Below are 57,671 nucleotides of genomic sequence, written 5' to 3'. Positions count from 1 at the left end.
TCGGCGACGTCCCGCTGGGCTCCTACCCCGGCACTGAACACGGGACCAGTCACATCACCGTCGCCGACCGCTACGGCAACGTCGCGTCGATGACCACCACGGTCGAGTCGGCGTTCGGCAGCTTCCACATGGTCGACGGCTTCATCCTCAACAACCAGCTCACCGACTTCTCCGCGCAACCCCGCGACTCCTCCGGCGCACTCCTGGCCAATCGGGTGTCACCGGGCAAACGCCCCCGCTCGTCGATGGCCCCGACGCTGGTGATGCGACCCGGCACCAACGGCGCCCCCGACACCCTCATCGGTGCGCTCGGCTCACCCGGCGGCTCGACGATCATCCAGTACGTCGTCAAAACCCTTGTCGGGATGATCGATTGGCAACTCAATCCGCAGCAGGCGGTGTCGATGATCGACTTCGGCTCGGCCAACACCCCGGTGTCCAACGTGGGTGGCGAACATCCACTGGTGAACACCGCCGACGACGGCACCTCCGATCCGCTGGTGACCGGCCTGCGGCAACGCGGCGAGCAGGTGTCCGTCGACGACCAGTCCAGCGGCCTGAGCACACTGTGGCGACTCAACCCCACCAGCGGCTGGGTCGGCGGTGCCGACCCTCGCCGTGAAGGCGCGGTGATGGGCGACGACGCGCAACTGCAGTAGTCAGGCGCCGTTCGCCAACCTCGTGTCGGTGGCATCTGCCAAGATACGCATTGGCCGCCATCAACGGAGAGGTGCGACGTGGACGCGAGCACGGTCGAGAACGAGATCTGGGATCTGATCGATCAGGACCCCGACCTCGACGAGGATGTCGCGCTGATGGTCGCCGCCGCACTGCGCAGCGACGACGAACTCGCCGAACAGTTCGGCGACGACGCGCCACCCGTGACACGACCCGCACCGGTGTCCGGGCCGCAGACGACGCCGGTGACCGCCTACATCCGTTCGGTCACCGCTCGGGGCTTCCGGGGGATCGGCCCAGAAGCCACGTTGCAGCTCAACCCCTTTCCGGGTATCACCGTCGTCAGCGGCCGCAACGGTTCGGGCAAATCGAGCTTCGCCGAGGCCATCGAGTTCGCGCTCACCGGCACCAGCTACCGCTGGAAAGAACGGTCCAAGCACTGGCAGGACTCCTGGCGCAACATCCACCAGAACATCGACGCCGCCGTCACCGTCCGGTTCGCACTGGTCCGCGACGACGGCAAGCACGCCACTGATCTAATCGTTGCCGCCTCCTGGAACGACGGCGACGGACTCTACGACGCGAAACTCTGGGCACAAGTCCACGGCGAACCGGCCACCGACGTCGCCGGAATCGGATGGGCCCAGCCACTCGACATCTACCGCCCGATCCTCTCCTACGAGGAGGTCGGCGGCGTGTTCGAAGAGGGGCAGGCAGCCTTCTACGACCGCATCAACCGCCTCCTGGCACTCGACCAGGTCAACGACGCCGAAGCGCGCCTTGCTGCGGCGCTCAAGGAACTGAAAAAGCCTGCGACGGAAGCAGAACGGGAACGCAAGGCGATGCGTGCCCAGCTCGAGGACTCAGACGACCCGCGGGCGGCACAGGTACTCGGCTTCACCAAACGCCGACCCTTCAAGACCGCCGACGCCGAGGCCACCGCCGTCGGAACCGGATCGGCGGCCGCGGAAACGGTCAGCCGACTCCGCGGCATCGCGGCCGTCGAACTGCCCACGATCGCGGAGGTCGGCGCACTGACCGCCCAGCTGCGCGACGCGCTCGCGGCCGAAGCCGACAGTGCCGGAAGCCTGTTCGACGCCCTCTCCCAACGCAGCAACCTGCTGCAAGCAGCGATCGACTGGCAACACGACCACGTCGGCGAGACCTGCCCGGTGTGCGGACAGGGGACTCTCGACGCGCAGTGGCGCGAACAGGCACAGCAGGAGATCGCCGAGTCGGCACAGCTGTTGGGTCAGCATCAAGAACTTCAACAGGCCAAACGTGCTGCGCAAGAAGGTATTCGCCGACTGACCTCGCGAGTCCCGGAGTTGACTGCACCGGCCGGGGAGCAGCTGTCGGCGCTGACCGGGTACGCCGCCGCACGAGCAACACTGGCTGCGCTGCCCCCCGACGTGGCCGAATGGCCCGACCACGTCGACACCGCCTTCCTGCAGATCCAGGACGCGGCGACCGCCGTCACAGACCAATCCCGTTCCCGCGCAGACGAACTCGACGACGCGTGGGCACCGCTGGCCGGACGCATCCTCGGTTGGGTTGAGCAGCAACGGAAAGCCGAGCGCGCGGACACGCAGAAGAATCGCGCCACCCACGCCTTGGAATGGCTACGACACGCATCCACCACGCTGCGCGACCGGCGACTCGATCCGATCGTGGAACGCACCCGCGACATCTGGGCGCGCCTGCGGCAGGAAAGCGACGTCGACCTCGGCACGGTCACCCTGACCGGAGCCGGCAACCGCCGACGAGTCGACGTCACCGGCTCCATCGGCGATCACGAACTCGGCGCGATGTCGGTGATGAGCCAGGGCGAACTGCACGCCTTGGCCCTGGCGCTGTTCATCCCGCGGGCCACCGCCGAGGCGAGCCCGTTTCGCTTCCTGATCCTCGACGACCCGATCCAGGCCATGGACCCGGCCAAGATCGAAGGCTTCCTCGGCGAACTCGAAGAACTCGCGAAGACCGCCAGGTGATCGTCTTCTCCCACGACGACCGACTACCCACCGCGATCCGCAACGCCTCGGTCCCGGCGGAACTATTGTCCGTCAGGCGATCTGCCGGTTCGGTGGTCACCGTGACCACCAACACGACTCCCGCAGCACGCTACGTCGACGACGCCATCGCCCTGATCAAGGACGACGGTGTCAGCGATCAGGTCAAGAAGAAAGCACTTCCGGGCCTCTACCGGCTTGCCGTCGAATCGGCGGCCAAGCAGGTCTACTTCAGCAAGCAGGCGCGGCTCGGCGTCGCCCCCGAGACCTCGGAGTCGACGTGGTCCGAGCACCTGCGGACGAAACCGCGTGTGGCGCTGGCCCTCTACGGAGATGCGACTCGCAGCATCGGTGGTTGGCAGTCCTACCGCGACTATCGGGAACCCACGATGCGGTTCTGCGGCGGGGCGGTGCACGAGGGCACCGACGATCTGACCATGGAGAGCATCAAACGACTGGAACGCACCGTCGACGACCTCCGGAGAGAGGGCAAGACGTGAGCGCCGACGGGCACACCACCGCGGCGGCGCTGCTGGCACAGGCCGACGCCATCCTGGCGGGACACTCGGCGAGCCACTCCGCGACACTCGCGGCATTCCTCGCCCGGCAGGCCACCGAGGCGCTCATCGAGGCGCGCTGCGCCGAACTCGTCGGACCGGTCCCGGACGCGACGACGAAATCCAAACTGGCGATCCTCAAATCCCTCGACCACACCGAAGGCGGGAAGGCACTTGTGCTGTCGTGGTACCGGCTCAGCGGATACTGCCACGTGCACGCCTACGAATTGTCGCCCACCGTCGGGGAAGTCCGCGCGGCATGTGAACAGGTGATGGCTGCGGTCAAGGTTGCCTGAACCCGCGGACAACGGTCAGCTCTTGTCGGCCTCGTCGTACTGCTCGGTGGACATGGCGTCGAGCGGGAACAGAATGGTGACCAGGTGCAGCACCAAGAATGCGAGCGCCCAGCCTCCGATCACCCACGTGAAGGCAAGCGTGGCGATGGGCCAGAGAACCGAGGCCAACGAGAGCACGTAGGCGGTACGGAACACCCCGGCGTCGAGGTCCGGCCGAAAGAATCCGCGCTTGACCGAGTAATACATGAACGCGGCGAATCCGCCCATCGCGAAGATCATCACGATCGCCATCAAACGAACCGCGGAGGTGAAATCGGTGGCATTGTGCCGGGATTCGCCGAGCACGGCAATCGTGAACGGCGTCAGGATATAGCCGATCTGCGATGCAAATGCGAGCAGCAAGGCGTAGTGGTCCAGGCCGGTAGACCACGCCGATACTCGACGCAGAACCGACCATCCGCCGGCGATCTGCACGAAACCCAATAGGTAGATCAGATAGAGCGGCCATTGGTTGAGTAGTGCGTGGCCGAGTCCGCCCTCGTCGACGTTGGGCGGGCGCAACTCCAGCACGAGCAGGGTCGCGGCGATGGCGAAGACAGCGTCGATCCAGCCATCGAACCGATTCCAGGGGAACCGGGATTGGAGACCTGGGTGAAACGGCGGTACGGCAAATCGACCAACATGGCGCTCAGTTCTGAAAGCCAACAGGACAGCTCCTTCATTTCAACTCGAACGCCATTTACGCGGTGGGCGAAAGTCACAGACAGCTCCTTCGTTTCAACTCGAACGCCATTTACGCGGTGGGCGAAAGTCACAGCCACTGGCGAATTCTGGCGGGGTATTCCTTTGGAGAGTCAGTGGCCGGTCAGGAGCCGGTACGTGCCGACACGACCGGCCGACGACGGCCGATCAGGAGCCGGTACCGCTGCCCCCGGTCGAACCAGCAGCGCCGGTAGCACCCGGGTCTCCGGCGGCCCCGGCGGAGCCGGGTTTCAGATCTCCGTCGTCCCGTGAGCCGCCGGCGCCGCCGGTTCCGCCGGCTCCTCCCGTGCCGCCGGTCCCACCTTGAGCGTCGGCGCCGTTGGTGCCTGCCGAACCACCCAAGAGACCCGTCGTGCCGCCGGAGCCGCCCGCGCCCCCGTCTCCGCCATCCCCTCCGGCGCCGCCGGTACCGCCGGTTCCGCCGCTGCCCCCTAGTCCGGAGTACCAAGGGGCCCAGACGCTTATGCCACCCGCTCCGCCTGTTCCTCCGGTCCCGCCGACGTCACCGTTACCGCCGTTTCCGCCGACGCCACCGGAAGCTCCGTTCCCGCCGTTGCCATAGAGCACGCCACCGGAACCTCCGGAGCCGCCCGCTCCCCCGGAACCACCCGCTCCACCTGCGGTGCCGGTTCCCCCGGTCCCGCCCATGCCTCCGTCGCCACCGACAAACACGACGTTGCTCACACCTGGCGTTCCGCCGAGTCCACCATCGCCACCGTCACCACCGGCGGCACCGATTCCTCCGGCGCCGCCCGTGCCGCCTGCGCCGCCGTAGTATGTGCCCGCACCGCCATCGCCACCTCGACCACCTTGTCCGCCAATCGATCCGGTCGCGCCGGACCCACCTTTGCCGCCAGTGCTCCAGGAGCCGTCGCCCGGGGCGCCGCTACCTCCGTTACCGCCGTTGACGCCGACGACGTCGCCGGGAGCCATACCGTCTTGTCCGTTGTCGCCGTTGGCTTGGCCGCTGGAGCTATTCACGCCGTCAGCGCCGTTCAGAGTCGGGTCGGTCATCGTCGGGCCGAGGTAGTTGACTCCGTCAAGGCCGAGAAGTCCGAGCCCTCCCTGACCACCGTTGCCACCGTTGCCCCACAAGCCTGCCGCTCCACCAGCACCGCCATTACCACCGTTGCCGGTTCCGGTGATCGCGGTATCCTCACCGAGGAATGCGATGCGGAATCCGTTGCCGCCCGGGCCACCATCACCACCGTTGCCGAACACCAATCCGCCACGGCCACCGGCACCGCCATCAAGGGCGCCGGCAACCCCGTCGCCACCGTCGCCGCCATCACCGAACAATCCGGCATCCCCGCCCTTGCCGCCGGCAACGCCGTCACCGCCGTTGCCCCAGAGGATGCCGCCCGCGTAGCCGTCGGGATGCTCCGCAGTACCGTCGGCGCCGGTGCCAATCCATAAGATCCCGGTGGGGCCGACCACCCGTAGACCGGTCTGCGGATCAGCCGAAACCGTGAACAAGAACTGTATGGCCGAGGTGCGGTCAGCGGCGGCGACCACGTAGGCGGGCACCGACGAGGGGCCGGATGCATTGCGCCGAATACCGGCCGATGCGCCGCTCGTCGACGACTGTGTCGCCGAATCGGACGCCACCGACGCGCCATGGTCTGAAGATGTTCTGCCGGAGCGTGTTCCGATGGGGCTTGTTCCGCCCGACACGGCAAGCCCCGACCGAGAGCTGCTATGCGGTGCGGTCGGCCCGTCCGCACCCACCGCACGCAATTGCTCGGCGAGTGATCGAATAACCGCCGTCGCCCCCGGTGTGCTCGCTTGATCGACGATCGCCGCCACGACTTCGTCGGTGCGCACCACCGCGATCTGCCCACCCCGGAACGGCGCCGGCGCTTGTAGTGGGGTGACTGCAGCAGCCAGCGACACCGACCCCGCAACCGGCGGCGTGGTGGACAGCGACGGCGCGATCACCGCGGCCGCCAACAACGGCGAGAGTCCCACCACCACCGGTACGAGAGTCCCCGACCGAAAACTGACTGCCGTCATAACAGTTGACCTCCATGCACATTCGACGCGACGTTGCTTCTGGTCACGCTAGTGGCGTGGGTACCGTCGGTCATGCCCCCTCTTCTGGGGGCATGACCGACCGGTTGGCCAACGCGACCGCAAGTCAGGGAGATCGCTCACTCGTCGCCACGCCAGACGTTGGAGCAGCTGATCTCCGGCCGCCTACACGCCGCAAGCTGAGACCGGGCTTTGGCATTGGCCTTTCCGCCGGCCGGCGCCTTCCCGAAGTTCTCCGGCAGGCATCGATGCTCGTGGCCTCACAGACTCGAGACCAACAACCCCACGCCGGCGATCACCGACAACGCCATGCCCGCGCGGGCCACCGCCGCCGCCGGAATCCGGTGCATCACGACCCGGGCGGCCAGGATTCCCGCCGCCATCGGCACGAGGAGTGCCAGCGCGACGAGAAGATCGTGAGAATCGCTGCGCCCGGTGGCGGCCAGCAACAACACGGTTGCCGCGGAGATGATCGCGAACACCGCCGACATCGTGGCGCGGATGCGGGCGGCCTCGGCCGCGCGGAACGTCAACGCCAACGGTGGACCGGGCAGGGCGGCGGCGTAATTCAGTGCACCGGAGAAGAATCCGGCGGTCAGTATGCTGCGAGTGGTCAGCGGGACGCGGACACCACACAGTCCGGCGCACCCGGCGGCAACCACCGTCAGCGCGATGATGACGGCCAGGGTCTGGCCGCCCACGAGATGCACCACCGTGACTCCGGCAGCGGTTCCGGGAACCGCGGCAAGAACACACCGCGTCACGAAACCGCGGTCGATCCAGGCACGTTCGCGCCACGCCGTCACGGTACAGATCACGGTCGCGAGCATCAGCAGGGCGCCGGGCACGAGGTGCGGATCCACCAGGATCAGCGCCGGGGCGGTCACGATGCCGAAACCCGAGCCGGTGGTGGCCTGGATGAGTGCACCGACGGCAATGATCGTGATCACGGCGGCCGCCGACCACGGCGTCAAGAGGTTCACCGATCTAGACTGAACCCCGTACTGTCATGAGGAAAGCGCCAGTTGGAGCAGAAACATTGAGGCCAGATGACCGAGTCAACCGCAGGTGATCCGGCACCGCTCGCGTTGGACCCGTCGTCGGCGACGCCGCTGTACCGGCAGGTGAGGGCACTGTTGGAGGACCAGTTGGCGCGTGGGGTCTACGGACCGAGCCGGCCGATGCCGTCTACCAGGTACCTGGCTCAGGCACTGGGTGTCTCGCGTAATACCGTCGCCTTGGCGTATCAGGAGCTCACCGGCGCTGGGCTGGTGGAGAGCCGCCCGCGCTCAGGTCTGTATCCGGTGAACCTCGCCCCGACGTCCGCGACGCCACGCACGACACGACGCGACCGGACCATCCAAATGGATTGGCAGCCACGACTGGAACGCCATCAGGCGGGTCTGCATCAGCTGCCGGTGACCAAGGCGCCGGCCTTCCCCGAGTGGCAGGACTACCCCTATCCCTTCATCTCCGCGCAGCCTGAGATGAAGTCCTTCCCGGCGCGCTCGTGGCAACGGGCAATGGTTGCCGCGCTACACAATCCGCACCTGACATACAGCGTGCGCGACGCCGGTGACTCCGACGATCCACTGCTGCTCGAGGCGCTGTGCAACGAGATCCTGCCCTCTCGGGGCGTGCACGCGACCACCGATGAGGTGCTGATGACTTCCGGTGCGCAACAAGGACTATCACTGATCGCCGACGTCCTCCTCGGTCCGACGTCGACGGTGGTGGTGGAGAATCCCGGCTACGTCGACGCCTGGCAGATCTGTTCCCGCATCGGCGCTTCGGTCGTTCCCGTCCCGACAGACCAGTGGGGTGCGGTGATCGAGGATGCGCCCGGCTTCGACGCCATCTACCTCACCCCGAGCCACCATCACCCGACGAACGTGACGCTCAGCCTGCCCCGCCGACGGCTGCTGATGGACCAACTCGCCGACCGCGACGCCTTCGTCATCGAAGACGACTACGACAGCGAGTTCCGTTTCCGCGGCCAGCCCACTCCGTCGCTCAAGGCGATGGACACCTCCGGCCGGGTCCTCTACATCGGTTCCTTCTCGAAATTCCTCGCCGCGGGACTGCGCCTCGGGTTCGTCGTCGGACATCCCGAGGTGATCGCCGCGCTGCGTGCCGAACGCCATAACCGATCCAAACACCTTGCCGGACATCTGCAACGGGCGCTTGGTATCTTCATCACCTCTGGCGACTACCACAAGGTGTTGCGCGGTCAGCGGCGTCGACTGCGCGCCAACTGGGACACACTGACCGCGGCGGTCAACCGGTACCTGCCACTCCCTGATGAGGGTGGCTCCTACCCGCCCGGCGGAGTGAGTCTGTGGTACACGGCGCCAGCCGAGATTGATTGCAAGCGTTGGGCATTGCGAGCTCGTGAGCACGGGGTTCTGGTGGCCGACGGGTCGCGCTACTACTTCCCCGGAACCTGGCGCAATCACAACCTGCGGCTCGGGTACAGCTCCCTGCGCACCGAGCAGATCGAACCGGGGATCAGGGCGCTGGCCGCAGCGCTGCCCTGATCCCCGACCCGACGCAGGAAGTCTCACACTGCGCAGAGTGCGTCATCGAGAATCGAGAGAGCCTGCTTGGTCTCCTGCGGGGAGACGATGCACGGCGGGGTGAGATGGAAGCGATTCATGTTCTGGAACATGAGAAGTCCATTGCGTCGCGCCCGATCGGCGATCGCCTTCATCTCCGGGGAGTTGCCGCCGTAGGGCGCCAACGGCTCTTTGGTGGCGCGGTCGGAGACGAGTTCGATCGCCCAGAACACGCCGAGTCCGCGTACGTCGCCGATGATCTCGTGGCGCTCGGCGAGTTCGCGCAGGCCGGGTCCCAGGGTGTCGACGCCGATCGCCGCGGCGTTCTCCACCACCTGCTCGGCGTGCATGGTCTCGATGGTCGCGACGGCCGCCGCAGCGGCGAGGGGATGACCCGAGTAGGTGAGCCCGCCGGGATATGGGCGGGTGTCGAACTGCTCGGCGATCTGCTGGGTCATCAGCACCCCACCCATCGGTACATATCCGGAGTTGACGCCCTTGGCGAAGGTGATCAGATCGGGAACCGCGTCAAAGTGCTCGAGCGCCAACCATTTTCCGGTGCGTCCGAAGCCGGCCATCACCTCATCGAGGATCATCACGATACCGTGCCGATCGCACAGTTCGCGGACGCCGGCAAGGTAGCCGGGCGGGGGTGGCATGATGCCGGCGGTCCCCGGGACGGTCTCGAGGATCAGCGCGGCGAAGCTGTCGGGTCCCTCGAACTCGATCAGCGACCGCAGATGCTCCAGGGCGCGGACGCACTCCTGCTCCTGCGTCTCGGCGTGGAACTGACTGCGGTACAGGAACGGCGCGAAGAAGTGCACCGCGCCCGACGAACCGTAGTCGCTGGGCCAGCGCCGTGGATCGCCGGTCAGATTGATGGTCTGATGCGTCGCACCGTGATACCCGCGGAACGCCGACAACGTCTTGTAGCGGCCGGTGGTCAGCCGCGCCATCCGCACGGCGTGCTCCACGGCGTCGGCGCCACCGTTGGTGAAGAACACCTTGGTGAATCCCTGCGGCGCGATGTCGACGATCAGTTCGGCGGCGCGGGCGCGGGCCTCGTTGGCATGCGCCGGCGCGATGGTGCACAAGGTGCGGGCCTGCTCGGCGATCGCCTCCACCACGCGCGGATGCTGATGGCCCAGGTTGGTGTAGACGAGCTGCGAGGAGAAGTCCAGCAGCCGGTTACCGTCGCCGTCGATGACATGCGAGCCCTCGGCGCCGGTGATGACGATCGGATCGAGCGTCGATTGTGCCGACCACGAATGGAAGACGTGGGCGCGATCGGCCGCGTAGATCTGCGCGGCGTGGGGGTTCTGTGGTGCGGGCATGATGTGTGCTCCTCCGTGAATCGGGTGTGGCAACGTCGCGGTAGTCGCCGGCCTGACACCACCGTCGCAAGAGCTTGGCCTTGGCAAAAGGGCCAGAAATGGGCCAACTGACAGTGCCAGTTGGGGTGACGTGCACAACACGGCGTTCCTCGCGCCCGAAGCCTGAGACGGTTTGGGCTGGTGACGCCGTCACAAATGGTGTTCGACGAGTCCATCCGGTTACATCTGGCACCGTCAAACTCCGTACCAGTGGACCTTCTCGGGGCTCCAGATCTTCGACAGTCTGAGTTCACGACGCGGCGATCGCCGCCGCAGACAGACGACGCATCACCACACGAAGGGGGAATCGCCTCATGGCACACCAGTCCGACTCCACCGACATCCGGCCACGGGCGGTCATCACCGGCGCCAGCAGCGGGATCGGTGCCGCGACCGCCGCTCAGCTCGCCGATGCGGGCTTTGACCTGCTCCTCGGCGCACGGCGCGTTGAGCGCCTCGACGACCTCGCCGGCAAGATCCGCGCCGACCACCCGAACTGCGAGGTGATCGTCCGCCACCTCGACGTCACCGATCCCGGCTCGGTCATCACCTTCTGTGCCGACCTCGACCGTGCCGACGTCCTCGTCAACAACGCCGGAGGCGCGATCGGCACCGACTCGATCGCCGAATCCGTGGACGCCGACTGGCAGGCCATGTTCGACATGAACGTGCTCGGCGTCTTACGCGTCACCCGGGGACTGCTGCCGCTGCTGCGGTCGTCGGCGTGCGCCACTGTCGTCACCATCGGCTCGATCGCCGCCGTCGAACCGTATCTCGGCGGCGGCGGGTACAACGCCGCCAAGCACGCGGTGCGCGCACTGACGCGGGTGCTGCGACTGGAACTACTCGGCGAACCGGTACGGGTCTGCGAGATCGACCCGGGTATGGTGGAGACGGAATTCTCCATCAACAGATTCGGCGGCGACACCGACCGTGCCGCCGCCGTCTACGACGGACTCACCCCGTTGTCGGCCGACGACGTCGCCGACGCCGTCACCTGGGTGGCCACCCGCCCGGCGCACGTCAACGTCGATTCCATGCTGCTGCTGGCGCGTGATCAGACCAGCGCTCAACGGGTTCATCGAACGGCGGCGGTATGACAAGCGCCATCACCAGCCGTCTCACGCCCTCATCATCAACATTGCGGCACTGGGGAATCCGGATCGCCGCCCTGGTGGTGTTCGTCCTGCTGTGGTGGACAGTCACCGCCGCCGGCGTCATCAAACCGCTGTACCTGCCCGGACCGGGAGCGGTGTGGGATGCGTTCGTGCGCGCCAACACCTGGCATCAGGTGGCACCCGGTGTGCCGCGAGAGGTGCTCGGCGAACAGAACTACTTCCTGTGGGAACACCTCATCGCAAGCCTGCAGCGCATCTTCGCCGGAGTCGGACTGGCAATCATCGTCGGCATCGCGCTGGGAATCGCGATGGGTACCTCGAAAGTCATTGCCACCACGGTAGATCCATACCTCAACTTCCTCCGCGCGCTACCGCCGCTGGGGTACTTCAGCCTGCTCATCGTCTGGTTCGGCATCGGCGACACCTCCAAGATCTGGTTGCTGTTCCTGGCCGCCTTCCCTGCGGTCACGGTGGCCACGATGAGTGGTATCCACGGCGTCAAGGCCGACTACCTCAACGCGGCGCGCAGCCTCGGCGCCTCACGCGGACAGGTGATCCGCGGAGTCATCCTCCCCGCGACAGCCCCCGACATCATCGGTGGCATTCGTCTGGCCGTCGGATTCGCCTGGACGACAGTCGTTGCCGCGGAACTCAACAACGGCATCCCCGGCATCGGAGGACTCGCCTACATCGCCGGCACCCAGCTTCGCACGCCGCTGGTCATCGCCTGCATCATCGTCATCGGAATCACCGCCCTCGTCCTCGATTCGATCCTCAAGTGGATCGGCATCCTGGTGGCGCCGTGGAAGGGAAAGGTATGAACCCCACACCCGATCCGCACCGCGGACCGCGGCGGCTGCGACGGTCACTTGCCGTCGTCGGCCTGTGCGCCGCGGTGGCGATCTCGACCAGCGGCTGCATCGTCGAATCCGGTCGCGGAGAACAAAGTCGATCACTCATCACCGAGGTGTCCTGCCCGGTCACGCCGGACCAGTCGATCACCGGCACCATCCGCATCGGCTACCAACAGATCCCCAACGGCGACCTCGTTGTCAAGGACTCCGACATCCTCGGCAAGTGCATGCCGAACGCCGACATCGCCTGGACCCAGTTCTCCTCGGGCGCCGACGTGGTGCGGGCCTTCGGTGCCAACTCACTCGACCTGGGGCTCTTCGGTTCGGCACCGGCCGCCAAGGCCCTGTCGGCGCCGCTGAACCTGCCGGTGTCGGTGGTGTGGATTCAGGACGTCATCGGTGGCGCCGAGTCACTGGTGGTCCGCGATCCCTCGATCACCTCGGTCGATCAGCTGCGTGGCAAGAAGATCGGGGTCCCGTTCGGTTCCACTTCGCATCTGAGCCTGATGGCGGCCCTGACCAAGGCGGGTTTGACCTCCGAGGTCACCGTCATCAACCTCGAACCCAGTGCGATTCTCGGGGCCTGGCAGGGCGGACAGATCGATGCCGCATGGATCTGGGAACCGACGCTGTCGGAGCTGACCCGCGACGGCCACGTCATCATGACCGCGAAGGACACCGCCGACGCCGGCAGCCCCACCTTCGATCTGTCCGGTGCGCGAACCGATTTCGTGAAGGAGAATCCGGCCGCGATGCGACTGTGGACGATGGCGCAGGACTGGGCAGTCCAGCAGATCACGCAGAACCCGGAGGAAGCCGTCGCGAGGATCTCCGGTCAGCTCGGCGTCACACCGGATCAGGTACGCACCCAACTCAAGGGCTACATCTACCTGACCGCCAAAGAGCAGGCTGAACCTCGCTGGTTCGGTGGGGGACTTGCCCGTTCGTTGTTCGACACCGCGTCGTTCCTCAAGGATCAAGGTGAGGTCGACGGTGTCAGCCCGCAGCAGGTTTACGACAATGCGGTGTACGCCGCCGCGATCAAGGAGGTGGCGGGCCAATGACCGAACCCGTGACGAACCCCGACAACGAGACGGGCGCAGACCTTTCCGACCGGCTCACCCTGACGTCGGTCGGCCAGACTTACGGCTCCGGCGACGACCAGGTGGTCGCGCTCTCCCCGATGGACCTCACCATCGATCCGGGCGAATTCGTCTGCCTGGTGGGACCGTCCGGCTGCGGCAAGACCACGCTGCTGCAGATCATCGCCGGATTCCTCGAACCCACCGAGGGCACTGTGATGATCGGCGGGCGCCATATCCGCGGTCCGGCACCCGAACGAGGCGTGGTGTTCCAGGCTCCGACGCTCTATCCATGGCTGTCGGTGCAGCACAACGTCGAATTCGGACTCAAAGCCAGGGGAATGCCGAAAGCCGAACGGGCCCAGAAGGCCACCGAGATGCTCGAAACCGTCGGGCTCGGCGGCTTCGGCAGTCGACGACCGTACGAACTGTCCGGTGGTATGCAGCAACGCGCGCAGATCGCCCGCGTCCTGGTGAACGATCCGCGGGTCATCCTGATGGACGAGCCCTACGGTGCGCTCGACCCGCTCACCCGTGAACGCCTGCAGGTGGAGTTGCTCAATCTGTGGCGACGAGAACGCAAGACGATCATCTTTGTCACGCATTCGGTGGAGGAGGCGGTGTTCCTGTCGACGCGGGTGCTGGTGATGTGTGCCCGCCCCGGGCGGGTGACCATCGACCGCCGAATCGAACTGCCCGGTGACTCTCCGGATGGTGTCCGCTCACCCGACGTGATCGCCACCCCGGAGTTCCAGAACATCAAAGTCGAACTGGCAGAGGCGATTTACAACGCGCACAGTTAGGTGGCTGCGCTGGCTCGTGTCTCACCCGTCGACGTTGACGCCGTATGCACGAGCCAACGCCGCCAGCCCATCGTCCCATCCCTGTCCGAGCGCGCGCAGTTTCCACCGTGCTCCGGCGTCGGGCGGGCGATACAGATAGATCTCCACGAGGATGAGAGCCCGAACCTGCGGTTCCGGACTCGGTGTGAATGACCAGCATTGATTCTCGGCGCCGATCCGGATGTGGCACAGCCCAAGTGAGTCGAACGTCGCCCCGGAGGCGGCGTCGATGCTCGCGGCGACCAACACCTTCGCGACACTCGGCCCCACCTCGCCAGGCCGGACCACCGCCAATTCGACTGTGGCCGAACCAGTGTGCTGCTTACTGATCAAGGTGACACCGTCGCCGACGGGCTGGTTGTAGAAGATCATGGCATTGTCGTCGAGCACCTTGTCATCGCGGTCGAGGAGAAGGAAAACCAGATCGGAATCGGCGCCCGCGGTGGTGAAGGTGATGCGGAGCGGGATCGCGGCGGCGTCACCGATCACGACGGACTGGCCCGCGCTCAGGTCGTCCCCGACAGGGACAGGATGTTGCGGCGCGGGAGGTCGTGGGGCAGGGGACTGTGGGGCAGGGGATTGCGGGGTCGCAGTGACGGGTGTGGGCGACGGCGTGGGTTCGGCGATCGGCGCCGGCCGAATCGGGGTGGGGGCTGGGGGAGCGGCCGGGGGCGGTGCCGCACGCGTCTGCAACCAGTGGTCAAAGGGCGCGAGCCGGAAGGGATTCGGAGGGTCGGGCTCGGAGACCGGCGTGCTGCTCGCGAGATCTGCATCCAGATCTGCCAGTGCCGCATCTCCGTCGTCGTCGCAGTTGGCGAGAAGGGTTGCGACACCGGGGAGCTCGTCGAGCGGCAACGGCTTGACGACCGAGGAGATGTTGCCCGAGGCGGTCGTCCGAATACTGCACTGTACGTCGGTGCCGATGTCGAGGATCCGCCACGCGTCGTCAGCGCACCCCCACGGGCCGCGCTCGATGGCGGTCCTCGACCACGAACCGTAGGCCACCAAGCCGAGCCGATGAGTATCGGGCATCCGGGTGATAACCGCCGCGTTCACCTCGGTGATCGACGGTGCGGTGGCCAGCGCCTCGAGCACCGTGGCCGCGAGATTCGAGGCGAGGATGTGCATCCACCACAGCATCCGCTCCCGTTTGGGCATCGCCTTGAGGGTGGGCCGTCCGGCGGCTGTGGTCGACGGCATCTGATCGGGCAAGGTGTCGAGATCCTGCAGCCGCATGATCACCGACAACGACGCACCGTCGACGCCGACAGCGCATCCGGCTGCGGGGTTATCCGCAAACGCGGCATTGACCGCATCGCACACAGTCTGTTCATCGTTGGCGCACAATGCCGTCCACCACGCATCGGCTCCGTCGCACAGCTCGGCGTGGATCCCGGCCAGGCGCCGTGACTCGCTGTCGACGTAGGCCGCGACCGCGGCATCGGCCTGAACGCGGGCGCGTTCCTTCTCCTTGCGTGCAAATAGCCCGAGCCCTTGCTGGTAGATCGAGTAGGCCTGTGCGCGAACGGCTTCCGCCGGGATCGGCGGCGGCGGCGGAATGATCGGCGCGGAGGAGATCGCGAACCGCTCCAGATGTGCGCGTGTGGTGTCACGACGCAACTGCCGAAGCTGCTCGATGGCGGCGTTACGCTCGGCCTCCTGCTGTGCGCGTTGCGCGGCGCGCTGTGCCCGTGCGAGCTGGGTCGGCGACGGCCCGCCGCTCCGCGTCGTCGACGACCGTCCTCGACTCACGCCGCGGCTGCGGCTCAGCGCCGTCGACGCGTAGAACGGCCCCATCCCGCTCGACACGCGTGTACGACCCGTACCCACGTGGACGCGCGCTATCCGCGGCCCGACCGACGCGCGGACGCCCCGCGTCGACACCCGCACCCGCATACCGGGCACACCGACCCGAAAACCCAAACTCATTGTGCTCGCCCTCCACATCGCGCACAGTCATCAGTACCACGTCAGGGTCGCAGGCGGTCTGCGGTGAACAACCACGTGGTGGAGGTGTCATGAGACGACGCAGCCGTCGGACGGCCGCCCTGGGACTGGCGTTGGGTGTGGCTGTGGGGACCGTCGGTCCGGCTCTTGCAGGTGGTGCGCTGACCCCGATCGCATTCGGCGATACACCGAACCATTCGGTGAGTACCAGGCACTTCGAGGCGACCGGTGAGGACGGTGCGCCCTGCGACGTCGTCGCCGACGTCTACGTCCCCGCCGGGGTGGACTCGGCGCACCGCGCGCCGGCGATCCTGACCACCAATGGTTTCGGCGGCTCCAAGAATGACCTGAAGCCGATGGCCGAGATGTTCACGCGCCGCGGCTATGTGGTGCTGGCGTACTCGGGACTCGGCTTCGGCGGATCGGGATGCCGCATCAGCTTTGACACCCCCGATCCGGATGGCCGAGCCGCCGCACACCTCGTCGACTATCTCGGCGGAAAGGCCAACGCCTACCTCGATGCCGCACACACCCAGCGTGCGCCCGCCCTGGATGTGGTGATGCGCGACGCGGTGGCGCATGACGGCCGCGCGCATCCGAATGACCCGCGGGTCGGCATGGTCGGCGGTTCCTACGGGGGACAAGTCCAATTCGCCGCCGCGGCGATGGATTCGCGGATCGACACCATCACCCCGATGGCCACGTGGAATGATCTGTCCTACTCGCTGGCGCCCAACAACACCGGCCAGACAGTGGGCGTCTCGACCCGGGTCCCCGGAGCGCCGAAGACCAATTGGGATGCGTCCCTTGTCTTCGCGGGCGTGGCGTCGGGGTTCGCCCATGGCGACGTCGACCCGACGCGACTGACCGGCTGCCCCAACTACCCGACGCAGATCTGCACCGCGGTGACGCAGGCGGTGACGACGGGTGTCGTCACGCCGGACGTGGTGGCACGGCTGCGGGCCGGGTCGGTGGCAAGTTATCTCGATCGGATTCGCATCCCCACGCTGCTCCTCCAGGGCCAGAGTGACACCTTGTTCAATCTGAACGAGGCCGTCGCCACCTATCGTGGGCTGACCTCGCGGGGCGTCGACACCCACATGATCTGGATGAGCGGTGGTCATTCCGCTCTGCCGGAGACCGGAGATTACGTCGAGAACGCCCCCGATCCCGCCACCCAGTACGTCACGCGCAGGATCGTGGCGTGGATGGATCACCACCTCCGGGGAACAACGGCATCGCCGGGACCGCGATTCTCCTACTTCCGCAACTGGATCCGCGTCGACGGTGACACCGAGCCCGCCTACGCCTACGCCGACTCCGCCGATGTGGGATCGGCACTGACCTATCGGCTCTCGTCCACCGATCGGCTGGCGACCCAGGGGGTGCGTACGCGTCCGGGCACCGCGCGGTTCGTCACACCTCCGTGGGGTCTGCCGACCACCCACGACCATCCCGATTCGCTCGGCTTGATCAGCGTGCCGGAACGGGATGTGCCGGGAACCGCCGCAATGTGGGATTCCGCGGCACTGGCGCAACCGCTCGACGTGGTCGGTTCGCCACGCGTCGCGGTGCGGGTGAGTACCACGGTCCCGGTGAACATGCCCGCCGAGAGGCAACTCGTGCTGTTTCTCCGGATCGTCGACGTGGACGCGGTCGGCAACGCGACGACGGTCGGGAATCTGGTGGCGCCGGCACGTATTGCTGATCCCTCGCGGCCGGTCACCGTCACCATGCCCGCCATCGTGCACCGCTTCGAGACCGGGCATCGGCTACGCCTGGTGATATCGGGAGGATCGACCAACTATCGGGGCGGCCAGGACTCGCTACCGGTGGCGATTCCCGCGGGTGACGGGCAGACGGTGACGGTGCCCGTCATCGGCGGGGCGTGACATCAGGGGCGGGCGGGGTCATCGTCACACCCGATGGACCGGCAGTTGCTGCGCCCGATCAACACCCTGGTCGACGCGTGCCCACGCGATGGGGTCACCGTCACCACTGCTCCGCGGCCGTCTGCCGGGGTTTCCCGACGACGGATATCGGGTGGATGTGGTTGTGTGAAACCCATGGGGGACCGCTGGACGACCGATCAGGTGCTGGGTTCGGCGCCCGACGCGTCATCGGCCACGGCAGGGCAGAAGCTCGCCACACCGACCCCATGGACCGATCTGGGCGCCACCGACCTGCTGGTCTGGGGCCTGTGCAAGGGCAGCGGGAAGACGCCGTATCAGACCATCGTCGAGCTCGCGTCACCCGCGTACAAATGTTCGTGCCCATCGCGGAAGTTCCCCTGCAAACACGCCCTCGGCCTGCTGCTGCTGTGGGCGCAGCACGAGGTACCCGACGCTCCCGAACCGTCCGATTACGCCGCGACCTGGCTCGCCGGACGCGTGGAACGAGCCGAGAAGAAGACCGCGGAGCCGGCCGCACCCAAGGACCCCGAACGCGCCGCGAAGACCGCCGCGCAACGCGTCGACCGCGTCCGCGGCGGCATCGATGAACTCCAACTCTGGCTCACCGATCAGGTCGGTCACGGCCTCGCCGGATCGGAGGCCGACGCCTACAGCCGCTTCGACGCCGTCGCTGCGCGCCTCGTCGACGCCCAGGCGCCCGGACTCGCCGCCAGAATCCGCCGACTCCCCGGCCTGTTCTACGGAGGTGACGACGACGCCGTCGACTGGCCCGGCCGGCTCCTCGAGGACTACGGCCGCCTCTGGTCACTGACCACCGCGCACCAGCGCATCGACCAACTGCCCGACGACCTCGCCGCCACCGTCCGACGCCACGTCGGCTACCCGGTCGCCAAGGCCGACGTCCTCGCCACCGACGGCATCACCGACCTGTGGCTCTGCCTCGGTCGCCGCGACACCGACGAAGATCACCTCCAGAGCCGCCGCACCTGGGTGTGGGGTGCCGGCACTTCTCGCTTCGGCATGCTGCTCGACTACGCACCCACCGGGGCCACCCTGCCGGTACGACCTGTCCCCGGCGCCACGATCGCCACCACCATGCACTTCTACCCGGGCACGCCCGCACTGCGCTGCCTCTACGACGACTCGACACCCCCATCCGAGCAGCTGCCCCCGCATCTCGACCCGCTGGACACGGTGCAGCCGATGACGATTGCCGATGCCCGACGCGCCCGTGCCCGCGCGATCGCCGACGATCCGTGGGCGTTGAGTTGGCCCGTGCTCATCTGCGGCCGCCTCGGGCGAACCGCGTCCGACACGCCCGCACTCATCGATGCCACCGGCTCGGCCATCCCGGTTGCCGAGATCGGCGACGCCTGGCCGCTGTTGCTCGCCGTCACCGGTGGCCGGCGGATCTCGGCGTTCGGGGAACTCGGACCAGGTGGCCTCGACGTCGCGTCGGTGATCTGCGACGGTGAGGTGATCGCGCTGTGAGCACCTGGGACGAGGTGGTCTCCGCGGCGCTGGTCGGCGTGCGCAGTCGACCGGTCACTGCGGCGGGAGCCGATCCGGTCATCGCGGTGCACCTGCCGGATTCTGATGCAGCGCAAGGTGATCCGGCCGACCTTGCTCTGCAGATGGCGTCGCTCACCGCCGCGGCCCGTGCCGCCTGCGGACCAGAGTCGGTGTCAGCGGAGCCGATTCCGGTGGCGCCGGATGATCCGCGCGGGGCCATGCCGCAATTGGTGTCCACCTATGCCGTCCGTGCCATGGAGATGACGCCGCGGATGGCCGAGTGGTGTCTGACCCTGCTGGCCGACTCGGGGTTACGACCCCCCGCGACACTTCTGCCGTACCTGCTGTCGCGGACCGCGCGGCAAGCAACGTTGCGACCGGCGATCTCCACCATCGTCGGACCTCGCGGGCGCTGGCTCGCGTACCAGGCGCCGGAACTCAAAGCAGTGCTCGATGATTCATCCCTCGTGAGCGCTCCGCCCGATCCGTCAGCGTGGACGCACGGCGAACCCGCCGAACGTGTCGCCTACCTGACGGCGTTGCGTGAACGTGATCCCGGTGCGGCGCGTGAACTCCTGGCCGCCGGCTGGAGCGGGGAATCGGGGACCGACCGGGAGTTGCTGCTACCGATCATGTTTCGTCGGGCCTCGCTCGACGACGAGACGTTCCTCGAGGCTGCACTCGATGATCGGCGCGGGAAGGTCCGGGCAGTCGCGGCCGATGTTCTCGATCGGGTGGACGGGTCGGCGCATCGGGGGCGGTTGGTGCAGGCGGCGGTGGGGGCTATGGAGTGGGTGGGGGGAGAGTCGGGCTTGGTGCTGCGGTCCAGTGGCCTCGACCTCGACAAGCTCGGCCCGGCGGATTCACCGCTCGCTCGTGACGGCATCAACCTCACCACACCCAAGGGCGTGGCGCTGCAGGATCATGTTCTGGCGCAACTGCTGTCGCGCATCCCGCCGCTGCATTGGGAGCAGCAGTTCGGTCGGGCGCCCGAGACGATCGTTGCCGCAATCGACTCCGACGAGGCCGCGATCGCACAGGGACTGTGTTCCGCCGCCGTCACGTTCGAGGACCGACGTTGGGCCACCGCACTCATGACCCATCCCGGCGCGTCCGCCCGGGTCATCGCCCTCGCCGACCCCGAGGCCGTGGTGCGCGCCTTCCCCACGCTCGCAGCGGAACGGCAACTGGTCGGACTGCACGCGCTGCCCGCACCGTGGTCGGACCAGATGGCGCGCCACGCACTGCGGCTGCTGGACTCGATGCTCGCCAACGCCCGCGTCGTCCGCGGGAACGTCCTCAACCTGTTCGACCTGATGTCCACCGGACTGCCCGCCACCGACGACTTCCAGTCGATGATCACCGTTGTGCGGGAACGCCATCCGCACGCCACCATCCCCTGCGCAACGCTATCCGAAGCCCTCCGTATCCGATCCGTCCTCATCAGGGAGCTGCCATGACCACCGATGACAACCTGCTGCGCCCGCACGCCGAACAGCTCTACGCCGACGAACTGGCGGCACTGGCGCGCGACGACACCGCCGCCCGACCGGCCAACTGGTTGTTGAGCCCATCGGCGGTGGTCACCTACCTGCTCGGCGGCACCCTCGATGACGGCACCGAGATCACGCCCAAGTACATCGGGCCGCGTCGCCTCATGGAGGTCGCCGTCGCGACCCTGGCCACCGACCGCGCGCTGCTGCTCCTCGGTGTGCCGGGCACCGCGAAAACCTGGGTGTCCGAACATCTCTCCGCCGCCATCAGCGGCACCTCGACGTTGCTGGTGCAGGGCACCGCCGGCACCCCGGAAGAAGCGATCCGTTACGGCTGGAACTACGCCCGCCTCATCGCCGAAGGACCGTCCACCGACGCGCTGGTGCCCTCGCCGATCATGACCGCGATGCAGGAAGGCAAGATCGCCCGCCTGGAAGAGCTCACCCGCATCCCGTCGGACGTGCAGGACGCCCTCATCACCATCCTGTCCGAGAAGACCCTCCCCATCCCCGAACTCGGCCGGGAAGTGCAGGCCACCAAGGGATTCAGCGTCATCGCCACCGCCAACGACCGCGACCGCGGCGTCAACGATCTCTCCTCGGCGCTGCGTCGACGCTTCAACACCGTCGTCCTGCCGTTGCCGGCCACCGCGGACGAAGAGGTCTCCATAGTCACGCAACGTGTTGCGGCACTGGGAAAGTCGCTGGATCTGCCGGAGTTGCCGTCGGCGGCCGAGGAGATCCGGCGCGTCGTCACCGTCTTCCGCGAACTGCGTTCCGGTGTCACCGAGGACGGCCGCGCCAAGGTCAAACAACCCAGTGGCACGCTCTCCACGGCCGAGGCGATCTCGGTGATCACCCACGGCATCGCCATGTCGGCGCACTTCGGCGACGGCGTCCTCCGCCCCGCCGACACCGCCGCCGGCATCCAGGGCGCCGTCATCAAAGACCCCTCCGCCGACGCCGTCGTCTGGACCGAGTACCTGGAAAGCGTTGTCCGAGAGCGCGATGACTGGGCCGACTTCTACCGCGCTGCCCGTGGGTCGCTGCGCTGACGATGTCCGTGACCACCGCCGAATCCGCTCTCGGGGCCACCGACACGGTGGCGCCGGGCACCTACGTGCTCGGCATCCGCCACCACGGACCGGGATCGGCGCGCGCCGTTGTCAGTGAACTGCACCGCATCCAACCCGACGTCGTCGTCATCGAGGGACCGGCCGACGCGTCGGATCTCATTGCGGCGGTGATCGACCCCGGAATGGCGCCACCGGTCGCGCTGCTCGGCTACGCCGCCGACGACCCGTCGCGCGCCGCGTTCTGGCCGTTCGCCGAGTTCTCCCCCGAATGGCAGGCCATGCGCTGGGCGGTGGCCCACGCGGTGCCTGTCGAATTCTGCGACCTCGCCACCTCCATGGTGCTCGCCCACCGTGCAGAGACCGCCGACGCCTCCCGTGAGATCGACGCGCCCCGCGAAGTGGATCCGCGCCGCGCCGACCCCATCGGTGCCCTCGCCACCGCCGCCGGATACAGCGACCCGGAACGCTGGTGGGACGACGTCATCGAAACCCGGGGTGAGGGTGGCGGTTTCGCGGCCATCACCGAGGCGATGGCCGCGCTGCGGGAAGATGACTTCCTGCAGGCCACCGACGACTCCGACCCCGAAGCCCGGCACGAGGCCCGCCGCGAAGCCCACATGCGCCAAGCGATCCGCAAGGCCCTCAAACGCGACGGAGTGCACCGCGTCGCCGTCATCTGCGGTGCCTGGCACGCACCCGCCCTCGCCGGGAAACTCCCACCCGCAGCCGCCGACACCCGAACCCTCAAGGGCACACCAAAACTCCGCAGCCGCCTCGCCTGGGTGCCCTGGACACACTCCCGCCTGGCCACCGCCTCCGGTTACGGCGCGGGCGTCATCTCACCCGGCTGGTATCACCACCTGTTCACCACCGACGACGACGTCATCGTCCGCTGGCTCATCCACCAGGCCAACCTGTTGCGCGACAAGGACATCGATGTGTCCTCGGCGCACATCATCGAAACCGCGCGCCTCGCCGAGACGCTCGCCGTGCTGCGGCGCAGACCCCTCGCCGGCCTCGCCGAGATCAACGAGGCCACCCTGTCGGTCATGTGCCACGGCGACACCGCCCTCGCCGACCTCATGCACCGCGAAGCCGTCATCGGTGAACGGCTCGGTGCCGTCCCCGACGACGCCCCCGTCGTCCCCCTGCAGGCCGACGTCACCGCCACCGCGAAAACGGCTCGCCTCAAAGTGGATCCGGTCGCCAAAGAACTCGTCCTCGACCTCCGCAGGACGGCCGACAAGGCGAAATCGCTGCTGCTACACCGACTGCAGATCCTCGGCGTCGACTGGGGCACCCCCAACGAGGTCACCGGCACCGGCACCTTCAAGGAGGGCTGGATTCTGCAATGGCGCCCCGACTACGTCATCGACATCGTGATGGCCTCGGTGTGGGGCACCACCGTGTACGGGGCCGCCGCGGCGAGGGTCACCGATCAGGCGAGCACCGGCGAGTCCCTCGGCACGGTCACCGGTGCACTCGAATCCGCATTGCTCGCCGAACTCGTCGACGTCATCCCGGCCATTCTCACCGCACTGCGCGACCGCGCCGCGGTCAATCATGATGTCGCCCAACTGATGGAGGCACTCCCGGCACTCGGGCGTGCCCAACGCTACGGCGACGTCCGCGGCACCGATACCGCCGCCCTCGGCCTGGTCGCGTCGTCGCTGCTGACACGTGTGTGCGTCGGCATCCCGGCCGCGATCTCCAGCCTCAACGACGACGCCGCGAAGGAGTTCAAGGAGCGCCTCGACGCCGTCCACGAGGTGGTGGCACTCCTCGACACCGACGACCGGCAGCGGTGGACCGGGGCACTGCGCACCATCGCCGACCGCACTGACGTCAACGGACTCCTCGTCGGCCGCGCCACCCGGCTCCTCCGCGACGGAGGGCACATCGAGAGTGCCGACGCCGCAACACGACTCCAGTTCGCGCTGTCGACGGGCGCGACACCGACCGCCAAAGCGCAATGGATTGACGGCTTCCTTGGCGATGGCGGCCTGCTCCTCGTCCACGATCGCGACCTCCTCGTCATCCTCGACGGCTGGCTCACCGGCCTCGGCGACGACGACTTCACCGACGTCCTCCCGTTGCTGCGCCGGACCTTCGGGGTGTTCGAGCCGTCGGTGCGTCGCAACATCGGCAACCGCGCTGCCGCCCTCGACCGGCAGCGATCCGCTCCTGTCCCCATCGCCACCACCTTCGACGCCGAGCTCGCCGCACCCGCGGTGGCCGTCGTCGCCGGAATCCTGGGATTGCCATGACCGACAACAACATTGAATCAGACAGTGCCGCGGCCGATCGCGATCGCCGGTGGCGACTCGTCCTCGGCGACCCGGCCGCCGACGATTTCCCCGCCCTCGGCGGCGCCGACCTCGCCATGGACAACGCACTCGCCGCGCTGTATGACGCCAACGGCGGCGGCTCTCGCAAAGGGGGACTGGGCAAGTCGGCGCCGTCGGTCGCGCGGTGGCTCGGCGACATCCGGGAGTACTTCCCGTCCACCGTGGTCCAGGTGATGCAACGCGACGCCGTCGAACGCCTCAATCTCTACGCCCTGCTCACCGAACCCGAACTGATCGACAGCATCGAACCCGACATCGACATGGTGACCACCCTGATCGGGCTCGGCCGTGCCATCCCCGCGAGTTCCAAGGCGTCGGCACGGGCGCTCGTCCGCAAGGTCGTCGACGAGGTGGAACGCCGTATCGCCGACCGCACCCGCAGTGCGGTCGGTGCCGCCCTCGACCGCGCCGCCCGGGTGAACCGGCCGATGCTGCGGGACATCGACTGGAACGCCACCATCGGCCGCAACCTGCACAACTATCTGCCCGAACAGAAAACCGTTGTGCCCGAACGCCTCGTGGGCCATGGCCGCCGAGCGCAGGTGGTCAGCAAGGACATCATCCTCGCGATCGACCAGTCCGGGTCGATGGCCAGATCGATTGTGTACGCATCGATCTTCGGTGCGGTGATCGCCACCATGCGCTCGGTGCGGACCTCCCTCGTCGTCTTCGACACCGAGGTCGCCGACCTCACCGACGAACTCGACGATCCCGTCGACGTCCTCTTCGGCGCCACCCTCGGTGGCGGCACCGACATCAACCGGGCCATCGCCTACTGCCAAAGCCTCGTCGCCCGCCCCGAGCACAGCATCTTCGTGCTCATCTCCGACCTGTACGAGGGCGGCGTGCGCGACGAGATGCTCAAGCGCGTCGCGCAGATGCGCGCCGACGGCATCACCGTGGTGGTGCTGCTCGCGCTGTCCGACGAGGGCGCACCGTCCTTCGACCGGGACATCGCCGCCGCGTTGGGCGCCATGGGCGTGCCCGCCTTCGCGTGCACTCCCGACGCCTTCCCCGACCTGCTGGCCGTCGCGATCAACCGCGGCGACATCGTCGGCTGGGCCGATGCCAACGAACTGTCGCAGCGGGGGATGGAGGGATAGGCGCCGCCCGGCGCCCGGCGTCCGGGGTACAGAGTCGACGGCAAACGGACAATTCTCGCCCACGTTTTCCGGACCGGAATTGTCGGCGTCGACTCTGACCTGCGCTGTAGCACCCCTGGGACGGGCATGGCTGCCCACAGCGTCGTGGAGCTGACACGGTGGTCATGTGTCTGTTGGGGGCACATCTCTCATCATGAGGAGTGGAACACATGTCAATGGGCAGTCTCTAGGTATGGTCGACAACGCGAAGAATCGGGCCCCGATTTCCACGGTCGCATTTGTTGTGATGATCGGCTGGGTCGCTTTGGGTGCCACGGGCACGTCGCGGTGGAAAGTCGGCATTGGGCTGGTCGTCGCAGTCGGAGTCTTCTTTGGCGGGATGTGGCTGTATGACACGCCGGCCCCGGACGACTCCTGGCCACCCGACGATCGGTCCGACACTTGACCGTCAGCCGGCTATGAGGCGAGCGTCGGGCGCGGTAGCACCGTTACCGGGAGGTGACTCTGCGTTGATCGCCATGTCGGTTGGGCAACAGACGCATTGGAGTGGTGGTGCGGTTCGGCGCGCCGCTCAATCCTGAGATCCATGTCCCTCAAGAAGAATGACACCGTCGAATGGAATACCTCCCAAGGACCCACCCACGGCACGGCGCGCGAGAAACGTACCTCGCCCTTCACCTTCGAGGGCCAGAAGTTTGTCAAGGGACAGCGGGAAGTGCCCGCAGGCGGTCGTGGAAACTGCCCGTAGGCGGTCACGAGGGGGTGCCCGGTGGCGGACATGAATCTGCCCGCTGGTCCGCCACCGGGGGATGTCAGTTCAGCGCGGTGACCCCCTTTCCGGCCAGGGCTTGGGCCAGGCGCACGGAGTCGCCGCTGGTCTGGCAGAGGTGGGCGTGGTGCAGCAGCCGGTCCACGGTCGCGGTCGCGAGCGTTTTGGGCATCAGCTCGTCGAAACCGGATGGGTGCAGGTTGGAGGACACAGCGACGGATTTGCGTTCGTAGGCGGCTTCTACGACCCGGTAGAGCCCTTCTGCGGCGTCAGCTCCCACCGGCAGCAGGCCAACATCATCGATGACGACGAGTTCGGCGCGCACGATCTTGGCGATGGCCTTGCCAAGGGTGTCATCGGCGCGGTGGGCGCGGACCAGGGTGCCGAGTTGTTCGAGACTGAACCATGCTACGGGCATGCCGGCCTCGATCACTTTCTGCCCGAGCGCTTCGAGGAAGAACGTCTTGCCGGTGCCTGCGGGCCCGCACACCACGAGATTCTCGCGTCGCTGCACCCATTCGAGGGTTTGCAGGGCGTGCTGGGTGGGCACCGGGATCGAGGACGCGGTCTCGTCCCACACGTCAAAGGTCTTGCCGGTCGGGAAGTTCGCCGATTTGCGGCGTGAGGCCAACATCGATCGGGCGCGGCCTGCGGATTCTTCGGCGAGGAGCGCTTTGATCACTTCGGCGGGGTCCCAGCGTTGTGCGCGGGCGGTGGCCAGCACGTCACCGGCGATCGCGCGGGCATGCGGCAGCCGCAGTTGCCGCATCAACGTTTCGACTTCTGCAGGCAACATCGTTGTTGTGGTCATCGTGTTTCCTCCTCGTCGAGATCAGTGCCGTCGATAGTGTTGTTGCCCAACATGTTCCAGCCCTTTGTTCCTTGGGCCAGGGAGGTGTTCTCCGAGGCCTGGTGCCGCGTCGGGTCGAGGTCTTTGGCGGCCAGGATCGAGTCGAGATCACCGGTGGCGAATCGGCCGTGCACCGCGGCATGACCCAACGCCCAGTCCACATCCGAAGTGGTATGCAAGGCGGCCAGTGATACGGCATGGCGCATCTTCTCTCGCATGCGTTCGGTGCCGACGGCGGCGGCTTCTTTCAACCACAATCCGGCGCCCTCGCCGATCGCCAGGAACGCGTGGTCGTCGGCGTTGCGTGCCCGAATCCGGTAGTCGCCGGGGATTTTCGGTTCATGGTCGGGGAAATGGGCGTCATCGATCGCCGGGGTACCGCGGGTGGTACGGCGGTGCCGGGCCACCTCGGCCGGTCCGCCGTCATCGAGCGCGCACACGATCACCTCATCGGTGGCTGGGTGATGACGCACCCACACCGATTGACCCAATAGCATTGCCGGAACAGAGTATTGACAGTGGTCGAACGAAATCATCGGCGTGTTGCGGGGGACCTGGCGAGTCACCCCCAACCCGGTGGTGTGCGGCAGATCGGGGATCGGATGCAGTCGGGTGCGTTCGGCGGCGAGCATCTCGATCGGACGTCGCCCTGTGGTGCGGTGCTCCCGATCATTGACCTCACCCATGAACTGCTCACACGCGGCCACGACATCGGCGAACGACCCGTAGGCGTCGAGCAAGTTGGTGTCGGTCGGCACGATATCGGCCTTGGCCAGTTTCACCGCGTTCTCCACCCCACCCTTGGTGGCCGGGTCGGCCGGCTCACAGGTAAGCACCGTGACGCCGTAGTAGCGGCCGAACGACACCGCCTGCCGGTTACGGACCGGCACCCCCGCGATATGGCCGGTGGTGACAGTTTTCTCGTTGTCGGTCAACACATACGACGGGGCGCCACCGAGAATGCGGAACACCCGATCCAGACCGGCGAACACGCTCGGCGCGGTCCGGTCGTGCAGCGCGATCACCACCCGGTAGCGGCACCACGCCAGCCATGCCACCAGTAGCACCACCTTGCGGCCATCAACAACCGGCCCGTCGCCGAAGTCGTACTGCACCCACAGACCGGGTTCGGTCACCCACGGCCGGTGCACCCGCGTATTACCCACGCGCCATTGGGCTTTCACTTCCGCGACCGCACGCCGTGTGGTACGTTCATTCCCTGTATAGCCAAGGGCCACAAGCTTTTCGTGTGCCTTGTCGGCGCGGATCTTTCCGTGCGTGTCCTGCACCCACCCCTCGATATGGGGCAGGTAGTCGTCGATCAATCGGGCGCGACGCACCGCCGGCGCCAGCCCGGCCGCACGGTCGTCAACCGCCCGTTTCACCGTGTGATGGCTGCAACCGCACAACTCGGCCGCAGCCCGATACGACCCCGTCAGGTCGTAGGCATTGAGTATGTCCATGAGTTCTCCGTCAGACTTCAAGAAGGGTCTCTCCCGTGAGTGAGTTCGATACGACTAGGCATCGCTATCGAAGCCACGGGAGAGACCCGCACAGCGCAGACGCGCCGCCGGATGAGACAGGTGTGGGCAAAATCGTGTCCGCCAACGGGCACTTTCCTGACCGCCTGTGGGCAGTCCTTATTGGCCGTCAGTGGGCACTTTCGTGACCGCCCATGGGCAGTTTTTCATGTCCGCTGACAGAAGTTCAACGCGAGCGACGACGACCCCTACTGGATCGTCGAATCCGACAAGACCGGGGCGAAGGCGGCGCACAAGGAGTCGTCGTTGACGAAAAAGTCACAGTAGACCGGTGCATGCCAGCCCGTCCTCAGTCACTGGCTCAGCTAACAGATCGTCCTGACCTGCGGTTTAACGCCCGAGCTACTCGAGGAATGACTGAGGACGGGCGGGAGCACTGGAAGACAGCGATCGTGGGCCTCGGACGAAGTCGTTGCACCGTCCACGGACCGATGCAACGCCGCCCGGTACCCTGCGGCACGTGGCACCACCTGTCCTGATCGCCTCCGACGCCGACCTCCGCCGTGTGTTCGGTGCGACGACGCTGCAGCGTGCCATGCAGTACCGGCGCAGCGGGATGATCCGGCGATACGGGTGGTCGCACCAGGGCCTGGTCTTGTCCGGCACGTGCCGGGGCACCAACCGCGCCGAGTATCAGGTGTCGGTGACGTTCCGCGGAACACCATCGATGGCCACCCTTTCGGAAACCCGATGCAGCTGCCCGGTCGGGATTCGTTGTAAGCACGCGGCCACCTTGATCCTGGTCGCGATCCAGGATTCGCAGCGTGCCGGCCCGATCATCGCGAAGGCGGCACCGGCGCCGGTCGCCCCGACCTGGCGCGCCGCCCTGAGTGGCGTCATCGGCACAACCAGCAACGAGTCCGAACGCCGGCCGCTGGCCCTGATCGTCGGGCGTGGTGAGCCGTCGCGGTTCATGCCCGAACCCGGCCTGCACGTTCGGCCGATGGTGATGGGCAAGCGCGGCCAGTGGATCAAGACCGGTGGGACCTGGCAGGACGTCCTCTTCACGCACAACACCGAACTCGACGTCGCGCACTGTGACGCCCTGCGCACGATCTATCAGGTGCTGCACCGCAACAGCTACGTCAGCAATCCCGACACGCTGTCGCTGACGAATGCGCCGCGATCTCTCTGGCCGGCGCTGCGCAACGCCGTCGACGCCGGGGTCACGCTGATCCCGCAGACCACGCGCAGCTTCTCCGTCACGAAGGTCCGATTGAGTTCGGCGACAATCGATTACGACGTGACGAAGGACGACGACGGCGCACGGGTGAGTGCGGTCATCCGGGTCGACGGCACCGCCGTCGAGCCCGGAATGGTGTCCTTACTCGGCACCGCCGGGCCCCAACGGCACGGACTCTCCTACATCGCCGACGACACCCTGACACTCGCCGGGTTCACCGAGCCGGTGCCGAGTCTCGGCGAGGTCGAGTTCGCCACCCGGGTCCGCACCGTGACCGTGCCCGAATCGGATCTGCCAGAGTTCGCGTTGGAGTTCCTGCCCCGCATCGAACGCCGACGCGCCGTGGCCGTCGACGACGGCCTGCTCACGCCGCCGACGATCACCGGGCCGGTCGCCGTGCTCACCCTCAGTGATGCCGGTGATCATCATCGGTACACCTGGAGTGTGGGCTACCTGGTCAACGACAAGCGACACGTCTTCGACGTCAACGAACCGATCGGCGCCATCCCCTACCGCGACGCGACAGCCGAAGCGGCACTGTGGAAATCGATCCGCTCCGAGCTGCTCCTGCTGGCCACGACGACCGCCCACTGGGTGATGTCGGCGCGGGTCTCGTGGCGTGCGGAAACCGTGAGTCACCCGGGTCCGCGCGCGCAGGAGGCGGTCACTCTTCTCGACCAGGTCCTGGCCGACGAGATCGGCATCGGGGACCTCCCGGAGCACATCCTGCGGACGGCGGCGGATATGCGCCCGGTGGACGCGGCATTCATCACAACCGAGATCCTCCCGGAACTCGAGCAGGAGCCGAACATCCTGATCGACAACAGGATCGCCACCGACTACCACTACCTGGACGCGACGCCGGAGATCCGATTCGGTGCCGGTGAGGACGGCACCGGCAACGACTGGTTCGCCCTCAATGTGGCGGTGACCGTCGGGGACCGGGAGATCCCATTGCGACAGCTCATCTCCGAACTCGCGATGGGGTCGTCGTTCATCGTCCTCGACGACGGCGCCTACGTCGGCGTCGACACCCCGGAGTTGCGACGCCTGTCCGAATTACTCTCCGAGGCACGGCAACTCGGCGAGATCGAGAACGACCGGGTGAACACGTCGTCGATGAACGCGACATTGTGGGAGGAACTGCTCGAACTCGGTGTCGTCGATGCGCAACTCAAGGCGTGGCAGGCCCGGATGGCCAAACTGGCCGCGGCCAAACCCCCTCGGCGAGTGGCGACTCCACGTACCGTGAAGGCGACGTTGCGTGACTATCAGAGGGACGGCCTCGACTGGCTGAGCTTCCTCGCCGACAACGATCTCGGCGGAATCCTGGCCGACGACATGGGTCTGGGCAAGACGCTGCAAACGCTGGCGTTGATGGCGCGGGCGGCCAAGAAGAACCCCGACGTGCGTTACCTGGTGATCGCGCCGACGAGCGTTGTCCCGAACTGGGTGGCCGAGACCCGACGCTTCGTCCCTTCGCTGCGGGTCACGTCGATCGTCGCGACCGAGGCCAAGTCGGGGATACCGACTGCCGAGGCGGTCGGCGACGCGAACGTCGTGGTCACCTCCTACACGTTGCTGCGGTTGATGTTCGACGACATCAGCGAATTCTCTTGGGATGGAGCGCTGTTCGACGAGGCGCAGTTCATCAAGAACCACACCGGTAAGACCCACCAGTGCGCCCGCCGGTTGGACGCGCCGTTCAAACTGGCGATCACCGGTACCCCGATGGAGAACAATCTGATGGAGCTGTGGGCGCTGCTGTCGGTGACCGCTCCGGGATTGTTCCCGTCCCCCAAGGCTTTCGAGACCTACTTCCGCAAACCCATCGAGTCCGGTGAGGAGTCGGGCCGGATGGACACGCTCCGCCGCCGGATGAAACCGGTCATGCTGCGCCGCCGCAAGGACCAGGTGGTTCTGGACCTGCCGGCGAAGCAGGAGCAGGCGATGATGCTGGAACTCGCTCCCCGGCACCGCAAGATCTATGACACCCGGCTGGCCCGGGAACGCCAGAAAGTGTTGGGACTGCTCGGTGATTGGGAGAAGAACCGCTTCCAGGTGTTCCGGTCGCTGAGTCTGCTGCGCCAGCTCAGTCTGCACGCCGGACTGGTCGACGAGACGAACGGTGGAGTCGAATCGGCGAAGGTCGAGTTCCTGATGGAGAGTCTGCCGGAGCTGATCGCCGAAGGGCACAGTGCGTTGGTGTTCAGTCAGTTCACCGGATTCCTCGCCATCGTCCGTGCGCACCTCGCCGACGCCGGGATCGCCTACAGCTACCTCGACGGCAGCAAGACGGCACGTGAACGTGCTTCTGCCATTGCCGAATTCACCTCGGGTGGAACGCAGGTGTTTCTGATCAGCTTGAAGGCCGGTGGATTCGGTCTGAATCTGACCGAGGCAGACTATTGCTTCGTGTGTGATCCGTGGTGGAACCCGGCGGCCGAGGCGCAGGCCATCGACCGTGCACATCGGATCGGTCAGCAGCGTCCGGTCACCGTGTATCGGTTGGTGTCCTCGGACACCATCGAGGAACGTGTTGTGGCACTGCAGGATCGAAAGCGCGCACTGTTTGACGCGGCCATCGACGAGGGGGAACTGTTCGGTACCGCCATCACCGCGTCCGACATCCGGGAGATGTTGGGCTGAGCCGTTGTGGCGACATCCGTTATGGCGCATCGGATATCGCCGCTAGTGTATATCAGGGACTTTCGTCCCTACTGAAAGTGGCGCACCTTCAGTAGAATTGATGATGACAGAGAGGGAATCCCGGTGGTGCGTAGGAGTTTCGAAGACCCCGCCACGGGCGAGTCCATCCCGATCTGTCGAATCCGTTGATTGCCACGGTAAGTCGCGCGGCGAGGGTTTGTCTTCCCTTCCGTGCGGTCGGGGTACGAGGTACACGAACGTTCTCAACGGATTCCTGCATCACTCGACGCAGATGATGTCGTTGGATTCCTACGGCTGTCAGTCCTTGTGATGGACAGCTGAGCTCGTCGTCGGGGGAGTCCAGCGCCGCATCCTGCGCTCCCGTGTTGGGCGGCACGTGTTCCCGGGTGTGCATTCGTCTCCGACTCGGCTGCAGTCGTATGACTGCAGCCGAGTCGGTTGTGTTCGGCCCACGTCGTCGAGGCCGATCCGTGCGCCACCGGTTCTGTCGGTGCTTCCTCGTACAGTGGCCACCATGACCGATCACCTTCCCTTTGTGCGTTCCGACCTCGTGGGTTCCTGGCGCATCACCGAGATGAGCGAGTGGGACCAGGACACCATCGACCTGATGGGGCCGGCGTTCATCATCTTCGACGACCATGGCCTGGGTTTGCTGGGATTCATCGCGGTCGAAGGCGGAATCGACTGGGAGCCGCCCGGTGACCGTGACCCGTCGCGGGTCGACTTCACGTGGGTCGGATTCGACGACAACGACGAAGCGAGCGGCGCCGGGTGGGTCACGTTCGTCGAACCCACGGTGATCGCCGGCCGCATCACCTTCCACCAGGGCATGCGCAGCACGTTCCGGGCGGTTCGCGACGAATCTGTGGGTCCGCGATGAGTGAGTACCAGTACTACGAGTTCGTCGCGATCGATCGGCCGCTCGGCGACGAGGAGCAAGCGCAGATGCGTGGGCTGTCGTCACGTGCGGACATCACCGCCACCAGCTTCGTCAACGAGTACGACTACGGCGACTTTCGGGGCAGCCCAGGGCAATTGATGGGACTGTGGTACGACGCGCACCTGCACGTCACCAGTTGGGGTACCCACCGGCTGATGGTTCGGATCCCGATCGCGCTGGCGGATTTTGATGCGTACGAAAGCTACATCGTCGACGGTGAGGTCGATATCTGGTCGACCGACGAGCACGTCATCATCGATCTGACGAGCAACGACGAGGGCGACGACTACGATCTCGACGCACCCGCGATGCTGTCGTCGATGGTCGGAATCCGCGGGGAACTCGCCGCCGGTGATCTCCGGGCGCTGTATCTGGGCTGGCTTGCGGCGCAGAGTCGCCCGTTTCGGTGGGTGCGAGAGAACGGCGTCCTGATCGACGACGAGGACGAATCGACGCCGACGCCACCTGTTCCGCCCGGACTGCGGGCCCTCACGTCGCCGCAACGTGCACTGGCCCGTTACCTGCGTGTCGATGACGATCTGCTCCGAGCCGCCGCTGAGTCTTCCGCCGACATCGAGGACACCACCGACGAGTACGAGAGCTTTGTTCGAGGTCTTGCCGCGACGGAGAAGGACGCGCTGCTGGTCCGGGTGCTGCGTGACGGGCAGCGTCAGGTGCATCTCGAGTTGATGGGGCGGTATCGCGAATCGTTGCCGCGGGTCGACGCGCCCGCCGGGCCCCTCGTCGCCGAGCTCCTGCGGCGTGCCGACCAGCTCGCCACCACGCGGGAACGGTCGGCGGCGCGCAAACGTGCGCGGGAGAAGGCCCGGATCGAGCGCGAGCGGCTCGCCGCCCATGAGCGGCGGCTGGCCGAGTTGTCCGAGGACCGCGTGCGGAGCTGGTCGCGAGTCGAGGCGCACATGCAGGCCACCAAGGCCGCCGACTACGACTGCGCGGTCGCCCTGCTGACCGACCTGCAGGAGGTGTACCACCGCGGTGGTGACGACGACGAGTTCGTCGAGCGGGTCGCGGTCTTGCGAAATACGCACTCCCGCAAGGTGAGTCTGATGAAGCGACTTACGGACGCCGGGTTGTGATCGCCAAAGCGGACAGATCGAGTCGCAGGAGCGCGGTGCGGCGCAGCCCGGCCACATACAGGAATCCGCGGTATTCGACGGCGCCGGTCGCCATTTCGTAGTCGTCGCGGTGAGTGTGGATGTCGTCGATGACTTCACCGTCGGCGGTGATCGAACGAAGCCACACGATGTCGTCGGGACCGGGCATCAGCCGGTCGGGTAGGCGCCATGCGATCCGGCGGATCCAGCCGGGCAGTCGCCCGGAGCGGTCCAGGGATGCGCTGCGCGGGTTGGTGAGGGCGACCCAGGCGTGCCAGTCGCGGAATTGTGACAGGTTGTCGGGATAGCCGGGGAGGTTCTCGGCGAGGATGGTGCGACGCGCGTCGCTCAGGTTGACGCGGCTGAGTCGGTATCCGGCGGTTTCGACGAGGATCAGCGCGTCGCGGGACGGGGTGAGCGCGAGGCCGTTGGGGAAGTCGAGGTCGGTCAGGATGACCGACGTGGTGCCGTCGACGTCGTGGCGGAGCAGCCGCCCGGACGGGCGGTGCTCGAGGAACGCCCCGAGGTAGTGGTCGAAACCGAACCGTGTGGACGATTCGGTGAACCAGATCGCGCCGTCGGGGGCGAGCGCGGCATTGGAGCAGAAGTTCAGTGGCACACCGTCGATCTCGGACACGAGCGTCGTCACCGCGCCCGTAGCGACGTCGACCGACAGTAGGCCCCGGTAGGCGTCGCAGACGATGAGACCGTCGGGAGCCGGCTCGAGTCCGAGGGGGCGGCCGCCCGTGTCGGCGACGATGCGCGTCGTGTGGCCATCCGGATCGATCTGGACGATGCTGCCACCGTCCACACCGCAGTACAGCATTCCGTCGTGGCCGACGACGACGTCCTCGGGAAACCGGCCCGGCAGGGGAATGAAGTGCGCCGCCGGGAAAGGGCGCGAGGGTTCCGGTAGCGGAGGTGCGGCCGGCACCACCCGGCGCTGTGGTCGAAGTGGCGGTTTACGAGGCACGCGATTCGCCGACGTGCTCAGCGCGGAAGGCGTCGGCAAACCCGTCGGCCAACCCTTGTGCGCGTCGGTGGTACTCGTCGTTCGTCAGGTCGTTGCCCGGCGTCAGTCGCCGCGACGCGAGACGCGCGAGGGCGTCGGCACCCTCGTTCAGCAGGTGACCGCGATGGCCCGGCTGCCACACGATGTCGATGCGGTCGCGGTGCGTCTGGATGCGCCGCTGCGCCTGGACGAGGCCGGCCGGACCGTTACCACGGTCAGTGATGTAGCCGTCGGGGAGAACCGTGATGCCCGCAGCCCATTTGCGCACCATGGCCACGGCCAGTCGGCTGTCGGTGAGGATGGTCAACGGTGCGTGACGGATGGCCCGCACGGCGTCGTCGATCGCACGGAGCTCTGCGACGAGAACCGGGTTCGACCCGATCACCTTGCGGCAGTGCGAAAACCCGCGCAGACCGTACATGCCGTCGGTGGCGAGCCAGCCCCAGCCGGTGATGGACCCTCGGACCGATCCGTCGGTGGCGACCGTGACCGGCTCGAAATCCTGGACGCTCGGCGGCACCGGCGCCACTTCGGCGTTGATCCGCGTGTGGGCCTTGTGGAACAGGGCGGCGTCGGCGGGGGCTGCGAACTCGAGAAGCACCCCGGGAAGCAGCGTCTCGATCTCGATCTTGCTGCGCCACAGCAGGCTTCCGGCCGACAGCTGGACGGCGAACCGCAACCGTGGTTGCCCGACCGTCCGACGCCGGATGTCGACGAGGGCATCGAGGATCGCGACGTGGGTGCTCGGCGCGGACACCCGGCCGAGCCACTCCACGTCGGTGCCGGCGGCGCAGTAGACATACCGGGCGTCGGCAACCCGTTGAACGGCGAGCGCCACCGAGGTCATCGGTTGTGCCTCCGCCGGGCGCAGGCAGCCGATGTCGAGACGGGGACGACGCGTGGGCAGTGGAATCGGTGCGGGATGTGCGTTCGCGCTCTCCATGATTCGTTGTCCTCTCGTCGGGTGCTGCGTTCGATCATTCCCGCGTGTGATCATTCCATGGGGGTCCGACATTTTTGGGTTACGTGCGGCTGCGAACGTTCCGATGGCCGACGTCGCTTGACTCCGTGCGGACGCCGTCAGGACCGCACCTCTTGTGCTGTCGCTGACAGGGCCTTGTCGGTCAGTGTTGCCAGATCGGTGTAGGTGGTCGCGTCGCCGTCGACGAACGGCCAACCGTGCACGGCGTCGCGGTGGGTCCCCGACACCGCACTCGCACCCCACCGGGCTCCCAACAATCCGCCTGCGATGGCCGCGACGGTGTCGGTGTCGTCGCCGATACATATTGCGGTATACAGGGATTCGACAAGAGTCTGATGCGCATCCGCTGACGTGTGGGGTGTCTGCAGGACCGCCGCTGCCGCGGCCTGCAGCGCTCTGACCGTGAAGCCGTTGGGGGCGAACCCTGCCGGATCGCCGGTGGCGGCCTCGTCGAGCCACATCGACCACTGTTCGCGACGTTGCGAGGGCAGGAGGTCGAGTCCGGCGGGGATGTTGACGCGCCCCTCGCGGATGGCGACACGAATGGCCTCGCACCAGATGACGCACGAGTCACCGGCCAGTGCGTCGCTGTGGGTCAACCCGGCGACGGCGCGGGCGGCCTCGGCGAGGGTGGTGCGGTCGTCGAGGTGGGCGAGTGCGACGGGTGCGGTGCGCATGAGGGCGCCGTTGCCGGCCGAACGTGGATGCTCGGCGGCGTGGATCAGTGACTCCTCCCGCATGATCGCGCCGACCGGCGCGTCGGGATCGCCGTGCAGCCTGCGTCGCGTCGCCGACAGCACGGCGTAGGTCTGGTTGCCGATGTCCGGTGGGCAATCGCCCGGAAAGTCGTTGAGCCATCGCAGGAACTGGCGTGCGACCGCGTCGAGTCCGGCGTCGGAGGTGAGGTCGTGACCCTCGGCGGCGGCGGTCGCGATGGCGACGGCCATGGAGGTGTCGTCGCTCCATTCGCCCGGCTGATAGGAGCCGAGTCCGCCGCCGATCATCTCCGGGATGTCGGTGGGGCCGAGGCGTCGGCCGAACTCGTACGGGACGCCGAGGGCGTCGCCGACAGCGGTGCCCAGGAGGGTGCCGTGGGCGCGGTCGAGTTGAATGTCGGTGAGTGAGGGCATGTGGGTCCTCTCGCGGTGTGTGCTGTGGTGGGGTTTCGTCGTCGTGTCACCGGATCTCGACTCGGTGCTCGCCCTGGGGGCTCGCACCGCTCGACCGGCGAGATGGTGGTCTCGATACGCCGACTCGCAAGCTCGTCGGCTACTCGACCAGCGGCAGGCTACTCGACTGGCGGAAGGGAGGCGGGCCGACCAGCGGGGGCTGGGGAGGCGGGCCGACCAGCGGGGGTTGGGGAGGCGGGCCGACCAGCGGGGGTTGGGGAGGCGGGTCGGCAACAGGACGGTGCGGCCTACCCACGCCCCCGCTTGCGGTTGCTCTGCTGGTAGGAGTCGCGGGAACGCTTGGAGGCGTAACCGGCTCCCAGAGTGGATACTTCGGCCTCCAACTGATCCAGGAAGGCGATCTCGTCGGCGGCACCGACGACCGGGGGCGCGCCGGCCACGTCCATTGCGTCGAGGAAACTCGCCCGCGACCGGGCGAGGTACTCGAGTCCGGCTGCGGTGTCGCCGGACTCGTAGGCGCGCGACGCCTCCAGCTTCGCCTGTTGCCCTTCCTGATACAGCTTCTCCGACTGCACGGTGGGGTCGGGGATGCGGTCGCCGAGCTCGTCGCCGGGGACCACGTTCACCGAGATCGGCAGGGTCACCGTGTGTTCGGTGAGGGTCGCCGTCTCCACCCACCGCAGTTCGAGGGTCGCGATCTGGGCGAGACCCAACGCCGCGAGTCCGGTGACGCCCATGCGCAGCAACAACTTCCGACCTTCCTCGGCGTAGAGGTCGCCGAGCTCGATCATCACCTCTCCGTCGGCGGTCTGGTGTGCGGGCAGGTCGTTGTACAGCGACAGTTCGTTGACCTGCTCGACGTAGCGCACGGTGAGTGTGACGGCCTGGGCCGACTTCGACAGCAGCCCTTGCACTTCCGCACCGATGGCGGCGCCCGCGGCGTCGGGGTCATCGGCGAAGGTGTGATTGCCGTTGCCGGCTCGGGTGATCACCTCGAGCAGCGACTCGTCGTAGCCGCGTCCGTAACCGAGCGTGGAGGTCACGATGCCCTCGGCGGCGGCCTTGGCGGCGACGCTCGCGAACTCGTCGTGATCGCGGATACCCCGATTGATGTGGCCGTCACTGATGACGAGGACCGTCCCGCCGGAGATCCCGGCCACACCGGCGGCGCGACGCAGATCCTGCAAGCCGCGCAGGTATCCCGACGACAGGTCGGTGCAACCGCCCGGGGTGACGGCGCCGATCGCGTCGACGGCGCGCTGCTTGTCGGCCAGGGGTGCCGCGGGGACCACGACCATCGCGGCGTCGTCGAACGCCACGACGCCGAACACATCCTTCGGATCGAGCTGTGCGACAACACTTGTCAGCGCCTTCTGGGCGCCTTCCAGCGGCGGTCCGGACATCGAGCCGCTGCGGTCGAGCACGATCTGCAGTGCGGTCGGTGGGCGCGGCGCATCGGCGGCCGGCGCTGCGGGGGCCTGCAGTTCGAGCATGACGGTCACCTCGTCGGCGGTCTCGTGGGCGACGACATCGACATCGAGGGCGGCGGAGAACTTCATGGTCTGACTCCTTCTCTCCGCCCCGGCGTCCGACCGAGGCGACTTTGCGCATTTCTGAGATTACTACTTTGCGCAGATTCTCGCATAGGGTGTTGGCGTGGCTGCTGCGCGAACCAGTCGATTGACCGACTATCCGCGACCCAGTGTCGCCGTCGACATCGCTGTGCTCAGCGTGGTCGATGCGGCCCTGTGCGTGGTCGTGCAACGCGACGGCCACGGCACCGCGATGCTGCCGGGGCGATTCATCCGCGAACGACGCACCGTCGCCGATACCGTCGGCGAGGTACTCCAACTCAAACTGGGGCTCTCGCCCGATCACATCCACCCGCACCTGCTGCGGGTGTTCGATGACCCTGATCGAGATCCTCGGGGGTGGACGATCTCGATCGCGCACGCCGTCGCACTGCCTGCCGCGCAGCTGACGGATGTGGTCGGTGAGCTGATGCCGGTGACTCCCACCGGGGCGCTCGCCTCAGGAGAAGCGTTGCTCTACGACCACACGCAGATCATTGCAGCCGCCACCGACAGTCTTCGGGAACGCTACGAGGACCGCCCGGATCCGGACAACCTGCTGCCGCAGCCCTACACCCTCAGTGAACTGCGCGAACTCCACGAGGCCATCCTCGGCAGGCAGCTGATGCGGGATTCATTCAACCGACGGGTGCAGCCTCTCCTGGCACCGCAGACCGACGCGACCGGGTCGCCGGTCACCCGGGCGGCCGGGGGCCGCCCGGCACGCCTGTACGCCAAGGACGGACCACCGACCGCGACCTTCGGATGGAAGCTGCCCAGCAGGGACGACGGATGAGCAACCGGCACTCAGACTCCCGGCTCTCAGACTCCCCGCACCCGCACCCCCGGCGTCGGCGCATCGTGGTCGCCGCGATCGGGGTGCTGGTCGTCGTGGTGATCGCAGCGGTCTGCTGGGCGGTTGCACACCGAGACTCCGGCGCCAAGAAGTCCGAGTCCGTCACCGCGTGTGAGGCGGCGCTCCGGCACGAGGTCGCCGCGGAGTATCAGCAGAACAACGGGATCGACGCCGGTGCCGCCGCCGACCGGGCGGCCGCGGTGCGCTTCAGTGGTGGGGATGTCCGGAAGACCATCATCAGCGAGGACCTCCAGATCGCGATCAGCAGCGACGGTCGTCGGGACTCCGACGTCGACACGGTCTGGGAGATGTCGACCACGGTCACCATTCCCCAACCGCTACCGAAGAATTCGAGCTACGCGCCGACGGACTCCGCGAGTTGCGTCATGACCGTGTACACCGACGGCACGATCAGCGTCAGCAACCAGGAGATCACCGCACCCGTGGGATGGTCGACGCCCTACACGCCGTGATGGTCGTGGTGGACGGTGAACGGTGGACGACGCCCCGACAACCGGGACAACCGGCTACAGCCGCACGGGCACCGCATGCCGGCGTCGGAGCTCGGACTTGTTGATCTTGCCGGTCGGCGTCGTCGGTAGCCTGTCGAGGATGGTGATCTCCTCGGGCTGCTTATAGGGTGCGAGTTTTGTACGGCACAACTCGTACAGTTCCTCGACGTCGACGGGTTCGTCGACGGAGACGTATGCCAGTCCCGCCTCACCGAAGCTGTAATCGGGTATCCCGATGACTGCCGCTGCCGTGACATGCAGATGGGAGGTGAGGAGGTTCTCGATCTCGGCGGGGTACACGCTGTACCCGCCGCGGACGTACATCTCCTTGCGACGGCCACGCAACACGAGGTGGCCGTCGTCGCGCTGCGCGACGATGTCACCGGTACGTACCCACCCGTCGTCGCCGAAGGTTGCTGCGGTGGCATCGGGCCGCTGCCAGTATCCAGCGGCGGTGATGCTGCCGCTGATCAGGAGTTCGCCGTCGTCGCCGGGCGCAACGTCGTGGCCGTCGCCATCGATGACCCGCACCTCGGTGTCCCCGACGGGGACACCGAGCGTCGTGATCAGCGTGTCGAGGTCGTCGCCGGTCCCCGAGATCACGGCGCCGCCCGAGGTCTCCGACAGGCCGTACAGATTGGCCAGTCGTGCCGTCGGGAACGCTTCGGCCACTCGGGCACCCAGCGCCGGTTCGAGATTCGCGCCACCGACCACGCAGGTCCCTACTGCCGACCGGTCCGAGTCGGCGAACTTCGGGTGCGCCATCATCAGCTGATACATGGTCGGCACGCCAAGACAGACCGTGGCGCGATGGGTCAGCATCGCCTCCAGGGAATGCTGGGGATGGAACTCCGGCACCAGGATCAGCCGCGCGCCGATGGTCAGGGCGGCGACCACCGTGCAGGTCAGACCCCCGACATGGTTCATCGGCATGTGAGCGAGGAAGGCATCGTCGGCGGTGTGACCCAGGTGCTGCGCCTGCGCACGAGCTGAGGCGAGAATGCTTGCGTGCGTGAGCATGGCGCCCTTGGGGGCTCCGGTGGTACCGGAGGTGTAGAGCAGAAACGCGGGTGTCATCGGATGCACGGGGGCCCACTGCTGTTTGGTCTTCGGTGCGGCCGTGATCAGGTGATTCCAGGTGCGGCTGGTCGAGAATCCGCCGTCGCCGAGAAACACGAAATGCTTGACCCCGGGGAGTCGATTGCGGAAACGCTCGAGGAACCTCGCGAAGTCGAAGTCTCGGGTTCTGTCGGAGCAGATCAGCACCGATGCTCCGGACTCGTTGAGCATGAAGTCGAGCTCGCGTTCCCGGTACAGAACGTTGAGGGCCACCACCGTCGCACTGAGTCGGGTGGCGGCAATCAGGGTCAGGATCCATTCCGGACCGTTGGGCGCTGCGATCGCGATGCGATCACCACGGCTCACCCCGATGGTGTTGAGGCTTCGTGCGAGGCTGTCGGCGGCGTCGGCGACCTCGCGGTATGTCCAGGTGCGTTCGTTGGTCACCAGAAACGGCGCGTCTGGAGTGCGCTCGACGACGTCATCGAATACGGCAGGAATCGTCGGGGCCGTACTCATCGAACCGGTCATGCGCGAGCCTCTCCCAGCTGACGACGCCTGATACGTCCTATTTCCATACCTAATCAGGACCAGGGGCAACAGGCAATGGTGTGACGGCGTGCGCGGGGGTGCACCAGGCGGCACCCCCCACCCACTGACCGTCAGATCAGCGTCGCAGCAGCGTGAACACACCCCAGCCGAGGTGCTCCCGCATGCACCGCGAACAGCGTCCGGATTGCCGTCGAGGCAGCGGCGGATGGGCAGCCTTTGCGCTGCCGCGTGGCGATCCCAGCTGTTCCGGTCGGACGGGTTCATCTCGACAACGTCATACGCGAGGTCACCGAAGCGGCCCATCAGCTCGGGCAGCGGCAGAAGATCGACGACACTCGTTGCACCGCATCCCTGTGCGGTCTCGTCTCGCCTCGCACGATTGCCCTCACCACGCCGACGGTGGTAGCCGGGCTATCATGATCAGGTGGCGACTGCCACAGAAGTGTTCCTCCAGCCTCGGGGAGCGCCACAGCTGAACCGACATCGGCGGTAGGTGACTTTCTTGAGGTCCACGAAACATCAACGGTCGGCACCCTCCGACGTCGAACCACGGTCCGATCGTCGATCCACGGTGCGGCATGACCGTCCAGCCTGAGCGTCTTGAGCCGGTGGTGCTTGCCGGTGATCCGCCGGACGGCGAGAGCCTCGACTGCCTCAGGGCGTTGGTCGACGACGTTCCGGTGCCCGTGAACACCATCCTCGAGCATCTGTGTGAGCTGGGCCGCGCAACACGAGCACACGCGAATGAGGTCTCCCGCTGGTCGCTGCTCGCCACCGTGGCGGCAATCGATCTCACCGTCGCCCGAGTACTCGAACCACACCTTGACGCGCTCACGATCCTCGACGAGGCCCACTCCCCGGTGGCCCTCGATGCCGATGGCCTGCGCTGGGGTGTCTACGCTGCCGAAGGACCAGAACGCTTGTACGCGAATCATTCCGGCAATCGATGGGAGCTCTCCGGCATCAAGCCGTGGTGCTCTCTGGCGGACCGTCTCGACCGCGCGTTGGTCACGGCCTGGACCTCGCCCGACACGAGGCGGCTGTTTGCGATCGACCTGACCGATCCGCGAATCGCCGTCGGCACCGAAGCATGGGTGGCGCGAGGCCTCACCGCGGTGGCATCGCCGAGTATCCATTGTGAGTCAGCCGCGGCGATACCGGTGGGCGGGGATGGCTGGTACCTCACACGAGCCGGATTTGCGACCGGGGGGATTCGGGTCGCGGCGGTGTGGTTCGGCGGCGCGGTCGGCATCGGTAGAGTCCTCCGAAGACGCAGTGACCGTGACGATCTGGATCAGATAGGCAGGATGCATCTGGGCGCTGTCGACGAGGCACTGCATCGGGGCCGCTGCGTCTTGAACGACGCGGCGGCCCGTGTCGAAGCCGACGACACCGACGGTGCGGTACTGGCCTGGCATGTTCGCCGTGGGATGCGCGGTGTCGCCGAGGAGGTCATGACACGGGCCGCTCATGCGATGGGGCCCGGGCCTGCGGTACATGACGCCCGCTACGCGGCGCTGGTCGCAGATCTGAGCGTCTACCTGCAGCAGGAGCATGCCGACCGTGATGCCGCGGCGCTGGGGCAGGCGGTCGCCGACGGACGGGGCCTGGTGATATGACGACCGCCGAGGACTTTGATCCAGCGGACCCCGGGACGCTGGAAGTTCACTGGCGCAACCACTTTGCCTCGTCGTCGCAGCTGGTCCTCGATATCGAGAAATACCGGAATATGGTCGTGGTGGCCGCGCATCCCGACGACGAAGTCCTTGGTTGCGGTGGTCTCATCCACCGTGCCCTGAGCTCAGGAGCCACCGTCACCGTCATCCTGGCCACCTGGGGTGAGGCGTCGCATCCCAGTTCGAACACGATCAGTCCGGCGGCTCTGGGCCTGCGTCGACAGAACGAGATGCGCAGTGCTCTGGCAGCCCTTGAAAGTGACACGGGCGCAACGATCGATCTGACCGCACTCGGCTTTCCTGACGGACGCGTTGACGCGTATCGGGCAGACCTCACCGCGGCGATCGTCGACGCCGTCATGTGCATGGGCGGCAGCACCCTCATCGTGGCACCGTGGCGACACGACGGTCATCCCGATCACGTGGCGGCAGGCATGGCGGCCGCCGCCGCAGCGGCGCGTGCCGGGTGCGTGCTCGGCGAGTACCCGATCTGGTTCTGGCACTGGGGAACACCCGAACAACTGCCCCGTACCGGAGTGGCGATACATCGACTGTCGGCGGCAGAACACTCAGCAAAGCAATCGGGTATCTCCTGCCATGTCTCCCAAGTTCGGCGGCTCTCCGACGAGCCGGGCGATACTCCGATCCTTCCCGCTCACGTACTCGATCATTTCGACCGCGACTTCGAGGTCGTCATCCTCGATCCGACGCCCACCGATGTCTCGGCCTTCGACGAGTTGCATCGTCGGCACCGGGATCCATGGCGGGTGTCCTCCGGTTACGAAGTCGCCAAACGCCGTGCCACCCTGGCCTTGCTCGACGACCTGCCACGACCCCACCGCGTCCTCGAAATCGGCTGTTCGGTGGGAGCGTTGGCGGGAGACCTGGCCGACATGTGCGATTATGTCGATGCCATCGATCCTGCGCCGGCCGCCGTCGAGGCAGCCCGTCGACGTACTTCCGAGCACCGAAACGTCACCGTCTCGGAGGGATGGGCACCCGATCATCTCCCGACGGGCCCCTACGATCTCGTGGTCCTGTCCGAAGTGGGCTACTACCTGAGTGCGTCACAGCTCGCGCGGACGTTGTCTGTCATTCAGCAAATCCTCAGTCCTGGAGGATATCTCGTCGCCTGTCATTGGAGCCACCCGATCCGTGGGTGGCCCCTCGACGGTGCCGCCGTACACGCCGCCATCGACAGCACCTCCCATCTGGAGATCGTCGACGCAGCCCATGACCCCGACTATCTCCTCGGTCTCTGGCGGCACCGCTCCTCCCCGTCGTCGATGCCATGAACACCCAACTGACGCACATCCATGTTGTGGTGCCTGCCCGAAACGAGGAAGGTCTCATCGATCGCTGTCTGAGCATGATCGCGAGGTGTCGGGACGAACTCGTATCCAAGCGTGCTCCGATGGCCGTCAGTGTCACCGTGGTGCTCGATCGATGCGACGACGGGACTGCCGCGATCGCTCATCGACATGGTGCCCGGCTGGTGGAATGCGACGCCGGGACTGTCGGAGGGGCACGCCATCTCGGCGTCACCGCGGCGCTGGGCAGCGTCGGAGACAGCGAACTCGCCAATCACTGGATCGCGAATACCGACGCCGATTCTGCGGTCCCGCATGACTGGCTGATCGCGCATGCCGAACTCGCTTCGGCCGGTGCAGATCTTGTCGCGGGACTGGTCACGCCCGACGAAGCTCCCCTGACACCGCATCAGCGAACTCGCTGGCATCTCGCCCATCCGGTAGAGTCCGGGCACTCCCAGATCTACGGTGCCAACCTGGGCATTCGCGGCGACATCTACCGCGCGATCGGAGGTTTCGAACCACTGGCCACCGGCGAGGACCGGGCACTGGTTGCGGCGGCCGGCGTGCTCGGTGCGATCACGGTGGCCACCGCCCGCGGTATCGTCAGCACCTCCGCGCGTCGATATTCGCGCGCGCCCAACGGTTTTGCCGAATGGGTGCACAGCGCTTCGCGGTGACGGGTCGGCTTATCGTCGACGCAGTCCTACCGTCGTCGCATGTCGATCGGCAGGCCGTCGGCAGGGGTTGGGCCCGTTCCGTATTCGAGACTGAGTCGGTAATCGGCGGGGACCGACCATTCGAAGTTGAGCAGCAACTGATGCATGATCGACTTCACTTCCATGCCGCCGAAGTAGAGGCCGATGCACTTGTGGGCGCCGCCGCCGAAGGGTGACCACGCGAAGCGGTGCACCTTGTCTTCCCGGCGTTCGGCGGCGAAGCGTTCCGGATCCCAGACGGTTGGATTGGGCCACCATTCCTCGCGAAGCATCGTCGCCCACGGGTGGATCGCGATGACGGTACCGGCGGGGACGAAGTGGCCGAGGATGTCGGTGTCGGTGATGGTCTTGCGGAAGAGCATGCCGACGGGCGCATTGATGCGCAGGGTCTCCTTGAACGCGAGGTCGAGGCTGGGCAGCTTGTCCTGGTCGTCGTAGTCGAGGGTTGCCTTGCCCAACGCCAGCGACTCATCCCGAAGTCGTTGCTGCCATTGAGGATTGCGCCCCAGATAGTGCGCCATCATCGACAGGGCGATGGTCGAGGTGTCGTGTGCGGCCATCATGACGAAGATCATGTGGTTGACGACGTCCTCATCGGTGAAGGTATTGCCCTCGTCGTCCTCGCTGTGGCACAGCACGCTGAACAGATCGTCGCCGGGATCGCTTCGGCGCGAGCCGATCTCGGACCGGAAGTACTCCTGCAGGGTCTCACGACCGCGGAGGCCGCGGGCCCAGGTGAAGTTGCCGACGTCTGCCCGGATGATCGCCTGCCCGCCGCGTACGGCGGCCTCGAAGGCGACTTCGAGGCGCCGGTTCTCGGCCCCCTCGAGGGTCGATCCGACGAACACCTCCGACGCCAGCGAGAGCAGCAGCTCCTTGGTTTGTGTGTACATCGGAAATCCTTGACCCACATCCCAATTGGCGAGCGTCTTCTCGATGTGCGGGGTCATCAGATCGAGGTAGCCCAGCAATCGCGGCTTGGCGAAGGCTTGCTGGAGAATACGGCGATGATGCATGTGCTCGCCGAAATCCATGAGCATGATGCCGCGACGGAAGAACGGGCCGATCATCGGTTCCCAGCCCTGCTCACTGGAGAACGCCTTCTCCCGGTTCATCCATGCACATTCCACGGCCTCGGGTCCGACCAGGGTGACGATGTTGTCCTGCAGCGAGCCCGACCACGACACCGGGCCGTACTTCTCGAAGCGCTCCATCGCGCTGGCGAGCGGGTCGGCGAGCATGTCGACGGTGTGGCCGAGGAACGGGATGCCTGCGTCACCCATCACCGGCTTGAGGCCGGAGTCGGCCGGTGGCTCGGCGAGCGGCTTGGCCGGATCGGGGTAGTAGGAGGTGGCCTTGTTGAAGGCGTGCTGGAATCGTTTGGCCATCACCGTCGACATCGTCAAATCCTCCGGCTCCTCGGTTGGCTCGGTCGGCGGGAACTCCGCCGGAGCTTAGACACAAACTGCATTAAGTGTGTCAATGAGGCTGAGTGTACCGCGCGGTGTGGCCGACGTCACGCCCGTGTTTTCCGGGGTTCGGTGTCGACTAACGCCCGGCGATGCCACTGTCCACGACCCGGGGAACACGCCCGAAGACGAGGCCGTCGTTGACCTTGTCGAAACGGTGCTCGAGCAGGTCGCGGTAGTAGTTGTGCCGCACCTGCCACCGACCGCGGGTACCCGACTTCGGATGCGCCTCGGGGCTGCGCCGGACGTAGTTGGCCTCGAGGTCCCACACCGACTTGCTGGGCATCGACTGGCTGCCCAGATGCGGGTACGCGTGGGTGTAGCCGCGGTCTCGCATGTACTCCACCAACTGGGCGATCGACTGTGCCGTCAGGTCCGACCGCAACGTCCACGACGCATTGGTGTAGCCCAGTGACCAGGCGATGTTCGGGACATCCTCGAGTAGATGGCTCTTGAACAGGAACCGGTCATGAGGCTTGATCTCGTCACCGTCGACACGAATGACGACCCCGCCGAAGGCCTGCAACGTCAGGCCTGTCGCGGTGACGACGATGTCGGCGTCGAGATGGCGACCCGAGGTCAGAGCGATGCCGGTGCGCTCGAAGTGATCGATCGTGTCGGTGACCATGTCCACCGAACCGTCGGAGATGGCCGCGAACAGGTCACCGTCGGGCACCATGCACATCCGCTGATCCCACGGGTCGTAATCGGGGTTGAAATGCACGTCGACGGGATAGCCCTCGGGAAGTTCCTTGACGACCCCCGCGCGGATCATCTTCCGGCCGAAGTTCGGGAACCGGTGAGTGGCGTGCACCAGCGCGGCGGTCTGCAACGCGTAGCGCGACCGCACGACGCGGTGCGCGGCGTTCTCCGGCAGGAGTTTGCGGACCAACGGGGCAAAGTACTGCTTCTGCGGTGAGGAGTAGATGTAGGACGGCGATCGCTGCAACATCGTCACGTGTGACGCGGTTCGGGCCAGCGCGGGGATCAGGCTGACCGCAGTCGCGCCGCTGCCGATGACCACGATCGGTTTCCCGGAGTAGTCGAGATCCTCCGGCCAATGTTGCGGATGAACCACCCGGCCGGTGAAGTCGCCGATCCCGGCGAAGGTCGGAGTGTAGGGGTGGTCGTAGTCGTAGTAACCGGTCGCAAACGCGAGAAACCCGCATCGATGCTTCTCGTCGCCGGCATCGGAGGTGACCGTCAGCGTCCAGGTGTCGGTGGCCGAATCCCAGTCCGCGGAGGTGACGCGGCGACCGAACCGGATGTGGTCATCGATGCCATGAGTGTGCGCGGTGTGGGCGATGTAGCTGCGGATGTGCTCGCCGTCGGCGAGTGCCTCGGGACGCCGCCACGGTTCGAACGGGTAACTGAGAGAGAAGATGTCGCTGTCGGAACGCACCCCTGGATAGCGGAACAGGTCCCACGTACCGCCGATCCGCTCGCGGCGTTCGAGGATGGCGTAGGTGACCTCGGGGTTGCGCTCCCGTAGTCGGTAGGCGATATCGATCCCGGAAAGGCCCGCGCCGATGATGACGACGTCTGTGCGGATTTCGGTGGGGTTGTCCTCGGCAGCGTCGCTCATACTGACCCGTCTCCTTCGCGTGTGGCTCCCTCGTATGGTTGACACGCGGACACGGTGTACGCAGGCGTTCGCCGAAATCAGCTCATCCGCGGGCGAGATGGAACCTCAGCAACACTGCCCGACCGTTGATGGTGTCGCCCCAGTACCCGCCCCGCCCGTCGGGTGTCAGTTCATCCCGGACGAAGCCGATCGACGTCCCGCTGTAGTCCACGACGATCACCGGTGCATTGTTCAGTACCGAACGGCCGGGGTATGCGCGCCCGGGGAACGCCCACCCGATCGCGGTGTTGTTGATGACGGCACCACCGGTGAAGCGTTTGCCGTACCAGACCGTATTACCGGGCGGAAAGCTCGTGACGTTGCCGGCGTAGTACCCGCTCGGCATCGGCAATGCCGCTGCGGCAGGCGATGCGACCGACAGGCCGATGGCGACGGCGGCGGTGGAGATGATGATGGCGACGAACGCGCGAATACTGGTGCGGTACATGATGACTCCTCACCGGGGGTGGTGCCCGGAATCAGATGGTTGTCCGACCCTGCCTTCTACGATGGCACAGAATCGCTGACGCCGAGAGTCTTTCGGAGCGAACCCGGACCTGCGCCGACGCCGCCGGACCTACGCCGACGCCGAACCGGCGTCGGCGGTGAACAGATTGATGCGATATCCGGTGACCATCGGTGTCCACCCGATGGCCCGCATGCCGTAGCGGTAGATCGCCGGCCAGGTGCGGGCCACGGTCGGTTGTGGCTGGGCGAGCGTTCTCGATTCGACGAGCCGTAGACCGTAGGGCTCCAGGGTCCTGGGATCGTCGCAGATCCATTTCATCCGCGCCGGAACGGCTTTGAACACCGGATTGCGATCCTGGCTCTTCATCATCAGCGAGCCGCCGGTATCGAAAGCGATCGGCGAACCTGGGAAAGCTGTTGCCAGGGAGCGCAGTTCGTCGACGACTTCGGACTCGTCGAAGTACAGCAGTACCGCCTCGGTGACCAGCATGATCGGTCCGCCACGTTCGGTGACGATGGCGTGCCAGGCGTCGTCGAACAGCGATGCCGCGACCATCGTGTAGCGGTCGGAATCATCGAAGAACCGGCGGCGCAACGACATCGTGTCGTCGACGTCGAGATCGAACCAGCGCACCCGCCCGTTGTCGAGGCGGTCGAACCGGGTCGACAGTCCGCATCCGAGATCGACGACGGTGCCCTCGGGGTGTTCGGCGAGGAAATCGCGAATGTAGCCGTCGAAGATGTCGGCACGTAGGACCGCCCCGGCGAGCGACGGGCCGCGAAACTTGGCGAAGTCGTAGTCGATGGCGTCGACGAGTTCGATCGCTTTTCGGTCACCGAGGATGCCGCCACCGGATCGACGGGCGTCCTTGGCCCGCCCGTACAGCGGGATGAGAAGGGTTTCCTGGATGTCGCCGAGGTCGGGGGGTGCCACGCCGCCCAGCCTAATTTAGGGTTACCTAATTAGCCAGGGTATGGGGGCCTGATCTGATCGCTTCGTCCGCGGCCCGTGGTGGAATACGGCCGCCGAGGCGCAGGCCGTGGACCGTATGCACCGCATCGGGCAGCACAGGTGTCACCGTCTATCGCCTGGTGTCGGCGGGAACCATCGAGGAACGGGTTGTCGAACTGCAGACCAAGAAGCGTGCGCTGTTCTCCGCAGTGGTCGACGACGGCGACATGTTCGGCGCTGCCCTCACCGCGAGTGACATCCGCGAGATTCTGGGCGGGGATCGGTGATCCGCGGTGCGGGCGACCGGAGCAATGCCGCACCACTGGGTGATCCGCCCGGCCGTGCCCGATGACGCCGATGAGTTCATCGCGACCGTCGGCGGGCGCGTGGCCATCGCGTTGTACGAGAAGTTCGGCTGCGTAGCCGAAGGCCGCCTGTATCGGCACTACCGGCGACGCAGCGGCGAACTGTGGGATGCCATCGTGATGGGCCTGATCCTCGACACCACCTCGCCCGGCTCGCCCTACACGTGAGGCGTCATCGTCGGCACCGACCCGCCGAGGCCGACGGTAAATGCGTGGACGGCACCCCGCAGCGGCGGTACCCTGGGCGCGTTTGGTGGGAACAATCTCACCAATGACTGAGCGCAGCACAATGCGAGCATCACTGGAAGGAGGTGGCACGAATGACCGCCAACGAATCACGGCGACGCGCTGATCGCGGATTCGGTTGTCGGCGTGAGCTATCGACGTATCGCACGTTCGATCAGCAGCACGACCCAGCACCCATTCACAGTCTGTTCATCCACTGTGCCACCGGAGTAGGCCTGCTCGAAGGCTGACCTCCCGACGGTGGTGCATGGCGGGTTCGTAGGACACGAATCCGCCCCACCGAAGAGGAGTGGCCATGACGACCATCTTCGTCACCAACGCGAGCCTGCAGATACTCGCCCGCGTCACCTGGCGTCGCGCGGCGGTGCTGCTCACCACCGGTGTCGCCCGCAACGTCGAGGGCACACCGCTGGTTCGGGTGGTGCATTCACCGAGCATCAGCCAGCCGATCCACAAGGTCGTTGCGATCAAACGTGACGCCTACCGTCCGTTTGCGGGCAAGTCGATGGATTCCTACGCATCCGGCGCCACCATCCTGCGTCGCGACCAGTGGATCTGCGCCTACTGCGAGGGGCCGGCCGACACCGTCGACCACATCGTTCCCCAATCACGGGGTGGCCGATCGACTTTCGGCAACCAGGTGGCGGCGTGCAAGTCCTGCAACGGATTCAAGGCCGACCGCACCCCGCGGGAAGCCGCGATGTCCTTGCGCCACGCACCCTTCGTCCACGACCCGTGGGCGCAGGACCAGAAGGAGGTCTGGGAGCTCTTCGCTCTCGGATACGCGATCGAGTAGCCGCAGGGAGCGGCTCACGGAAGGAGGCCGCCGATGACCACGATGGATCAGCGGCCTCCGACCGTCCTGCCCCCGACCGACCTGCTCGGCGCGCACCACCCCGGCGACCCCGACTGGCGTCGTGCCCGGTGCGCGGCGGCATGGGAGGACCCGGAGGACTGGTTTCCGTTCCCCACCGACGATTTCACCCATGCCGCGCAGGTCTGCGCCGGCTGCCCCATCCGTCCCGACTGCGAGGCGCACGGCCGTGCCCACCGCATGAGCGGTGTGTGGGGTGGGGTGCGGTTGGAGAACGGCCGACAGCGGTGAACGACACCGGTGAGCAAGGACGGGCGTGGCGACCACCGATCGCCACGCCCGTCGACTCGTCGATCCGCGTCTGATCTGAGGACTTCTCAGGTCAGCGGCACGTCGATGATCGGGCGGTGCACGCCGGCACCGGGACCGTCGAAATGCCACCACTCGCCGCTGTACACCGACAGTCCACCCGCGGCCATGGCGTCGCGTAACCGTGCTCGCGACCGCTGCGCCGCCGGCGACACGCCCTCGGTCGCGAATGCCGTCGCGGCTGGCGTGAAGGAATCGAAATCGGTGCCCATGTCGACGAGGCAGTGGCCGTCGACGCGGCGATCCGCCGGGCAGTCCGAGCGTCGTGTCGCGAGGGTGACGTCCACCGACCGGCCGGATTCGTGACTGCGTGAATACGGTCCGGGCGCGGCCACCCATGCCGGGTTCGGCACCTCCTGGAACATGGTCACCTGCACCGAATGGGGGCGGTAGCAGTCCCAGAAGACCAGCGTCTCGCCTGAGGTGCGCAGCCGCGCGGCGGCCGCGCGGAGACCGGCGGCGAGTGACTCGTGGATCAGACACCGGGCGTTCGCCGGATAGAGCCGCACGCCGACGAAGTTGTTCGTGGTGGCATAGCGGAGGTCGATGACGGCATCGGGGACCACGGTCCGCACGTCGACGAAACCGACCGCGCGGGCGGCCTCGGAGATCGGCGGCAGGGGCACCGGCGTGGCGGCGTGTGTCGCGGCAACCGACGCCGGGGCGGTGGTCCGCGTCGGCGACCGCGTGGGGTCTGCGGCGGCCGGGCCGTTGCCGGCCTGCGCCGAACAAGCCACGGTCAGTGCGACGACGAGCGCCCCGGTGAGGGTGGGCAGCCCCCGGATGACCCGTCGGTATCGGTTCACCTGTGTGTTTGTAGCACGTGCCGCCGAGGTGGACGCGATCCTCGACGCTTCCGCTGCCGACGGCGGCTCGGTGGGTGATGATCACTTGCATGTGTTCACCCGGTCCGGCGGTACGTCGGTGTGTCCTCGTCGTTGTGATGGTGTGGGCGGTCGCGACGGCCGTTCTCACCGCGCCGCCCGCGTCGGCCGCACCACCGGAGCTGCCCACCTCCGACCCGTTCTACATTGCCGGCGCCGGGTTGCCGGGTGCCGCACCCGGCACGGTCCTGCGGTCGCGGGACGTGCAACTCGGCCTTCGCGGACAGGGGCTGCCCGCGACGGCCACGCAACTGCTCTACCGCACCACCGACCAGTTCGGTGACCCCGCGGCGACGGTCACCACGGTGATCTCTCCGCCCGGCGTCGCCGCCGGCGCACCGCGACGGCTCATCTCCTACCATGCCTTCTACGATGCGCTGGGCGCGCAGTGTGACCCGTCGTACTCGTTGCGCGGCGGCGACACCTCCAACGCATCCCTCGACGCGGTGATGATCAGCGGTCTCGTCACCGCCGGCTACACGGTGGCGGTACCCGACTACGAGGGGGAGAACCTGCGCTGGACGATGGGCCTGGAATCCGGTCACGCCGCACTCGACGGGGTGCGCGCCGCGCTGCGATATCTGAAGGCGCCCACCACTACTCCGGTCGGACTCTACGGGTACTCCGGCGGATCGATACCCACAGGATTCGGTGCCGAGATCGCACCACGGTACGCACCGGAACTGCACATCGTCGGCGCGGCCGCCGGTGGTGTGCTGGTGAATCCCGAGAACAACCTCGCCTACGTCGACGGCAGCCAGAAGTGGGCCGGAGTCATCCCCGCGTTGATGACGGTCTACAACGAGACCTTCGACCTCGGGCTGTCGAACTACCTCTCCCCCAAGGGGGTCCAGGTGCTGGGCGAGGTCCGTGGCGAGTGCATCATCGACTTCGCGTCGAAGTACCCAGGACTCACCGACGAGTCACTACTGAAGCCCGGCGTCGGCGGCCTCATCAATGTGCCCGGCATGCGGGCCGCGGTCCGGCAGAACGTCATGGGATCGATGGGCACACCCCGGTCACCAATGTTCCTCGGAATCGGCAAGTCCGACAACACCGGTGACGGAATCATGATCACCGGTGACGTGGCAGCCCTGGCCGCAGACTACTGCCGCCGTGGAGTTGCGACCACCTTCCGCACCTATCCGGGGCGCAGCCACACCGAGGCGATCGTGCCGTGGAGTGCGGATGCGGTCACCTTCCTCGCCGCGCGGTTCGCCGGGCAAACGGTGAATGGTTGCGGCTGAGCAGGGTTGGATGCGGTGGGTTCTTGCTGGCGCGGCATCTGCTCACTCGCGCTGTCATTGCAAAGACCGCGCGACCATGGGCGTGCCGCGCCGACGAGAAGCGCCCGCGTCCAGGGTCGGTCGTGCCCATTCGTCACTCCCGCCATCGCGTGATCTCCAACGCCGCGGCGATGTCGACGAGGTTGTCGGCCAGCGGGCGGGGGAGCAGTTCGTCGGCGCGGGCCAACCGCCGGATGATGGTGTTGCGGTGGGTGTACATGACCTCGGCTGTACGAGAAGTGTTGCACTGCAGGGTAATCCAGGTGCGGATGGTATCGACGAGTTCGTCGTCGGCGGTGGCCAGGGCGCCGAGGGTGTCGGCGACGAACTCGTTGCCGGCCGCCTCGTCGGTGGTCAACAGTGAGGCCAGCCGGATGTCGTCGTAGTGCACGATCTGGCGGCTCGCGCCGAGCCGGGCGTGGCGACGTTGGGTGCTCAGCGCCTGAAAGTGACTCGACCGGAACCCTTCCACGTCGGTTCCGGGACGTCCCACCGAGACCCGGATGTCGACGAAGCCCGACAGGTCGGGGCTGCCGATACCGTTGGTGGGCAACCACATCCACCACGACGACGCGCCCGCGACGATGGGCAGTGAGCGGCCGGTAGGAGTCGCCCGTGACAGTTCCTGCGCCGCCGCCTCGAGTTGCGTTGCGGCGCCGGGGGTGACGCTCCACAAGATCAGTGCGGTCTGTGGGCCCGACAGGCGGTAGCCGAGTTGCGACTCCGCCCGCGTGCGCGGGATGGGCGCGCCTTCCAGCACCAGCGACACCGCTTCCTGCCGCTGCGCGTGGGTGCCCCGGGCGAGTTCCTCCCGCTCGGCACGCATCTGTTCGCTCATCGCGGTGACGGTGTCGTCGATGAACGTGGAGATCGACAGCGAGGTGACGTCGAGCAGTTCCCGCAGTACCGCGGGATCGTCGGTGAGTCCGAAGCAGATGTCCATCCACATGCGCCACGCGGCGCTCTGCGCGGTGCGGAAGGCGTCGAGGGAGGATTCGTCGAGGCCGCGGCGGACCAGATCCCGCGCGGCGGTCATGATCTCCGGGGTGAGTTGGGCGGGGACGCGGTCGCCCGGGTGGTCGACGTTGTGTTGCGCCCACCGCATCGTGTTGGCCAGGTTGGTGCGTCGGGTGCCCTCGGCGAGGACCGGGTCGTCGGCGATCGCCTTCATCCGGACGCCGGACAGCGACGCGTCGTGCAGGAGGCTGACCCAATCCGCCGGCGGATCGGTGATCAGCAGGGATGCCTGACGAATCAGATCCCGAACCGCGGGCGATACCGGGGGCCAGTCAACGTCCATTGGTGCATTATGCCCTTCTGTTGGCCAGTAGTATGGGCACTATGTCCCTGGTGTGATCTGTGCTGCAGTCGCATGCTGGAATGTAACAACGCCGGGTGTCATATTCCTGGCCAGTGTGAGGAGTCAACAGGTGCCCCAGACAGCCCCCAGTGTCGATGTCGTCGACGTCCTGATCATCGGTGCCGGCATCTCCGGTATCGGTGCCGCCCATTACCTGACCAAGGAGGTGCCCACCAAGACCTTCGCGATCATCGAGGGCCGCGACGTCCCGGGTGGTACCTGGGACCTGTTCAAGTACCCGGGCATCCGGTCGGACTCCGATCTGCACACCTTCGGTTTCGCGTTCAAGCCGTGGACCGACAAGCAGTCCATCGCCGACGCGAACCGTATCCTCGACTACCTGCACGAGGCCATCGACGAGGACGGCCTCGGCGACAAGATCCGCTACCACCACAAGGTGATCTCGGCGTCGTGGTCGTCGCAGGAATGCCTGTGGACGGTCGAGATCGACCGCACCGACACCGGTGAGCGGATCCAGATGAAGGCGAACTGGCTGTTCTCCGGTGCCGGCTACTACAACTACGACGAGGGTTTCACCCCGCAGTTCGAGGGCGTGGAGCGGTTCACCGGCGCCGGGAGCGAAGCGAGCGGGCCGAATGGGCACGGTGCCGGCGGTCAGGTCATCCATCCGCAGCACTGGCCGGAGGATCTCGACTACGCCGGCAAGAAGGTCGTGGTGATCGGTTCGGGCGCGACCGCGGTGACCCTGCTGCCGGCGATGGCCGACAAGGCCGGTCACATCACGATGCTGCAGCGGACGCCGACCTACATCGTTCCGCTACCCAAGCATGACCCGGTGGCCAACATCGGTCGTGCGGTGCTGGGTGACGAGCGCGGCTACGCGCTGGCGCGGGCGAAGAACATCGCGCAGCAGCGCCTGCTGTACGAGGCCTGCCAACGGTTCCCGAAGGCATCGCGCAAGGTCATCCGGGCCATCAACAAGAAGTTGCTGCCGGAGGGCTTCGACGTCGACAAGCACTTCAACCCGCCCTACAACCCGTGGGATCAGCGCCTGTGCGCGGTGCCCGACGGCGACCTGTTCCGCTCGATCCGTGAGGGCAAGGCGTCGGTCGTCACCGACCGCATCGCCACCTTCACCGAGAAGGGCATCCTGCTCGAGAGCGGGCAGGAGCTCGAGGCCGACATCGTCGTCACCGCCACCGGACTCAACCTGCAGCTGTTCGGCGGGGTGGGTCTGAGCGTCGACGGTGAGCCCGTCGAGATGTCGAAGACCATCTGCTACCGCGGTTTCATGCTCAGCGGAATCCCGAATTTCGCTCTGGCCATCGGGTATACGAACTCGTCGTGGACCCTCAAGGTGGGTCTGCTGTGCGAGCACTTCTGCCGGTTGCTCGCCTACATGGACGCCCGCGGTTACCCGGCCGTGCGGCCCGTCGCCGACCCGAACATGGACACGCGACCGCTGCTGGACTTCGGCGCCGGATACGTGCAGCGGTCGCTGGCCAACCTGCCCAAGCAGGGTGTCGAAGAACCGTGGTCGATGTCGATGAGCTACTACAAGGACCGCAAGTCGTTCGCGATGGACGTCGCAGACCCGCACCTGGACTTCACCCGGACCAAGCCGGTCGCCGCCGCCGCGTCGTCGGACGCACTGGAGTCGGCCAGCGCCTGAGTGGTATCCAGACGAGCCCTCCCCGGCCGGTGGTCGGGGAGGGCTCGTCGGTTTTGGTGATTGGGCCGACAACTCGCTCGTTGGTCGAGACATCCCAGGGCGTTAAGTTGTCAAGCTGCGGCTTCGGGCGTTTGGTCTTTCCATGCGATTTCGGGGTCGTAGGGGACTCCGCGGACCAGGCAGCCGTGCAGGATGCCGACGAGTC

General features: G+C 66.7%; 47 protein-coding genes and 3 pseudogenes (1 of these 50 running past the window's edge). 32 read left to right on the top strand and 18 right to left on the bottom strand.

From position 1 onward, the window contains the following. From ggt to ABLE94_RS20010, 4 genes are all read left to right on the top strand, one after another. Positions 1-659, top strand: partial view of a gamma-glutamyltransferase gene (gene ggt, locus ABLE94_RS20025; protein ID WP_348809636.1) — the 3' end only. The gene continues 1,309 nt to the left of window position 1, outside the view; the window shows 659 of its 1,968 coding nt (coding positions 1,310-1,968); its start codon lies off the left edge, out of view; its stop codon occupies positions 657-659. Between the two features lie 78 nt (positions 660-737). Next, entirely contained in the window at positions 738-2,669 is a 1,932-nt protein-coding gene (locus tag ABLE94_RS20020) for an AAA family ATPase (protein WP_348809635.1), read from the top strand. A 101-nt stretch (positions 2,670-2,770) separates the two neighbouring features. Then, complete coding sequence (locus tag ABLE94_RS20015; RefSeq protein WP_348809634.1) at positions 2,771-3,187, top strand: hypothetical protein; 417 nt, start codon at positions 2,771-2,773, stop codon at positions 3,185-3,187. Then, the gene (locus tag ABLE94_RS20010; RefSeq protein ID WP_348809633.1) at positions 3,184-3,540 is read left to right on the top strand and encodes a hypothetical protein; all 357 of its coding nucleotides are present in this window, start codon (positions 3,184-3,186) and stop codon (positions 3,538-3,540) included. The genes ABLE94_RS20015 and ABLE94_RS20010 overlap by 4 nt, the downstream gene beginning before the upstream one ends. 15 nt (positions 3,541-3,555) lie before the next feature. On the opposite strand, the gene ABLE94_RS20005 is transcribed toward ABLE94_RS20010, so the two are convergent. The 3 genes from ABLE94_RS20005 to ABLE94_RS19995 form a co-directional block, all read right to left on the bottom strand. Further along, entirely contained in the window at positions 3,556-4,245 is a 690-nt protein-coding gene (locus tag ABLE94_RS20005) for a TMEM175 family protein (RefSeq protein ID WP_348809632.1), read from the bottom strand. Positions 4,246-4,449: 204 nt separating this feature from the next. Then, a complete protein-coding gene (locus ABLE94_RS20000; RefSeq protein ID WP_425476253.1) occupies positions 4,450-6,108 on the bottom strand; it encodes a PGRS repeat-containing protein in 1,659 nt (552 codons plus the stop codon). Between the two features lie 485 nt (positions 6,109-6,593). Next, complete coding sequence (locus ABLE94_RS19995; protein WP_348809631.1) at positions 6,594-7,316, bottom strand: TSUP family transporter; 723 nt, start codon at positions 7,314-7,316, stop codon at positions 6,594-6,596. Between the two features lie 66 nt (positions 7,317-7,382). Here ABLE94_RS19995 and pdxR point away from each other — a divergent pair, with 66 nt between their 5' ends. Next, a complete protein-coding gene (gene pdxR / locus ABLE94_RS19990) occupies positions 7,383-8,870 on the top strand; it encodes a MocR-like pyridoxine biosynthesis transcription factor PdxR (protein WP_348809630.1) in 1,488 nt (495 codons plus the stop codon). Between the two features lie 23 nt (positions 8,871-8,893). Here the strand turns inward: pdxR and ABLE94_RS19985 are convergent, their stop codons facing one another. After that, complete coding sequence (locus tag ABLE94_RS19985; protein WP_348805752.1) at positions 8,894-10,222, bottom strand: aspartate aminotransferase family protein; 1,329 nt, start codon at positions 10,220-10,222, stop codon at positions 8,894-8,896. Positions 10,223-10,575: 353 nt separating this feature from the next. Between ABLE94_RS19985 and ABLE94_RS19980 the strand changes: the two genes are divergently transcribed. From ABLE94_RS19980 to ABLE94_RS19965, 4 genes are read left to right on the top strand one after another with little or no spacing between them, the layout of a single operon-like run. Then, positions 10,576-11,361: an SDR family NAD(P)-dependent oxidoreductase gene (locus ABLE94_RS19980; RefSeq protein WP_348809629.1), complete on the top strand. Its 786-nt coding sequence runs from the start codon at positions 10,576-10,578 to the stop codon at positions 11,359-11,361. After that, positions 11,358-12,200 carry an ABC transporter permease gene (locus tag ABLE94_RS19975; RefSeq protein WP_348805750.1) on the top strand — a complete coding sequence of 281 codons (843 nt, stop codon included), beginning with the start codon at positions 11,358-11,360 and terminating at the stop codon, positions 12,198-12,200. The genes ABLE94_RS19980 and ABLE94_RS19975 overlap by 4 nt, the downstream gene beginning before the upstream one ends. Next, on the top strand, positions 12,197-13,297 hold the full coding sequence (locus ABLE94_RS19970; protein ID WP_348809628.1) for a taurine ABC transporter substrate-binding protein: 1,101 nt from the start codon (positions 12,197-12,199) through the stop codon (positions 13,295-13,297). The genes ABLE94_RS19975 and ABLE94_RS19970 overlap by 4 nt, the downstream gene beginning before the upstream one ends. Beyond that, positions 13,294-14,118 carry an ABC transporter ATP-binding protein gene (locus ABLE94_RS19965; protein ID WP_348809627.1) on the top strand — a complete coding sequence of 275 codons (825 nt, stop codon included), beginning with the start codon at positions 13,294-13,296 and terminating at the stop codon, positions 14,116-14,118. The genes ABLE94_RS19970 and ABLE94_RS19965 overlap by 4 nt, the downstream gene beginning before the upstream one ends. 21 nt (positions 14,119-14,139) lie before the next feature. On the opposite strand, the gene ABLE94_RS19960 is transcribed toward ABLE94_RS19965, so the two are convergent. After that, positions 14,140-16,086 carry a TerD family protein gene (locus ABLE94_RS19960; RefSeq protein ID WP_348809626.1) on the bottom strand — a complete coding sequence of 649 codons (1,947 nt, stop codon included), beginning with the start codon at positions 16,084-16,086 and terminating at the stop codon, positions 14,140-14,142. Between the two features lie 89 nt (positions 16,087-16,175). Between ABLE94_RS19960 and ABLE94_RS19955 the strand changes: the two genes are divergently transcribed. The 8 genes and pseudogenes from ABLE94_RS19955 to ABLE94_RS19920 form a co-directional block, all read left to right on the top strand. After that, positions 16,176-17,996, top strand: coding sequence for a CocE/NonD family hydrolase (locus tag ABLE94_RS19955; RefSeq protein WP_348809625.1), 1,821 nt, complete (start codon positions 16,176-16,178; stop codon positions 17,994-17,996). 174 nt (positions 17,997-18,170) lie between these two features. Then, positions 18,171-19,508, top strand: a complete 1,338-nt coding sequence (locus tag ABLE94_RS19950; RefSeq protein WP_348809658.1) for an SWIM zinc finger family protein — start codon at positions 18,171-18,173, stop codon at positions 19,506-19,508. Continuing rightward, complete coding sequence (locus tag ABLE94_RS19945) at positions 19,505-20,989, top strand: DUF5691 domain-containing protein (RefSeq protein ID WP_348809624.1); 1,485 nt, start codon at positions 19,505-19,507, stop codon at positions 20,987-20,989. Before ABLE94_RS19950 ends, ABLE94_RS19945 begins: the two co-directional genes overlap by 4 nt. After that, positions 20,986-22,077, top strand: a complete 1,092-nt coding sequence (locus ABLE94_RS19940; RefSeq protein ID WP_348809623.1) for an ATP-binding protein — start codon at positions 20,986-20,988, stop codon at positions 22,075-22,077. Before ABLE94_RS19945 ends, ABLE94_RS19940 begins: the two co-directional genes overlap by 4 nt. Before the next feature lie 2 nt (positions 22,078-22,079). Beyond that, positions 22,080-24,365, top strand: coding sequence for a DUF5682 family protein (locus ABLE94_RS19935; protein ID WP_348809622.1), 2,286 nt, complete (start codon positions 22,080-22,082; stop codon positions 24,363-24,365). Continuing rightward, positions 24,362-25,549: a VWA domain-containing protein gene (locus tag ABLE94_RS19930; protein WP_348809621.1), complete on the top strand. Its 1,188-nt coding sequence runs from the start codon at positions 24,362-24,364 to the stop codon at positions 25,547-25,549. The genes ABLE94_RS19935 and ABLE94_RS19930 overlap by 4 nt, the downstream gene beginning before the upstream one ends. Before the next feature lie 232 nt (positions 25,550-25,781). Beyond that, the gene (locus tag ABLE94_RS19925; protein ID WP_348809620.1) at positions 25,782-25,994 is read left to right on the top strand and encodes a hypothetical protein; all 213 of its coding nucleotides are present in this window, start codon (positions 25,782-25,784) and stop codon (positions 25,992-25,994) included. 141 nt (positions 25,995-26,135) lie between these two features. Further along, positions 26,136-26,264 (top strand): annotated as a pseudogene (locus ABLE94_RS19920) (HVA1 family protein); the annotation flags it as partial. Positions 26,265-26,361: 97 nt separating this feature from the next. On the opposite strand, the gene istB reads toward ABLE94_RS19920, so the two are convergent. Together istB and istA are read right to left on the bottom strand one after the other, a co-directional pair. Beyond that, a complete protein-coding gene (istB, locus tag ABLE94_RS19915) occupies positions 26,362-27,129 on the bottom strand; it encodes an IS21-like element helper ATPase IstB (protein ID WP_348809619.1) in 768 nt (255 codons plus the stop codon). Then, positions 27,126-28,652: an IS21 family transposase gene (istA, locus tag ABLE94_RS19910; RefSeq protein WP_348809618.1), complete on the bottom strand. Its 1,527-nt coding sequence runs from the start codon at positions 28,650-28,652 to the stop codon at positions 27,126-27,128. Before istA ends, istB begins: the two co-directional genes overlap by 4 nt. Before the next feature lie 216 nt (positions 28,653-28,868). Between istA and ABLE94_RS19905 the strand changes: the two are divergent. The 4 genes and pseudogenes from ABLE94_RS19905 to ABLE94_RS19890 form a co-directional block, all read left to right on the top strand. Next, a pseudogene (locus ABLE94_RS19905) lies at positions 28,869-28,976 on the top strand (hypervirulence associated TUDOR domain-containing protein); the annotation flags it as partial. A gap of 268 nt (positions 28,977-29,244) precedes the next feature. Continuing rightward, entirely contained in the window at positions 29,245-32,541 is a 3,297-nt protein-coding gene (locus tag ABLE94_RS19900; protein ID WP_484494647.1) for a DEAD/DEAH box helicase, read from the top strand. Positions 32,542-33,076: 535 nt separating this feature from the next. Then, the gene (locus ABLE94_RS19895; RefSeq protein ID WP_348805737.1) at positions 33,077-33,442 is read left to right on the top strand and encodes a hypothetical protein; all 366 of its coding nucleotides are present in this window, start codon (positions 33,077-33,079) and stop codon (positions 33,440-33,442) included. After that, entirely contained in the window at positions 33,439-34,599 is a 1,161-nt protein-coding gene (locus ABLE94_RS19890) for a hypothetical protein (protein WP_348805736.1), read from the top strand. The genes ABLE94_RS19895 and ABLE94_RS19890 overlap by 4 nt, the downstream gene beginning before the upstream one ends. On the opposite strand, the gene ABLE94_RS19885 is transcribed toward ABLE94_RS19890, so the two are convergent. The 4 genes from ABLE94_RS19885 to ABLE94_RS19870 all read right to left on the bottom strand — a co-directional run bounded on the left by ABLE94_RS19885 (position 34,580) and on the right by ABLE94_RS19870 (position 39,300). Next, positions 34,580-35,551: an SMP-30/gluconolactonase/LRE family protein gene (locus ABLE94_RS19885; protein WP_348805735.1), complete on the bottom strand. Its 972-nt coding sequence runs from the start codon at positions 35,549-35,551 to the stop codon at positions 34,580-34,582. The genes ABLE94_RS19890 and ABLE94_RS19885 overlap by 20 nt on opposite strands. A 28-nt stretch (positions 35,552-35,579) precedes the next feature. Continuing rightward, entirely contained in the window at positions 35,580-36,572 is a 993-nt protein-coding gene (locus ABLE94_RS19880; protein ID WP_348809616.1) for a ribonuclease HI, read from the bottom strand. A 137-nt stretch (positions 36,573-36,709) separates the two neighbouring features. Next, the gene (locus ABLE94_RS19875) at positions 36,710-37,741 is read right to left on the bottom strand and encodes an ADP-ribosylglycohydrolase family protein (RefSeq protein ID WP_348809615.1); all 1,032 of its coding nucleotides are present in this window, start codon (positions 37,739-37,741) and stop codon (positions 36,710-36,712) included. Positions 37,742-38,028: 287 nt separating this feature from the next. Further along, positions 38,029-39,300, bottom strand: coding sequence for a vWA domain-containing protein (locus tag ABLE94_RS19870; protein WP_348809614.1), 1,272 nt, complete (start codon positions 39,298-39,300; stop codon positions 38,029-38,031). 97 nt (positions 39,301-39,397) lie between these two features. On the opposite strand from ABLE94_RS19870, the gene ABLE94_RS19865 reads away from it, so the two are divergent. Continuing rightward, positions 39,398-40,108, top strand: a complete 711-nt coding sequence (locus ABLE94_RS19865) for an NUDIX hydrolase (protein WP_348809613.1) — start codon at positions 39,398-39,400, stop codon at positions 40,106-40,108. Beyond that, positions 40,105-40,641, top strand: a complete 537-nt coding sequence (locus tag ABLE94_RS19860; RefSeq protein WP_348805730.1) for a hypothetical protein — start codon at positions 40,105-40,107, stop codon at positions 40,639-40,641. Before ABLE94_RS19865 ends, ABLE94_RS19860 begins: the two co-directional genes overlap by 4 nt. Before the next feature lie 54 nt (positions 40,642-40,695). Here the strand turns inward: ABLE94_RS19860 and ABLE94_RS19855 are convergent, their stop codons facing one another. Further along, positions 40,696-42,258: a class I adenylate-forming enzyme family protein gene (locus tag ABLE94_RS19855; RefSeq protein WP_348805729.1), complete on the bottom strand. Its 1,563-nt coding sequence runs from the start codon at positions 42,256-42,258 to the stop codon at positions 40,696-40,698. Positions 42,259-42,869: 611 nt separating this feature from the next. Between ABLE94_RS19855 and ABLE94_RS19850 the strand changes: the two genes are divergently transcribed. Genes ABLE94_RS19850 through ABLE94_RS19840 form a run of 3 tightly spaced genes read left to right on the top strand, consistent with a single transcriptional unit; the run spans position 42,870 to position 45,957 of the window. After that, positions 42,870-43,910, top strand: a complete 1,041-nt coding sequence (locus ABLE94_RS19850) for an acyl-CoA dehydrogenase family protein (RefSeq protein WP_348805728.1) — start codon at positions 42,870-42,872, stop codon at positions 43,908-43,910. Continuing rightward, positions 43,907-45,262 carry a PIG-L family deacetylase gene (locus ABLE94_RS19845; RefSeq protein WP_348805727.1) on the top strand — a complete coding sequence of 452 codons (1,356 nt, stop codon included), beginning with the start codon at positions 43,907-43,909 and terminating at the stop codon, positions 45,260-45,262. The genes ABLE94_RS19850 and ABLE94_RS19845 overlap by 4 nt, the downstream gene beginning before the upstream one ends. Then, a complete protein-coding gene (locus ABLE94_RS19840; RefSeq protein WP_348805725.1) occupies positions 45,259-45,957 on the top strand; it encodes a glycosyltransferase family 2 protein in 699 nt (232 codons plus the stop codon). The genes ABLE94_RS19845 and ABLE94_RS19840 overlap by 4 nt, the downstream gene beginning before the upstream one ends. A 26-nt stretch (positions 45,958-45,983) precedes the next feature. Here the strand turns inward: ABLE94_RS19840 and ABLE94_RS19835 are convergent, their stop codons facing one another. The 4 genes from ABLE94_RS19835 to ABLE94_RS19820 all read right to left on the bottom strand — a co-directional run bounded on the left by ABLE94_RS19835 (position 45,984) and on the right by ABLE94_RS19820 (position 50,491). After that, positions 45,984-47,384, bottom strand: a complete 1,401-nt coding sequence (locus ABLE94_RS19835) for a cytochrome P450 (protein WP_348805774.1) — start codon at positions 47,382-47,384, stop codon at positions 45,984-45,986. A 160-nt stretch (positions 47,385-47,544) separates the two neighbouring features. Further along, positions 47,545-49,050, bottom strand: coding sequence for a flavin-containing monooxygenase (locus tag ABLE94_RS19830; protein ID WP_348805724.1), 1,506 nt, complete (start codon positions 49,048-49,050; stop codon positions 47,545-47,547). Positions 49,051-49,132: 82 nt separating this feature from the next. Continuing rightward, on the bottom strand, positions 49,133-49,537 hold the full coding sequence (locus ABLE94_RS19825) for a hypothetical protein (protein WP_348805723.1): 405 nt from the start codon (positions 49,535-49,537) through the stop codon (positions 49,133-49,135). A gap of 129 nt (positions 49,538-49,666) precedes the next feature. Next, a complete protein-coding gene (locus tag ABLE94_RS19820) occupies positions 49,667-50,491 on the bottom strand; it encodes a class I SAM-dependent methyltransferase (RefSeq protein WP_348805722.1) in 825 nt (274 codons plus the stop codon). A gap of 61 nt (positions 50,492-50,552) precedes the next feature. Here ABLE94_RS19820 and ABLE94_RS26475 point away from each other — a divergent pair. The 4 genes and pseudogenes from ABLE94_RS26475 to ABLE94_RS19800 all read left to right on the top strand — a co-directional run. Beyond that, positions 50,553-50,796: pseudogene (locus ABLE94_RS26475) on the top strand (hypothetical protein); the annotation flags it as partial. Positions 50,797-50,820: 24 nt separating this feature from the next. Further along, on the top strand, positions 50,821-51,042 hold the full coding sequence (locus ABLE94_RS19810) for a GNAT family N-acetyltransferase (RefSeq protein WP_348805720.1): 222 nt from the start codon (positions 50,821-50,823) through the stop codon (positions 51,040-51,042). Positions 51,043-51,415: 373 nt separating this feature from the next. Next, entirely contained in the window at positions 51,416-51,916 is a 501-nt protein-coding gene (locus ABLE94_RS19805; RefSeq protein ID WP_348805719.1) for an HNH endonuclease, read from the top strand. A 33-nt stretch (positions 51,917-51,949) separates the two neighbouring features. Further along, positions 51,950-52,225: a WhiB family transcriptional regulator gene (locus ABLE94_RS19800; protein ID WP_348805718.1), complete on the top strand. Its 276-nt coding sequence runs from the start codon at positions 51,950-51,952 to the stop codon at positions 52,223-52,225. 86 nt (positions 52,226-52,311) lie between these two features. Here the strand turns inward: ABLE94_RS19800 and ABLE94_RS19795 are convergent, their stop codons facing one another. Continuing rightward, positions 52,312-53,109: a M15 family metallopeptidase gene (locus tag ABLE94_RS19795; protein ID WP_348805717.1), complete on the bottom strand. Its 798-nt coding sequence runs from the start codon at positions 53,107-53,109 to the stop codon at positions 52,312-52,314. Between the two features lie 137 nt (positions 53,110-53,246). Between ABLE94_RS19795 and ABLE94_RS19790 the strand changes: the two genes are divergently transcribed. Beyond that, entirely contained in the window at positions 53,247-54,434 is a 1,188-nt protein-coding gene (locus ABLE94_RS19790) for a lipase family protein (RefSeq protein WP_348805773.1), read from the top strand. 133 nt (positions 54,435-54,567) lie between these two features. On the opposite strand, the gene ABLE94_RS19785 is transcribed toward ABLE94_RS19790, so the two are convergent. After that, a complete protein-coding gene (locus tag ABLE94_RS19785) occupies positions 54,568-55,773 on the bottom strand; it encodes a PucR family transcriptional regulator (protein ID WP_348805716.1) in 1,206 nt (401 codons plus the stop codon). A gap of 130 nt (positions 55,774-55,903) precedes the next feature. Between ABLE94_RS19785 and ABLE94_RS19780 the strand changes: the two genes are divergently transcribed. Further along, positions 55,904-57,466, top strand: a complete 1,563-nt coding sequence (locus ABLE94_RS19780) for a flavin-containing monooxygenase (protein WP_348805715.1) — start codon at positions 55,904-55,906, stop codon at positions 57,464-57,466. The last annotated feature ends 205 nt before the right edge of the window (positions 57,467-57,671 follow it).

This window comes from Gordonia sp. VNK1 (assembly GCF_040049135.1).
GTDB lineage: Bacteria > Actinomycetota > Actinomycetes > Mycobacteriales > Mycobacteriaceae > Gordonia > Gordonia oleivorans.
This window is presented reverse-complemented; position numbering and strand designations above follow the sequence as displayed.

What these genes read in the sequence shown, in the direction of transcription:
- ABLE94_RS19940 (WP_348809623.1), top strand. Translation starts at nt 20,986, where the DNA reads ATGACCACCGATGACAACCTGCTGCGCCCGCACGCCGAACAGCTCTAC.
- ABLE94_RS19880 (WP_348809616.1), bottom strand. Translation starts at nt 36,572, where the DNA reads ATGGAGAGCGCGAACGCACATCCCGCACCGATTCCACTGCCCACGCGT.
- ABLE94_RS19855 (WP_348805729.1), bottom strand. Translation starts at nt 42,258, where the DNA reads ATGAGTACGGCCCCGACGATTCCTGCCGTATTCGATGACGTCGTCGAG.
- ABLE94_RS19960 (WP_348809626.1), bottom strand. Translation starts at nt 16,086, where the DNA reads ATGAGTTTGGGTTTTCGGGTCGGTGTGCCCGGTATGCGGGTGCGGGTG.
- ABLE94_RS19825 (WP_348805723.1), bottom strand. Translation starts at nt 49,537, where the DNA reads ATGTACCGCACCAGTATTCGCGCGTTCGTCGCCATCATCATCTCCACC.
- pdxR (WP_348809630.1), top strand. Translation starts at nt 7,383, where the DNA reads ATGACCGAGTCAACCGCAGGTGATCCGGCACCGCTCGCGTTGGACCCG.
- ABLE94_RS19830 (WP_348805724.1), bottom strand. Translation starts at nt 49,050, where the DNA reads ATGAGCGACGCTGCCGAGGACAACCCCACCGAAATCCGCACAGACGTC.
- ABLE94_RS19840 (WP_348805725.1), top strand. Translation starts at nt 45,259, where the DNA reads ATGAACACCCAACTGACGCACATCCATGTTGTGGTGCCTGCCCGAAAC.
- ABLE94_RS19810 (WP_348805720.1), top strand. Translation starts at nt 50,821, where the DNA reads ATGCCGCACCACTGGGTGATCCGCCCGGCCGTGCCCGATGACGCCGAT.
- ABLE94_RS19875 (WP_348809615.1), bottom strand. Translation starts at nt 37,741, where the DNA reads ATGCCCTCACTCACCGACATTCAACTCGACCGCGCCCACGGCACCCTC.
- ABLE94_RS19985 (WP_348805752.1), bottom strand. Translation starts at nt 10,222, where the DNA reads ATGCCCGCACCACAGAACCCCCACGCCGCGCAGATCTACGCGGCCGAT.
- ABLE94_RS19850 (WP_348805728.1), top strand. Translation starts at nt 42,870, where the DNA reads ATGACCGTCCAGCCTGAGCGTCTTGAGCCGGTGGTGCTTGCCGGTGAT.
- ABLE94_RS19930 (WP_348809621.1), top strand. Translation starts at nt 24,362, where the DNA reads ATGACCGACAACAACATTGAATCAGACAGTGCCGCGGCCGATCGCGAT.
- ABLE94_RS19835 (WP_348805774.1), bottom strand. Translation starts at nt 47,384, where the DNA reads ATGGCCAAACGATTCCAGCACGCCTTCAACAAGGCCACCTCCTACTAC.
- ABLE94_RS19805 (WP_348805719.1), top strand. Translation starts at nt 51,416, where the DNA reads ATGACGACCATCTTCGTCACCAACGCGAGCCTGCAGATACTCGCCCGC.
- ABLE94_RS19925 (WP_348809620.1), top strand. Translation starts at nt 25,782, where the DNA reads ATGGTCGACAACGCGAAGAATCGGGCCCCGATTTCCACGGTCGCATTT.
- ABLE94_RS19800 (WP_348805718.1), top strand. Translation starts at nt 51,950, where the DNA reads ATGACCACGATGGATCAGCGGCCTCCGACCGTCCTGCCCCCGACCGAC.
- ABLE94_RS19975 (WP_348805750.1), top strand. Translation starts at nt 11,358, where the DNA reads ATGACAAGCGCCATCACCAGCCGTCTCACGCCCTCATCATCAACATTG.
- ABLE94_RS19970 (WP_348809628.1), top strand. Translation starts at nt 12,197, where the DNA reads ATGAACCCCACACCCGATCCGCACCGCGGACCGCGGCGGCTGCGACGG.
- ABLE94_RS19965 (WP_348809627.1), top strand. Translation starts at nt 13,294, where the DNA reads ATGACCGAACCCGTGACGAACCCCGACAACGAGACGGGCGCAGACCTT.
- ABLE94_RS19935 (WP_348809622.1), top strand. Translation starts at nt 22,080, where the DNA reads ATGTCCGTGACCACCGCCGAATCCGCTCTCGGGGCCACCGACACGGTG.
- ABLE94_RS19790 (WP_348805773.1), top strand. Translation starts at nt 53,247, where the DNA reads ATGGTGTGGGCGGTCGCGACGGCCGTTCTCACCGCGCCGCCCGCGTCG.
- ABLE94_RS19895 (WP_348805737.1), top strand. Translation starts at nt 33,077, where the DNA reads ATGACCGATCACCTTCCCTTTGTGCGTTCCGACCTCGTGGGTTCCTGG.
- ABLE94_RS19900 (WP_484494647.1), top strand. Translation starts at nt 29,245, where the DNA reads ATGCAGTACCGGCGCAGCGGGATGATCCGGCGATACGGGTGGTCGCAC.
- ABLE94_RS19860 (WP_348805730.1), top strand. Translation starts at nt 40,105, where the DNA reads ATGAGCAACCGGCACTCAGACTCCCGGCTCTCAGACTCCCCGCACCCG.
- ABLE94_RS19785 (WP_348805716.1), bottom strand. Translation starts at nt 55,773, where the DNA reads ATGGACGTTGACTGGCCCCCGGTATCGCCCGCGGTTCGGGATCTGATT.
- ABLE94_RS19980 (WP_348809629.1), top strand. Translation starts at nt 10,576, where the DNA reads ATGGCACACCAGTCCGACTCCACCGACATCCGGCCACGGGCGGTCATC.
- ABLE94_RS19950 (WP_348809658.1), top strand. Translation starts at nt 18,171, where the DNA reads ATGGGGGACCGCTGGACGACCGATCAGGTGCTGGGTTCGGCGCCCGAC.
- ABLE94_RS19955 (WP_348809625.1), top strand. Translation starts at nt 16,176, where the DNA reads ATGAGACGACGCAGCCGTCGGACGGCCGCCCTGGGACTGGCGTTGGGT.
- ABLE94_RS19890 (WP_348805736.1), top strand. Translation starts at nt 33,439, where the DNA reads ATGAGTGAGTACCAGTACTACGAGTTCGTCGCGATCGATCGGCCGCTC.
- istB (WP_348809619.1), bottom strand. Translation starts at nt 27,129, where the DNA reads ATGACCACAACAACGATGTTGCCTGCAGAAGTCGAAACGTTGATGCGG.
- ABLE94_RS19870 (WP_348809614.1), bottom strand. Translation starts at nt 39,300, where the DNA reads ATGAAGTTCTCCGCCGCCCTCGATGTCGATGTCGTCGCCCACGAGACC.
- ABLE94_RS19845 (WP_348805727.1), top strand. Translation starts at nt 43,907, where the DNA reads ATGACGACCGCCGAGGACTTTGATCCAGCGGACCCCGGGACGCTGGAA.